The 56,357-nt window shown below is 61.0% G+C and carries 53 protein-coding genes and 1 pseudogene (2 of these 54 only partly in view); 28 read left to right on the forward strand and 26 right to left on the reverse strand.

Annotated features, from left to right (window positions below; all coding sequences use genetic code 11):
- Positions 1–1,970, reverse strand: the 5' portion of a protein-coding gene (gene siaA / locus H4684_RS07575) for a biofilm regulation protein phosphatase SiaA (protein ID WP_192623346.1). 91 nt of this gene lie to the left of the window's left edge; the window shows 1,970 of its 2,061 coding nt (coding positions 1–1,970); the start codon lies at positions 1,968–1,970; its stop codon lies beyond the left edge, outside the window.
- A 260-nt stretch (positions 1,971–2,230) separates the two neighbouring features.
- Between siaA and H4684_RS07580 the strand changes: the two genes are divergently transcribed.
- Genes H4684_RS07580 through H4684_RS07590 form a run of 3 tightly spaced genes read left to right on the forward strand, consistent with a single transcriptional unit; the run spans position 2,231 to position 6,490 of the window.
- Complete coding sequence (locus H4684_RS07580; protein WP_192623347.1) at positions 2,231–3,460, forward strand: ABC transporter substrate-binding protein; 1,230 nt, start codon at positions 2,231–2,233, stop codon at positions 3,458–3,460.
- Positions 3,457–5,772, forward strand: coding sequence for a PAS domain S-box protein (locus H4684_RS07585; protein ID WP_192623348.1), 2,316 nt, complete (start codon positions 3,457–3,459; stop codon positions 5,770–5,772). Before H4684_RS07580 ends, H4684_RS07585 begins: the two co-directional genes overlap by 4 nt.
- Before the next feature lie 55 nt (positions 5,773–5,827).
- Positions 5,828–6,490, forward strand: coding sequence for a phosphoadenosine phosphosulfate reductase family protein (locus tag H4684_RS07590; protein WP_192623349.1), 663 nt, complete (start codon positions 5,828–5,830; stop codon positions 6,488–6,490).
- Between the two features lie 790 nt (positions 6,491–7,280).
- Here the strand turns inward: H4684_RS07590 and H4684_RS07595 are convergent.
- The 3 genes from H4684_RS07595 to cooS all read right to left on the reverse strand — a co-directional run bounded on the left by H4684_RS07595 (position 7,281) and on the right by cooS (position 10,831).
- Positions 7,281–7,958 (reverse strand): Crp/Fnr family transcriptional regulator, encoded by a 678-nt coding sequence (locus H4684_RS07595; RefSeq protein ID WP_092192548.1) that lies wholly within the window; start codon positions 7,956–7,958, stop codon positions 7,281–7,283.
- Between the two features lie 139 nt (positions 7,959–8,097).
- Positions 8,098–8,874, reverse strand: coding sequence for an ATP-binding protein (locus H4684_RS07600; protein WP_192623350.1), 777 nt, complete (start codon positions 8,872–8,874; stop codon positions 8,098–8,100).
- A 70-nt stretch (positions 8,875–8,944) separates the two neighbouring features.
- Positions 8,945–10,831, reverse strand: a complete 1,887-nt coding sequence (cooS, locus tag H4684_RS07605; protein ID WP_192623351.1) for an anaerobic carbon-monoxide dehydrogenase catalytic subunit — start codon at positions 10,829–10,831, stop codon at positions 8,945–8,947.
- A 241-nt stretch (positions 10,832–11,072) separates the two neighbouring features.
- Here cooS and ispG point away from each other — a divergent pair, with 241 nt between their 5' ends.
- From ispG to dxs, 9 genes are all read left to right on the forward strand, one after another.
- On the forward strand, positions 11,073–12,167 hold the full coding sequence (gene ispG, locus H4684_RS07610) for a flavodoxin-dependent (E)-4-hydroxy-3-methylbut-2-enyl-diphosphate synthase (protein ID WP_192623352.1): 1,095 nt from the start codon (positions 11,073–11,075) through the stop codon (positions 12,165–12,167).
- 54 nt (positions 12,168–12,221) lie between these two features.
- Positions 12,222–13,313: an ADP-ribosylglycohydrolase family protein gene (locus tag H4684_RS07615; protein ID WP_192623353.1), complete on the forward strand. Its 1,092-nt coding sequence runs from the start codon at positions 12,222–12,224 to the stop codon at positions 13,311–13,313.
- A gap of 152 nt (positions 13,314–13,465) precedes the next feature.
- Positions 13,466–15,208: a proline--tRNA ligase gene (locus tag H4684_RS07620; protein WP_192623354.1), complete on the forward strand. Its 1,743-nt coding sequence runs from the start codon at positions 13,466–13,468 to the stop codon at positions 15,206–15,208.
- Positions 15,209–15,403: 195 nt separating this feature from the next.
- The gene (locus H4684_RS07625) at positions 15,404–16,444 is read left to right on the forward strand and encodes a PDDEXK nuclease domain-containing protein (RefSeq protein WP_192623355.1); all 1,041 of its coding nucleotides are present in this window, start codon (positions 15,404–15,406) and stop codon (positions 16,442–16,444) included.
- A 12-nt stretch (positions 16,445–16,456) separates the two neighbouring features.
- Entirely contained in the window at positions 16,457–17,827 is a 1,371-nt protein-coding gene (gene xseA / locus H4684_RS07630; protein ID WP_192623356.1) for an exodeoxyribonuclease VII large subunit, read from the forward strand.
- The gene (locus tag H4684_RS07635) at positions 17,824–18,699 is read left to right on the forward strand and encodes a M23 family metallopeptidase (RefSeq protein WP_192623357.1); all 876 of its coding nucleotides are present in this window, start codon (positions 17,824–17,826) and stop codon (positions 18,697–18,699) included. The genes xseA and H4684_RS07635 overlap by 4 nt, the downstream gene beginning before the upstream one ends.
- A gap of 11 nt (positions 18,700–18,710) precedes the next feature.
- The gene (gene xseB, locus H4684_RS07640) at positions 18,711–18,938 is read left to right on the forward strand and encodes an exodeoxyribonuclease VII small subunit (protein ID WP_192623358.1); all 228 of its coding nucleotides are present in this window, start codon (positions 18,711–18,713) and stop codon (positions 18,936–18,938) included.
- Entirely contained in the window at positions 18,935–19,822 is an 888-nt protein-coding gene (locus H4684_RS07645; protein WP_192623359.1) for a polyprenyl synthetase family protein, read from the forward strand. Before xseB ends, H4684_RS07645 begins: the two co-directional genes overlap by 4 nt.
- Positions 19,823–19,830: 8 nt before the next feature.
- Complete coding sequence (gene dxs / locus H4684_RS07650) at positions 19,831–21,738, forward strand: 1-deoxy-D-xylulose-5-phosphate synthase (protein WP_192623360.1); 1,908 nt, start codon at positions 19,831–19,833, stop codon at positions 21,736–21,738.
- Positions 21,739–21,859: 121 nt separating this feature from the next.
- Here dxs and H4684_RS07655 read toward each other — a convergent pair whose 3' ends face one another.
- From H4684_RS07655 to H4684_RS07685, 7 genes are all read right to left on the reverse strand, one after another.
- Positions 21,860–22,282, reverse strand: coding sequence for a universal stress protein (locus H4684_RS07655; RefSeq protein ID WP_092192515.1), 423 nt, complete (start codon positions 22,280–22,282; stop codon positions 21,860–21,862).
- A gap of 280 nt (positions 22,283–22,562) precedes the next feature.
- Positions 22,563–23,420, reverse strand: a complete 858-nt coding sequence (locus H4684_RS07660; RefSeq protein ID WP_092192513.1) for a pirin family protein — start codon at positions 23,418–23,420, stop codon at positions 22,563–22,565.
- Between the two features lie 104 nt (positions 23,421–23,524).
- Complete coding sequence (locus H4684_RS07665) at positions 23,525–23,911, reverse strand: hypothetical protein (protein ID WP_092192511.1); 387 nt, start codon at positions 23,909–23,911, stop codon at positions 23,525–23,527.
- Positions 23,912–24,217: 306 nt separating this feature from the next.
- Complete coding sequence (gene queF, locus H4684_RS07670) at positions 24,218–25,039, reverse strand: NADPH-dependent 7-cyano-7-deazaguanine reductase QueF (RefSeq protein WP_225940314.1); 822 nt, start codon at positions 25,037–25,039, stop codon at positions 24,218–24,220.
- A 13-nt stretch (positions 25,040–25,052) separates the two neighbouring features.
- Positions 25,053–25,709: a 7-cyano-7-deazaguanine synthase QueC gene (gene queC / locus H4684_RS07675; protein WP_225940315.1), complete on the reverse strand. Its 657-nt coding sequence runs from the start codon at positions 25,707–25,709 to the stop codon at positions 25,053–25,055.
- A complete protein-coding gene (locus H4684_RS07680) occupies positions 25,709–26,332 on the reverse strand; it encodes a 7-carboxy-7-deazaguanine synthase QueE (RefSeq protein WP_225940316.1) in 624 nt (207 codons plus the stop codon). The genes queC and H4684_RS07680 overlap by 1 nt, the downstream gene beginning before the upstream one ends.
- Positions 26,325–26,741: a 6-pyruvoyl trahydropterin synthase family protein gene (locus H4684_RS07685; protein WP_192623363.1), complete on the reverse strand. Its 417-nt coding sequence runs from the start codon at positions 26,739–26,741 to the stop codon at positions 26,325–26,327. Before H4684_RS07685 ends, H4684_RS07680 begins: the two co-directional genes overlap by 8 nt.
- Before the next feature lie 260 nt (positions 26,742–27,001).
- On the opposite strand from H4684_RS07685, the gene H4684_RS07690 reads away from it, so the two are divergent.
- On the forward strand, positions 27,002–27,418 hold the full coding sequence (locus tag H4684_RS07690; protein WP_192623364.1) for a rhodanese-like domain-containing protein: 417 nt from the start codon (positions 27,002–27,004) through the stop codon (positions 27,416–27,418).
- 736 nt (positions 27,419–28,154) lie between these two features.
- Here H4684_RS07690 and H4684_RS07695 read toward each other — a convergent pair.
- Positions 28,155–28,994, reverse strand: coding sequence for an RluA family pseudouridine synthase (locus H4684_RS07695; RefSeq protein WP_192623365.1), 840 nt, complete (start codon positions 28,992–28,994; stop codon positions 28,155–28,157).
- A complete protein-coding gene (locus tag H4684_RS07700; RefSeq protein WP_192623366.1) occupies positions 28,994–29,341 on the reverse strand; it encodes a cupin domain-containing protein in 348 nt (115 codons plus the stop codon). Before H4684_RS07700 ends, H4684_RS07695 begins: the two co-directional genes overlap by 1 nt.
- A gap of 255 nt (positions 29,342–29,596) precedes the next feature.
- Between H4684_RS07700 and trpB the strand changes: the two genes are divergently transcribed.
- Positions 29,597–30,805 carry a tryptophan synthase subunit beta gene (gene trpB, locus H4684_RS07705; protein ID WP_092192495.1) on the forward strand — a complete coding sequence of 403 codons (1,209 nt, stop codon included), beginning with the start codon at positions 29,597–29,599 and terminating at the stop codon, positions 30,803–30,805.
- A gap of 118 nt (positions 30,806–30,923) precedes the next feature.
- On the opposite strand, the gene H4684_RS07710 is transcribed toward trpB, so the two are convergent.
- Complete coding sequence (locus H4684_RS07710; RefSeq protein WP_192623367.1) at positions 30,924–31,601, reverse strand: hypothetical protein; 678 nt, start codon at positions 31,599–31,601, stop codon at positions 30,924–30,926.
- Between H4684_RS07710 and H4684_RS07715 the strand changes: the two genes are divergently transcribed.
- Entirely contained in the window at positions 31,590–32,144 is a 555-nt protein-coding gene (locus H4684_RS07715; RefSeq protein ID WP_161949139.1) for a sensor histidine kinase, read from the forward strand. The two genes, H4684_RS07710 and H4684_RS07715, sit on opposite strands and share 12 nt — an antisense overlap.
- Before the next feature lie 18 nt (positions 32,145–32,162).
- On the opposite strand, the gene H4684_RS07720 is transcribed toward H4684_RS07715, so the two are convergent.
- Together H4684_RS07720 and H4684_RS07725 are read right to left on the reverse strand one after the other, a co-directional pair.
- Positions 32,163–32,855: a metal-dependent hydrolase gene (locus H4684_RS07720; protein ID WP_192623368.1), complete on the reverse strand. Its 693-nt coding sequence runs from the start codon at positions 32,853–32,855 to the stop codon at positions 32,163–32,165.
- Positions 32,856–32,865: 10 nt separating this feature from the next.
- Positions 32,866–35,142, reverse strand: coding sequence for a hybrid sensor histidine kinase/response regulator (locus H4684_RS07725; RefSeq protein WP_192623369.1), 2,277 nt, complete (start codon positions 35,140–35,142; stop codon positions 32,866–32,868).
- Between the two features lie 298 nt (positions 35,143–35,440).
- On the opposite strand from H4684_RS07725, the gene H4684_RS07730 reads away from it, so the two are divergent.
- The gene (locus tag H4684_RS07730) at positions 35,441–36,091 is read left to right on the forward strand and encodes an AMIN domain-containing protein (protein WP_192623370.1); all 651 of its coding nucleotides are present in this window, start codon (positions 35,441–35,443) and stop codon (positions 36,089–36,091) included.
- 65 nt (positions 36,092–36,156) lie between these two features.
- Positions 36,157–36,798, forward strand: coding sequence for a precorrin-8X methylmutase (locus tag H4684_RS07735; protein WP_192623371.1), 642 nt, complete (start codon positions 36,157–36,159; stop codon positions 36,796–36,798).
- A gap of 134 nt (positions 36,799–36,932) precedes the next feature.
- Here the strand turns inward: H4684_RS07735 and H4684_RS07740 are convergent, their stop codons facing one another.
- From H4684_RS07740 to H4684_RS07750, 3 genes are read right to left on the reverse strand one after another with little or no spacing between them, the layout of a single operon-like run.
- Positions 36,933–37,238, reverse strand: a complete 306-nt coding sequence (locus H4684_RS07740; protein WP_092192483.1) for a putative quinol monooxygenase — start codon at positions 37,236–37,238, stop codon at positions 36,933–36,935.
- Positions 37,235–37,735 carry a DUF3592 domain-containing protein gene (locus H4684_RS07745; RefSeq protein ID WP_092192481.1) on the reverse strand — a complete coding sequence of 167 codons (501 nt, stop codon included), beginning with the start codon at positions 37,733–37,735 and terminating at the stop codon, positions 37,235–37,237. Before H4684_RS07745 ends, H4684_RS07740 begins: the two co-directional genes overlap by 4 nt.
- A gap of 3 nt (positions 37,736–37,738) precedes the next feature.
- On the reverse strand, positions 37,739–37,939 hold the full coding sequence (locus H4684_RS07750) for a heavy-metal-associated domain-containing protein (protein WP_092192479.1): 201 nt from the start codon (positions 37,937–37,939) through the stop codon (positions 37,739–37,741).
- 176 nt (positions 37,940–38,115) lie between these two features.
- Here H4684_RS07750 and map point away from each other — a divergent pair, with 176 nt between their 5' ends.
- The gene (map, locus tag H4684_RS07755; RefSeq protein WP_244150347.1) at positions 38,116–38,895 is read left to right on the forward strand and encodes a type I methionyl aminopeptidase; all 780 of its coding nucleotides are present in this window, start codon (positions 38,116–38,118) and stop codon (positions 38,893–38,895) included.
- Between the two features lie 120 nt (positions 38,896–39,015).
- On the opposite strand, the gene H4684_RS07760 is transcribed toward map, so the two are convergent.
- The 5 genes and pseudogenes from H4684_RS07760 to H4684_RS21235 all read right to left on the reverse strand — a co-directional run.
- Positions 39,016–39,750, reverse strand: a complete 735-nt coding sequence (locus H4684_RS07760; protein WP_092192475.1) for a 4Fe-4S dicluster domain-containing protein — start codon at positions 39,748–39,750, stop codon at positions 39,016–39,018.
- 9 nt (positions 39,751–39,759) lie between these two features.
- Positions 39,760–42,795 carry a formate dehydrogenase-N subunit alpha gene (gene fdnG, locus H4684_RS07765; protein WP_192623373.1) on the reverse strand — a complete coding sequence of 1,012 codons (3,036 nt, stop codon included), beginning with the start codon at positions 42,793–42,795 and terminating at the stop codon, positions 39,760–39,762.
- A gap of 29 nt (positions 42,796–42,824) precedes the next feature.
- Entirely contained in the window at positions 42,825–43,076 is a 252-nt protein-coding gene (locus H4684_RS07770) for a hypothetical protein (RefSeq protein WP_192623374.1), read from the reverse strand.
- Positions 43,077–43,121: 45 nt separating this feature from the next.
- A complete protein-coding gene (locus H4684_RS07775) occupies positions 43,122–43,712 on the reverse strand; it encodes a transposase (RefSeq protein WP_225940324.1) in 591 nt (196 codons plus the stop codon).
- A gap of 162 nt (positions 43,713–43,874) precedes the next feature.
- Positions 43,875–43,982: pseudogene (locus tag H4684_RS21235) on the reverse strand (transposase); the annotation flags it as partial.
- 260 nt (positions 43,983–44,242) lie between these two features.
- Between H4684_RS21235 and H4684_RS07780 the strand changes: the two are divergent.
- Genes H4684_RS07780 through H4684_RS07810 form a run of 7 tightly spaced genes read left to right on the forward strand, consistent with a single transcriptional unit; the run spans position 44,243 to position 51,221 of the window.
- Positions 44,243–45,469, forward strand: a complete 1,227-nt coding sequence (locus H4684_RS07780) for an ABC transporter substrate-binding protein (RefSeq protein WP_192623376.1) — start codon at positions 44,243–44,245, stop codon at positions 45,467–45,469.
- Complete coding sequence (locus H4684_RS07785; protein ID WP_092192467.1) at positions 45,466–47,520, forward strand: ATP-binding protein; 2,055 nt, start codon at positions 45,466–45,468, stop codon at positions 47,518–47,520. The genes H4684_RS07780 and H4684_RS07785 overlap by 4 nt, the downstream gene beginning before the upstream one ends.
- Positions 47,517–48,230 (forward strand): response regulator, encoded by a 714-nt coding sequence (locus H4684_RS07790; protein ID WP_092192465.1) that lies wholly within the window; start codon positions 47,517–47,519, stop codon positions 48,228–48,230. The genes H4684_RS07785 and H4684_RS07790 overlap by 4 nt, the downstream gene beginning before the upstream one ends.
- A 33-nt stretch (positions 48,231–48,263) precedes the next feature.
- The gene (locus tag H4684_RS07795; RefSeq protein ID WP_092192463.1) at positions 48,264–48,806 is read left to right on the forward strand and encodes a TlpA family protein disulfide reductase; all 543 of its coding nucleotides are present in this window, start codon (positions 48,264–48,266) and stop codon (positions 48,804–48,806) included.
- A gap of 14 nt (positions 48,807–48,820) precedes the next feature.
- Positions 48,821–50,434 (forward strand): rhodanese-like domain-containing protein, encoded by a 1,614-nt coding sequence (locus tag H4684_RS07800; protein WP_192623377.1) that lies wholly within the window; start codon positions 48,821–48,823, stop codon positions 50,432–50,434.
- Entirely contained in the window at positions 50,431–50,910 is a 480-nt protein-coding gene (locus H4684_RS07805) for a MauE/DoxX family redox-associated membrane protein (RefSeq protein ID WP_192623378.1), read from the forward strand. Before H4684_RS07800 ends, H4684_RS07805 begins: the two co-directional genes overlap by 4 nt.
- Positions 50,907–51,221, forward strand: coding sequence for a hypothetical protein (locus H4684_RS07810; protein WP_192623379.1), 315 nt, complete (start codon positions 50,907–50,909; stop codon positions 51,219–51,221). Before H4684_RS07805 ends, H4684_RS07810 begins: the two co-directional genes overlap by 4 nt.
- A 6-nt stretch (positions 51,222–51,227) precedes the next feature.
- On the opposite strand, the gene H4684_RS07815 is transcribed toward H4684_RS07810, so the two are convergent.
- Together H4684_RS07815 and H4684_RS07820 are read right to left on the reverse strand one after the other, a co-directional pair.
- Positions 51,228–51,797, reverse strand: coding sequence for a molybdenum cofactor guanylyltransferase (locus H4684_RS07815; RefSeq protein ID WP_092192659.1), 570 nt, complete (start codon positions 51,795–51,797; stop codon positions 51,228–51,230).
- A gap of 437 nt (positions 51,798–52,234) precedes the next feature.
- Positions 52,235–53,119, reverse strand: coding sequence for a formate dehydrogenase accessory protein FdhE (locus tag H4684_RS07820; protein ID WP_161949137.1), 885 nt, complete (start codon positions 53,117–53,119; stop codon positions 52,235–52,237).
- 162 nt (positions 53,120–53,281) lie between these two features.
- Between H4684_RS07820 and H4684_RS07825 the strand changes: the two genes are divergently transcribed.
- The 3 genes in view from H4684_RS07825 to H4684_RS07835 are tightly spaced (at most 14 nt apart) and all read left to right on the forward strand, a layout consistent with a single transcriptional unit that may run on beyond the window.
- Positions 53,282–53,695 (forward strand): winged helix-turn-helix domain-containing protein, encoded by a 414-nt coding sequence (locus tag H4684_RS07825; protein WP_092192453.1) that lies wholly within the window; start codon positions 53,282–53,284, stop codon positions 53,693–53,695.
- Between the two features lie 2 nt (positions 53,696–53,697).
- Positions 53,698–54,936: a molybdopterin molybdotransferase MoeA gene (locus H4684_RS07830; protein WP_092192451.1), complete on the forward strand. Its 1,239-nt coding sequence runs from the start codon at positions 53,698–53,700 to the stop codon at positions 54,934–54,936.
- 14 nt (positions 54,937–54,950) lie between these two features.
- Positions 54,951–56,357: the 5' portion of a molybdopterin biosynthesis protein gene (locus tag H4684_RS07835; protein ID WP_192623380.1), read on the forward strand. 528 nt of this gene lie beyond the right edge of the window; the window shows 1,407 of its 1,935 coding nt (coding positions 1–1,407); its start codon is at positions 54,951–54,953; the stop codon falls past the right edge of the window.

A 56,357-nucleotide genomic window follows, 5' to 3' on the forward strand; every position in this document is an offset into this window, starting at 1 on the left:
CGGTATTCTTGCAGGGCGGTGGTCAGGGCCTTTTCCTGGGCTGCAAGCGCAAGGCCCGAGTGGGCCTCAAGCCAGTTCACGAAGCCGCTTCGCCCGAAAGGCAAGCCTCTTTGTCCCCCGGATTGGTCCAGAATTCCGTCCGTGACAAGATAAAAAACAGTGTCCGGTTCAAGGTCCAGTGTCCGGCAGGTGAAGTTTCTGGATCGGCGGTCGTTGATTCCGCCCCGGTCCCCCCGGTAATGCTCGACCTGTGCTCCCCTGGCCGTGAAGAGGTCGATGTGGGCTCCGGCGAAATGAACCTTGCGGGTTTCCCATTCAACGAAGCACAGTCCGATGTCCATGGACGTGGCCAGGCGCTCCAGGCGTTTGGTGTCCGGCATCATGGCGCGCACGGCCTTGTCCGCGCTCTCAAGCAGCGCGGCCGGGTTGTCCCAGCTCTGTTCCATGGTGGCACGTTCCAGGGCCGCGTGAGCGATCATGGTCATGAAGGCTCCCGGCACTCCGTGACCGGCACAGTCGATGACTCCGAACAGGCAGCCCTCGGCCCGCTCCCGGTACAGATAGAAATCGCCGCCGACCACGTCGCGCGGATGCCAGACCACGAAATACTGTCCGAGCAAGTGCTCGCAAAGCTGCCGGTCCGGAAGAATGACCCGCTGAATGAGGCTCGCGTAGCGGATGCTCTCCGTCAGCTGGCGATGCGTGTCCGTCAGCCGTGCATGGGTCGCCTCCAGCTGGGCCGTGCGTTCGGCCACCCGCTGTTCCAGTTCCATGGTGTGCGTCTGAACCTGGGAGGCCATGCTGTCGAAGGCGCGCGACAGGGCGCCGAGTTCGTCGTTCCGGTTCGATTGCAGCCGGGTGTCGTAACGCCCTTCGGCGATCCTGCGGGCCGAGTCGGTCAGGACCAGCAGCGGGTGCAGAACGAGACGGTCAAAGCCCAACGTCAGGGTCAGGATGACCAGCAGCAGAATCACCGCGCCTCCGGCCAGGGCCAGGTGAATGATGTTCGAGGACAGAATGCCCTCGGCCGCCGGATTGACGCTGCTGACCACGGTCCAGCCGAGTTCCGGAAGATGCGCCAGGGCCATCATGCGCGTGCCCTGTTTGGTTTCGACCTGCAGCGGAAACACTTGTGTGTCCCTGCGGCCGGTCTCGGCCAGGGCGCGGGCGAAGGTCTCCTGATCGCTGTGTTCGCTCAGTTCGGCGAAAACGGTCCGGGAGGTGTCCTGCTTGCCCATGGCTCCATACTCGATCCTGTCCGGATCCGGATGGGCCACGATGCGGCCCTGCCCGTCGATGATGAAGCTCATGGCCCCGGCCGAGCGCGGGGCGAGCATGGTCTTCAGGAACCTGTCCAGCTGCATGCCGGTTCCGACCAGCCCGAGTGGCATTCCCGCCGCGTTGCGCACCTGTACGTTGATCCACAGGTTGGTCACCTTCAGGGTGGCGTCGGGGTTGACGTTCAGGGTGTAGGGAACCGGCACGTCCATGGTCGAGAAGTACCATGCGTCGGCCGCCTTGGCCGTATCCAGCGTGTAACGGTATCTGGCGCTTGGGCTTTTGGGATCGGCGTAATAGTAGGCCAGGGTGCGGTGGTGTATGACAAAATAGGTCTGGTCGGCGAAGGCCTGGCGAAATCCTGCCGCCTCGGCCAGAAAGCGGGATCGGGCAGGCGCTTCCTGTTCCTGCAGCAGCCAGTCCTTCAGGGCGCTGAGGTCGGCGAAGCGCTGGGCGATGGCCAGCTCGCGGCCGACCAGGGCCTGGATTTTCTCACGGGTGAGCTGCGCTTCGGCAACGGCCAGTCTGCGGCTCAGGTCCGTGGTCAGATCGCTCAGAATCCGCTGACCCACCGCGACGGAGAGCAGCAGCACGGCCGCCGATATGAACAGCAGCAGGGTCCCGACCTTGCGGCGCAGCCCGGAGGCGCGCTGATCGGAGGGGAGTGGGGTGATGGGGGGTGGGGTGTTCATGACGCCTGCCTGCGGGGTTTGCCGAGCAATTTGGACTGATGGAGTTTTTGCTAAATTTTCAGCACATTGCAATGACAATGAGCTGGTGTCAACGCAGGAAGCCCCGGGGCGCGGGATACGTGTTTTTGTTCGAACCCGGGTCTTGTGCTTGTTGGTGCTTGTACCGTATTTTCATGTATGACAACCGGATGGAGTTTTGTCCGGCCTTGTGCCATGTGTGTCGGGACGCTGGGGACCTGTAGGCAGTGCGGAGGATAATCATGATGATCAGTGTGCGCAAAAATGGATTGTTTTCCTTCATGTTTTCAGAGGTCTGTTTTATTGATGCATGCCCCGGAGCCAAGGCATTCATGATCGGCGCCATGAGCGTGGCGGTTTTGCTGTTGTGGATGTCCGCCGTCTGCCACGCACAGCCCGTCGAACCGATCAGGATCGGAAGCATTTTTGCCAAGACCGGCCCGGGCGCGGAGGAAAATTCTCCCAACTACCGCATGGTCACGCTCGCGGCAGGTCAGATCAATGCTGCGGGAGGTCTTCTGGGGCGCCCTGTCGAGGTGATCGAATTCGATACCGGGAGTACGGCCCTTGGAGCGCGACAGGCCGCCGAGGCCGCCGTCAAGGCCAAGGTTTCGGCCGTCATCGGCCCTTCCTGGAGTTCGCAGGCCATGGCCATGGGGCCCGTGCTTCAGCAGGCGGGCATTCCCATGCTCGGCGCAACCACGACCGCTTCGGAGGTCACCGAAATCGGGGATTACATTTTCCGGGTCTGCTATACCGACGCGTTGCAGGCCAAGGCGCTGGCCGCCTTTGCTTATGACGACCTGAAAGCTCGAAGTGCCATCGTCGTGACCATCGCCGGAGACGTCTACAGCGAAGGGCTGAGCTCGGGTTTCATCGAGCGTTTCACCGCGCGCGGAGGCAAGGTCGAATCGCAGTTGCGCTATCTTCAGAACGCCATGAACTTTGATGAGCAGGTCCGCGTCATCGGCGAGAAATCTCCGGATCTGATCCTGGTGGCCGGTTTCACCCGTGATTCGGGTTTGTTCCTCAAGCAGGCTCGCAGTGCGGGTCTGGACATGCCTGTTCTGGGCGGCGATGGATGGACTGCTCTGGAGCACTATCCGTATCTCGACCCGGCGAAGGGCGAAAATTATTATGTGTCCCACTGGCACCCCGATTCGGGGTCGGAAGGCGGCCAAAAATTTCTGGCTCTGCTCTATCAGGAGTTCGGGCCGAATGCCCTGCAGATGATCGACGCCGGCAACGCCAACGCCTATGACGCCATGGGTCTGGTGGCCGACGCGATCCTGCGTGCCGAAGGCGATTCTCCGGCCGCCATCCGGGACGCCCTGGCCGCCACCGAAAAATATCCGGGCGTGACGGGGCTCATCACCTTCAAGAACTCGCGCGATCCCCAGAAATCCCTGGTCGTTCTGCGCATCACCCCCGACAAGGTCGAATTCGTCAAGAGCGTGGATGCCGATCGATGAACAAAAGCATTTCCCAGCGCATGAACCAGGACATCCTGATCACCTTCGCCGTGATCGCGGTTCTTTTTGTCGCCCTGGGCAGTTTCATGCTGGTTCGATGGAAGGACGACAACATCCACATCGTCTGCCGCATTCTCGACACCCTGGTCGCCAGGGAACAGGACAATCTGGCCAACGAGCTCTTCGAGCGGCGCATCCGGGCTCTGGACATGCGTCTGGCCGAGATCAGCATGGTCGAGGAGGTGTTGCGGGTCGAACTGTACCATGCACGGGGGCTTCCCCTGGCCGCCGCCTCGCGGGGTGCGGCGACGCAGGTTTCGAAGCCGATCGACATCGAGGGCTGGGACCATGCCCAGGGCTATGCCTTCGACCATGACTTCTCGGCTCTGCGTTTCATTCGGCCGATCATCGCGGCGGGAGAAACCATCGGGTGGCTGCGCCTCGACTACGATCTGTCTCTTTTGCGCAAACAGACGCTCAGTTTTCTCGCCTATATGTTCAGTATCCTGGTCATGACCCTGCTTTGTACGCAGCTGCTGCTGCGTCGCCGTTTGCGCAAGTCGGTGGTTAATCCGCTGCAAAGGCTCGGAGCGTCCATGCGGGAAATGAACACCGAGACTCGTACCTTCAACGGACCTGCGCTCAAGGCCGACGAGGAAATCGCGACCCTGGGCCAGTCATTCCAGGAGCTGCTGGAACGTCTGAACAGCTCCTACCGCGACCTCGATGAGGCGCATCAGGCCCTGGCCCGCAGCGAGCGCCGGCTTTCACGCGCCATTCTGGCAAGTTCCGACGGCATCTGGGAATGGTCCTTCGACACCGGGCAGGCCTATTTCAGCCCGCGCTGGTACGAGATGCTCGGCTACGAGGATCAGGAACTACCCATGACCTTTCAGACCTGGAAGGATCTTTGTCATCCCGAGGATTTTCAGCAGGCTTACGAGCGGATTCAGGTCGTCGTGAACTCCAACGGAGGCAAATCGTACAACTCCGAGTTCCGCATGCGCACAAGGGACGGGGAGTGGAGATGGATTCTGGGCCGCGGCGATGTCATCGAGCGCGACGCCGACGGCAGGCCCCTGCTTGTGAGCGGGACGCACACCGATGTCACCGAGCGGCGTCTGGCCGAGGAGCGGCTCCGTCAGTCCGAAGAAAAGTTCTCCCAGCTTTTCCGCCTCTCGCCCGATGCCATCGTGCTGCTCAACGTCGAGAGCGGACGCCTCGTCGACGTCAATGACTCCTTCACGAGCATCTCCGGCTTCAGCCGTGAAGAGGCCCTGGGCAAGACGCTTCTGGAACTGGGCATTTACCGAAATCCGGGTGAGCGCGATGAAATTTACAGGCGTCTTGCCCGTGACGGCTTTCTGCGCGACTTTGAATTCGAAGCCCTGCACAAGGACGGTTCCACCGTGGTCAGCGCCATGACCTGCCAGACCCTGGAGCTCGACGGAGTGCCCCACCTGCTGGCCGTGCTGCGCGACATGACGCAGATGAAGAAGCTGCGGGAAGTCATGATCCAGAGTGAAAAGATGCGTTCGGTGGGGGGCATGGCCGCGGGCATCGCCCACGAGATCAACAATCCTCTGGGCATCATCCTTCAGGCCTCGCACAACCTGGTGCGCCGCACGCGGCCAGATTTTTCCAAGAACACCCAGGTTGCCGAGACCATCGGGCTGGATATGGAGCTCATGGCCCGGTACATGCGCGCCCGCAAGCTCGACCTTTTCATCACGGACATTCAGGAAGCGGCCACGCGGGCGGCGGGGATCATCCGGCGCATGCTCGATTTTAGCAGACTGGCTGAATCGGGGCGCTCCCAGTGCGATCTGCAGACCCTCATCGAACACTCCCTGACTCTGGCCAGGAATGATTACGACCTGAAGAAGTTCTACGATTTCAAGAAAATGGATTTGCGCATCTCCGTCGAGGAGGGGCTGGGCAAGCTGGCCTGCACCGAAACGGAGATCGAGCAGGTGTTTCTGAACATCCTGCGCAACGCGGCCCAGGCCATGGCCGAGGCCACCCCTACCGTCGAGAATCCGCGCCTGGAGATTCGGGCACGCAGAATCGGCAATCGGGTCAGGATCGAGATCGAAGACAACGGTCCCGGCATGAGTGCGGAAATCAGCCGTCGCATCTTCGAGCCTTTCTTCACCACCAAGCCGCCTGGCCAGGGTACGGGCCTTGGGCTTTCGGTGTCCTATTTCATCGTCACCAAGGGGCACGGCGGGACCATGGAGGTCGAATCCGAGCCTGGCCTGGGGACGCGTTTCATCATTGAACTTCCGTTCAAAAAGCAAGAGCAGGAATGATGCGTTCATTTTTGGAATGCGCACGGGGCATGATTGGCCCGGGGCGGGACGGGGCATGATTCTCTCCGAAAAAATGGCCCTCGCCAAGGCTCGCATGATCGAGGTGCTGGAACGCTTCGGTCCCGGCACGGCCGTGGGCTGGACCGGAGGCAAGGATTCAACCGTGGTGCTGGCCCTGTGGCGGGAGGTGCTGCGCGAACATGCCGCTGCAGCGCCGGTGCGGGCTCTGAATCTGGATACGGGCTGCAAGTTTCCGGAAGTGTTGGCTTTTCGTGATCGGTTGGCGGGCGAATGGGGCATCGAGCTGCATATCGTGCGGCCCGATGTCGATCTGGTCCGCTATCCGCTTGCGGTGGATCCGGTGCAATGCTGCGGCGACCTGAAGATCCGTCCCCTGAACGACGCCGTCACGCGGCTCGGGATTCCGGCCCTGCTGACGGGTGTGCGCGCCGATGAGAACCCGGACCGGGCCGACCGGCCATGGCTGGAGGATCACGGCGATCACGTCCGGGCCCTGCCCATCCTGGAATGGACGGAGCTTGATGTCTGGACCTTCATGGTGCGCGAGTCCGTCCCGTGGTGCAGCCTCTACGACCAGGGCTACCGCTCCCTGGGCTGCATGCCCTGCACCGTCCGGTCGGGCCGGGGGGAGCGCTCGGGGCGGGATTCGGCCAAGGAGGAGAGAATGGGGCAGCTCAGGAGTCTGGGGTATTTTTAGGGTGTGACCTTCCAAGCCATCTCGATGTCATCCCCGCGCAGGCGGGAATCCATGGCTTTTTCATGAGGGACGGGGTGCGGCAGGACGGCCGCGTCCCGGTTCGCCCCGGGCGGGGACCGTCGAAACTCCTTCGCGGGCCTCGTACGGCTCAAGCGTTGCGTGGTGATGCGGAAGTCCGCGATAACGCACTGGGCAACGCCTGAGCCAACGATGCCTGGCTCAGTCAGACAGTCGACGACCCCGCCCGGGACGAACCGGGACGCTCGGTCTTGTGCGCTGGGCAGGTGAGCGGAAAAGAAACACTCTGAAGGAGACTGTTGATACTTTAGGGTGTGACCCTTCGAGCCATCTCGATGTCATTCTCGCGCAGGCAGGAATCCATGGCTTTTTCATGAAGGGCGGGGTGCGGCAGGGCGGCCGCGTCCCGGTTCGCCCCGGGCGGGGACCGTCGAAACTCCTTCGCGGGCCTCGTACGGCTCAAGCGTTGCGTGGTGATGCGGAAGTCCGCGATAACGCACTGGGCAACGCCTGAGCCAACGATGCCTGGCTCAGTCAGACAGTCGACGACCCCGCCCGGGACGAACCGGGACGCTCGGTCTTGTGCGCTGGGCAGGTGAGCGGAAAAGAAACACTCTGAAGGAGACTGTTGATACTTTAGGGTGTGACCCTTCGAGCCATCTCGATGTCATTCCCGCGCAGGCGGGAATCCATGGCTTTTTCATGAGGGACGGGGTGCGGCAGGACGGCCGCGTCCCGGTTCGCCCCGGGCGGGGACCGGAATGTCCGGGCCTCAGTTCTCCAGCGCCGCACAGGCCTCGAGCACCGCGATGTCGGGGATGCAGATGACGCCGCGACCCTTGAGCTGGATGACGCCATCCTTGGCCAGGGCGTTGAGCAGTGAAGACACTGTCTGGCGGGAGGAGCCGATGATGGTCGCCATCTGCTCCGTGTTCAGACCCAGGGAGACCATACCTCCATCCTCGCATTGGCCGCAGTGGCGGCACTCCCGGCAGCGCGGCAGACGCCTCGCCTCGTAGACCAGAAATTCGATGAGCCGGTTGCGAACGTCCTTGAAGGCCAAGGTGTCGATGACGGAGATGGCATGGGACAGAAGATCGCCCAGGACGTGGATCATGGCGGAGTTGAAGCTCGGCATGGAGCCGAGATAGCGCCGGACCTCGGACACGCTGGCAATGAGGATCTCCAGATCGTCCAGGGCCTGCACATAGGCCCGGGTGTGGGTCGCGTAGACATCCCCGGCGTCGAGCATGGCCATGGTGAATTCCTTGTCGCGGTAGGCAAGGTACACCCGGGCCCGCCCGGAGGTCACGATGAAGATCTGGTCTCCGGCCCTGGGCTCGAAAACCAGGGCCCCCCGTGCAAACTTCCGGGAGCTGAAGAGCTTGCGAACGGGAGCCATCTCCGGGCGATGGAGGTCTTGCAGCAGCGTGATTTCGGTCAGGCGCATGGGCGGCTCCGGCTTTTGATCCATGATAAAGGGGAATCCAGGCGAAGGATGCGGCCTGGATGCTCCTCGCTTGTCAAGGATTCATGCTGGTTTGCGGTTCATGTGTCCAGCGCCTTGGGCCTGGGCCCGGATGTGCCGTTCAGGTATCTTGAGTCATTGCGGCGAGCAGCCGGGCGCACACTGCATCGACAAGGGACCCGTCGGCCAGATTCAGGACGCTGGCCTGGGTCAGTTGCCTGTCGACCAGGCTCGGCAGGATCGGCAGATGCACCACATTTTCTGGCAGCCCCGCCATGGCGGGCAACTCGGGTTCACCGATACCGCGATTGACCGCCAGCACCTGCCGCGCAAGGCCCAGGTCCCCGGCCAGCGCTCCAACCCTGGCCGCCGTTTCGAGGGACCGTCGACTCGGTTCGCTCACCACCACCAGAGCATTGACCCCGGCCACGGTGCCACGCCCCAGATGTTCCACACCGGCCTCCAGGTCCACCAGCACGAAGTTTTCCTCCTGCAGCACCAGATGGGCCAGCACGGATTTCAGCAGAGCGTTGGCCGCACAGGCGCAGCCGTCCCCGGCGCCGGTGATGGAGCCCATGGTCAAAAGGCGCTTGCGGCCCGGACGCGGCCCGCCGACATTGTGCACCGGCAGATCCACGCTCAGCTCCTCGGGCAGATCGGAAACGTCGGGGTTGAGGCTCAGGTAGCCGCTCCCGATGCGTTCGCGGATCAGATCCTCGCGTGCGTATAGGGGCACGGGCAGGTCTTCGGCCTCAAGTCCGCAGGCCTGACCCAGGCTGAGCGCTGTGTCCGCGTCCACCAGCAGCACGTCGTGCCCCTGCCTCGCCAGATAATCCCCCAGCCAGGCGCAGAGCGTGGTCTTGCCCACGCCGCCCTTGCCCGCGAATGCGATTTTCATGCGATTCTCCTTGAGGATGGGGGAGCAAGAGCTCCCCCGTTTGCGTGCGTTTGAGACAGTTGCTGCCGTGCTAGGCCGACCAGCCAAGCGCCAGGCGCTTGGCCTTGATGCGTTCGTCGATCAGCTCCGCGGCCTGCAGGGGGCCGGATTCCACGGCGAAGCACGCGCCGAAGACGTCGTCGAGCCCCTTCAGGGCCAGGGACGTGATCATGGAGCTGCCCAGGATGTGCGGGGGCAGACCCAGATGGGTGTAGACGCCGCTGGCCACGGCGTAGAGGCCGATGGCCGCCGCCTTCTCGGAGTACCATTCGGGCGCGCTGGCCGCCACGGGCAGGTCGCTGATGTCCAGGCCTGCGTAGTTGGCCAGCACCGCGCAGAGATGCAGGATGCGGGAGTTGTCCACGCAGCTGCCGACGTGCAGCACCGGCGGGATGCCCAGCGCCCGGCAGACTTCCGCCAAGCCCGCCCCGGCCTGCGAGGCCGCTTCGGGCTCCAGGAACCCGGCCTTGCCCATGGCTACCGTGGCGCAGCCCGTGGCCAGTACGAGGATATCGCGCTTCATGAGTTCCCGGGCCAGGTTCACGTGCACATGGTCGTGCTTGAGCTTGGGGTTGTTGCAGCCCACGATGCCGACCACGCCGCGCACCTTCCCGGCCTGCAAGGCCTGGATCAGCGGCTCGGGAGTGCCGCCCAGGGCGCCCAGGATGGCCTCGTTGGAGAAGCCCGAGGTGATGGACATGGGCTTCGACGGAATCTCGACCTTGGCCGGATCGCGCCGGGTGAAGGCCTCCACGGCCATGAGCACGGCCTCGCGCGCCTTTTCGCGGGCGTTGTTGTAGTGGAATTCCATGTGGATGCCGCCGGGGAACTTGGCCTTGTCCGAGGTGGAGACGAATTTGGTGTGGTAGCAGCCGGCCACGTTGACCAGGCTCGGCATGATGCACTGGTAGTCCACGATGACCATCTCCACCGCGCCGGTGACGATGGCCAGCTCGGTCATGAGGTGGTTGCCGGCCATGGGCACGCCCTGGCGCATGAGCAGTTCGTTGCCCGTGCAGCACAGGCCCGCGATGTTGATGCCGGCCGCGCCAGCCTCTTTGGCCTTGGCCAGGATTTCGGGCTCGCGCGCCGCGGCCAGGATCATCTCCGAGACGATGGGGCTGTGGCCGTGGACCAGGATGTTGACCTGATCCTCCTTGAGGACGCCCAGGTTGACCATGGATTTGACGGGCTTGGGCGTGCCGAAGATGATGTCCGAGACCTCGGTGGCGATCATGGACCCGCCCCAGCCGTCGGCCAGGGCCGTGCGGCTGGCATGCAGGCAGATGGAGACCGGGTCGCAGTCCACGCCCATGTGCGTGCGGTGCAGCATCTCCACGCATTCACGGTCGATGCCGCGTGGCGAACATCCGGTACGCGCCCAGATGTCCCTGCGTTTCTGCGGGGCGCGGCCGCTGAAGGCCACGTTATTGGAGCGGCAGCCGTAGTCCTCGAAGAAGAGGTCGGCCAGGGCCTTGGCCCGTTCGCGCACCGAGAGCCCTTCCACCTCGATGCCCAGTTCCGTACAGATGCGTTCGAGCTTGGCCTCGTCGCGGATGCCGTAGTCCGTGGTCTTGCCGTCACCGATGGCGGCCAGCGTCTCCAGCAGGTCGCGCCCGTGGTCTGAGTGCGCTGCCGCCCCGGCGGCCACGAAACGGCCGAAGTTGCGGGCCACGGTCAGATCGCCGTCGGCGCCGCACACGCCGTATTTCTTCTTGGGGCCACCGCCCGGGTTGATGCGGCAGGGGCCCATGACGCATTTGCTGCAGGTCAGGCCCTGTTCGCAGAAGGTGCAGTGCGGCGTCTGGTCTTTCAGCCGGTCCCAGATGAGGTTCACCCCCTCGCGTCCGGCCTTGGCGATCATTTTCTGAGCGTCTTCCCAGGGGCTCAAATCCTGGATTTCCCTTTCCTTGGCCATGCTTGTCCTCCTTGTGGTTTCGCGGCCTTCGCCGGACTTTGGGTGATGGAATCGGTCATGCCATCCTTTGGCGATTCACTTGGGGCATGCTAGACCATTGCACGATTTTCTGTCTGTCGCCTAGCTGACAGCGGGGGGATATTTTCGGATTTCCCGTCCTTGGCTTTGAGAGTCAAATTCATTACGCTCCCCGGCCATGACAACCCCAGAACCCTCCTTGCATCATTGTCCGGAACATTTTGTGGATACGCCCATTCCGGCCCCGCGCGCCAGGACCCGCAGCCTGTTCGTGGGCGACGTGGGCATCGGCGGCGACAATCCCGTACGGGTGCAGTCCATGACCAACACGGACACCCGGGACGTGGACACGACCCTGGCCCAGATTTCGGCCCTGGCCTCGGCCGGGTGCGAGATCGTGCGTTTGGCCGTTCTGGATCTTGAAGCATCCATGGCGCTGAAAAAAATCTGCGCCGCCACGCCCGTGCCGCTCATCGCGGACATCCACTTCGACTCCCGCCTGGCCGTGCAGGCCGTGGAGGCGGGGGTGCGGGGCCTGCGCATCAATCCCGGCAATATCGGCGGCGCGGACAAGGTCGATCGCGTGGTGGACGCGGCCCGCGCGGCCGGAGTGCCCATCCGCATCGGCGTGAACAGCGGCTCCGTGGACAAGGATCTGCTGCGTAAATACGGTGGGCCCACTCCGGCAGCCATGGTCGAGAGTGCCCTTGAGCATGTGCGCCTGCTCGAAGAGAGAGGATTCGACGCTATCAAAATTTCACTCAAATCATCAAGTGTGCTGGGCACGGTGGCTGCATATCGTCTCATGGCCAAAACCGTGGACTATCCGCTGCACATCGGCGTGACCGAGGCCGGGACGGCCATGCGCGGGGCGGTCAAGTCGTCGGTGGGTCTTGGGATTCTGCTGGCCGAGGGCATCGGCGACACGCTTCGGGTGTCGCTCACCGCCGATCCTGTGGAAGAGATGCTGGTGGCCTGGGAGATCCTGCGCGCCCTGGGCCTGCGGGCCAGGGGCCCGGAGATCGTGTCCTGCCCGACCTGCGGCCGCACCGAGATCGGGCTCATGGAGTTGGCCGCCGCCGTCGAGGACCGTCTGCGCGGAGTGGAGGAGGTCTTTACCGTTGCGGTCATGGGCTGCGTGGTCAACGGCCCCGGCGAGGCCCGCGAGGCCGACATCGGCGTGGCCGGAGGGCGGGACTCGGGCCTTATCTTCCGCAAGGGCGAGGTCGTGCGCAAGGTGAAGGGCAGGGCGGAACTGCTGCCCGCCTTCATGGAGGAACTGGAGAAATTTCTGGATGAGCGGCGGGCCGGAGCATGAACCCGTGCCCGCTTATGCCGACTGGCGCAACTGCCTGCTTTTCGGAGGTGAGATATGCCTGGTAAGGATTTTCAGGACCGTGCCATCGGGGCTGTCATGGGGGCCTTCATCGGGGACGCCCTGGCCCTTGGCCCGCACTGGTACTACAATCTGGACGAGCTGCGGCGCGACTACGGCGACTGGATCGAAGGCTACACCGCCCCCATGCCCGGCCGCTATCACGACGGCTTGCGGCCTGGTGAGCAGTCCCAGGCGGGGTTCATCCTCGAACTGACCCTGGCGTCCCTGGTGGAGCGCGGCGGCTACGATGCCGAGGATTTCTGCCAGCGTATGGACAATGAGCTCTTTTCCCTGCTCGACGGCACGCCCGTGAGCGGCCCGGGAGGCTACACCAGCCAGTCCATCCGCGAGGCCTGGCGGCGGCGGGTCAGACAGAAGCTGCCGTGGGGGCAGACCGCGGGGCAGGCCGACACCACCGAGGCCATCGAACGCATCCTGGCCATCGCCGTGCGCTACGCCCAGGGTCCTGCGCAGCTCGCCACGGCCGTGGCCGGCAACGCAGCCCTGACCCAGGCCGACGACCTGGTCCTGTCCCTGACCGTGGCCTACGGCGCAGTGCTCGGGCAGCTGGTGCAGGGGCATGCCCTGGACGCGAACATTTCGGACCGGCTCATGCATCTGGTCAAGAGCGGGGCGCTGCCGTTCCACGCCGTGACCCGCGAGAACCTCCAGCCGCCACGGCCCGGCGATCCCGACCCGCCGCGTGCTGGGCGTTTCGCCTCGCCGGACGCGCTCCTGTCCCCGGCCTACATGGCCACCGTGGCCGAGGACCCGGACGTGCGCATCGAACCGGCCTGGAAGGTGTCCCTGGTCTATGGCATGCCCTGCGCCATCTACCATCAGCTGCCGGCGGCGTACTATCTGGCGGCGCGCTTCCGTGACGACTTCGAATCCGCCGTGCTGCACGCCGTGAACGGCGGCGGGCAGAATCAGGCCCGCGCCATCCTGACGGGCGCCCTGGTCGGAGCCCAGACCGGATTTTCCGGCATTCCGTGGCGCTTCACCGACGGCCTCGTGCGCGGCACCGGTTTGCTGGAGCTTGCGGAGAGGCTGGCGGAGCAGGCGGAAGAAGAGGGGCATGCCTAAGAACTGAACCGGCCGGACGAAAGTTGTCAGGCGGGCGCTTTTGCAGTTTTCGTGAGCAGCTTCACTTTTGCGACGGGCTGTCGCAAACGTGAACGAGAAATATATTTTTCAACATATTAATAAGTTATATCCATAGCGAGGAGACATCCCCCATGCTGTTCAGCAAATTCTACGTTCCCACCCTGAAGGAAACCCCGGCCGAGGCCGAGGTCATCAGCCACAAGCTTCTGCTGCGCGCGGGCATGATCCGCAAGCTGACCAGCGGCATCTACACCTACATGCCGCTGGGCCTTCGCGCCATCAACAAGGTCGCAAACATCGTGCGCGAGGAGATGAACCGGGCCGGGGCCCAGGAGATCTCCATGCCCATGGTGCAGCCGGCCGACCTGTGGCAGGAGAGCGGGCGCTGGGATTTCTACGGCAAGGAGCTCCTGCGCCTGAAAGACCGTAACGGCCGCGACTACTGCCTCGGACCCACGCACGAGGAGGTCATCACCGACCTGGTCCGCGGCGAGGTCCGCTCCTACCGGCAGCTGCCCATCAACCTGTACCAGATCCAGACCAAGTTTCGCGACGAGATCCGTCCGCGCTTCGGCCTCATGCGCGGCCGCGAGTTCATCATGAAGGACGCCTACTCCTTCGACAAGGACGACGAGGGCGTGAACGCGAGCTACCAGGCCATGTACGACGCCTACGAGCGCATCTTCACCCGCCTGGGCCTGGAGTTCCGCGCCGTCAGCGCCGACTCGGGGGCCATCGGCGGCAGTTTTTCCCATGAGTTCATGGTCCTGGCCGACACGGGCGAGGACACCCTGGCCGTGTGCACGTCCTGTTCCTACGCCGCCAACCTCGAGAAGGCCGAAACGAAGCCCCAGCCCATGTGCACGCAGACCTGCGCCGCACATGAGCAGGTGGCCACTCCGGGCAAGCACACGGTGGAAGACGTGGCCGGATTCCTGGCCGTGGCCACGACCCAGGTCATGAAGACCCTGCTCTTCGACGTGGACGGTAAATCCGTGGCCGTGCTGCTGCGCGGCGACCGCGAGGTCAACGACGTGAAGCTGAAAAACCTTCTCGGCGCGACCAGCGTCGAGCTGGCCACCCCGGAACAGGTCGTGGCCTGGACCGGCGCACCCGTGGGTTTTGCCGGACCTGTGGGACTGAAAGTCGACGCCATTTACGCGGATCACGAGATCGCGGCGGGCACGGATTTTGTCTGCGGGGCCAACGCCGCCGACGCGCACCTGATCCATGTCGACCCGCGCCGCGACATCACCCTGTCCACGGACGCCGCGCCACTGGGTTACGCGGACCTGCGCTCCATCACCCTGGACGACCCCTGCCCGGCCTGCGGCGGTCCCCTGACCATGCCCAAGGGCATCGAGGTCGGCCATGTCTTCAAGCTCGGCACCAAGTATTCCAAGTCCATGAACGCCACCTTCCTGGACGAGAACGGCAAGGAGCAGGTCCTCATCATGGGCTGCTACGGCATCGGCGTGAGCCGCGTGGTGGCCGCCAGCATCGAGCAGAACAACGACGCGAACGGCATGATCTTCCCGCCGTCCATCGCCCCCTTCGAGGTCAACGTCCTGGCCATGTCCACCAAGGACGAGAAAGTCATGACCATGGGCCGCGAAATCCACGACTGGCTGGAGGGCCAGGGCATCGACACCCTGTTCGACGACCGCGATGAACGCCCGGGCGTGAAGTTCAACGAGGCCGACCTGCTGGGCTCCCCCATGCAGATCGTCATCGGCGGCAAGGGCCTGGAGCGGGGCGTGCTCGAGGCCAAGAACCGCAAGACCGGCGAGAAGAGGGAACTGCCCGTGGCGGACTGGAGGAATGCGGTTCTTGAGTGGCGCAAGGAAGTGATGAAGGAGTGGGGACTGGCATAACCTGCCGCCGCAGCAAGCCGGACTGATGCGACACTGTCGCGCCGGTCCGGCCCAACGGATATCATCCAACATGCACATATTCTCCGTCCTCACCCTCACCCAAGCCGTCAGGGATGTCCTTGAGGGCAAATACATCCTCACAATCACCGGTGAGACCTTCCAGTTACCCGGTAAGCGGAGAGCAGGGATCGTAGCATGAAAAAGCTTGTACTGCCGGAGACGACTGATTCAACCAGTCTCGTGAATACGCTCCGGGACTTGATCCGTCAGTCGCGGCAGCAGGTGCTGCGCAGCGTTGATACCATACAGGTGCAAACGTATTGGCAGATCGGCAGGCATATCGTTGAGTTCGAACAGGGCGGGCAGGCTCGAGCTGATTATGGTAAGCGGTTGTTATCCAATTTGGCGGACGCGCTGACCCAGGAATTCGGCAAAGGGTTTGATGAGCGTAACTTGCGGAATATGCGGGCTTTTTTTCAGTGCTTTCCAAATTGGAACGCGGTGCGTTCCGAATTGAGCTGGACGCATTATCGCCTGCTGCTGCGGGTGGATTCAGCGGAGGCCCGCAACTGGTATATGGACGAAACGGCGGGGCAGAATTGGAGCACGCGGGTTTTAGAGCGGCAGATAGGCACCCTGTTTTACGAACGCCTGTTGTCCAGCAAGGATAAGCAGAGGTTGCTCGAAGATTCCCGAGAGCAGATGCGGTCGGAGATCGGTTCGCCACGTGACTTTGTACGCGATCCGGTCATGTTGGAATTTCTGGGCGTTCGTGATTTGGCAGGGTTGCTGGAGTCTGATTTGGAGCAGGCGCTCATGAACAAGCTCCAGCAATTTCTGCTGGAGCTTGGCAAGGGCTTTGCCTTTGTCGCACGCCAACAGCGCGTCAGCACTGAAACGCAGGATTTTTATATTGACCTCGTGTTCTATAATTATGTGCTCAAGTGTTTTGTGCTGATCGATCTGAAGACAGGTCATCTTTCGCATCAGGACATCGGTCAGATGGACATGTATGTGCGTCTGTATGACGATTTGCGACGCGGGGAGGGCGACAACCCGACTGTTGGGATATTGCTGTGCGGCAGCAGGGATCACTCGGTTGTCAGGTATTCAGTATTGCATGAAAGCGAACATCTATTCGCCAGTAAATACAGGTTGGTGCTGCCGAGCGAAGAGGAACTGCGCCGGGAACTGGACCGAGAAACTCAGGCCGCGCAGGCGCGGCAAAGCGAATAAAAGAAGCCGTCCATGCACATATTCTCCGTCCGCACCCTCACCCAAGCCGTCAAGGATGTCCTTGAGGGCGAGTTCCCTTTTGTCTGGGTGCGTGGGCAGGTTTCGAACCTTTCCAGGCCTCCGTCCGGGCATGTGTATTTTTCCTTGAAGGACGATGACGCCACCTTGAGCGTGGTCTGGTTCAAGGGGGCTCAGCCCAAGGGCGCCGCTGATGGTGGCGAGCGGGTCAATCCTGTCACCGGAGAGGTTGAGAGCGGGGAGCCCTTTCAGCTTGGCGATGGGCAGGAAGTGCTCGTGGCCGGGCGCATGAACGTCTATCCGCCGCGCGGGGCCTATCAGCTGGTGGCGGAGCTTGTGCAGGGACAGGGGCTGGGCGAGCTGGCCGTGGCCTTCGAGGCCATGAAGGCCAAGCTGGCAGCCAAGGGGTATTTCGATCCGGACCGCAAGATGAGCCCGCCGCGCAACCCGCGTCGGGTCGCCGTGGTCACGGCTCCCCAGGGCGCGGCCTTGCAGGATTTTTTGCGTATAGCCGGTGAGCGGGGGTACGGCGCCACCATTCGGGTGTATCCTAGCCTGGTGCAGGGCGAGAGCGCTTCGGCCCAGATTTCCGCGGCCCTGGACCGCGCCGACCGCGACGGCTGGGCCGAGGTCATCGTGCTCATTCGCGGCGGCGGCTCTCTTGAGGATCTTTGGGCCTTCAACACCGAACCCGTGGCCGAGGCCATCTTCCGCTCGCGCCTGCCCGTGGTCTGCGGGGTCGGGCATGAGGTGGATACGACCATCGCGGACATGGTGGCGGATCAGCGCGCGGCTACGCCCTCTCACGCGGCGCAGCTTTTGTGGACGGAGCGCGGCGTACTGCTTCAGCAGGCCGACGAGATTTTTCTGGCCTTGACCCGTGGCATGGGCCGTTTGCTGGACGTGCGCGAGCGGAACCTGCAACAGCAGACGCAGGGGCTGAACTGGCATTCTCCGGCCAGGCGCATCGAGCGCTGGGGCTTTGAACTGGAAAGGCTTCAGGACCGCCTGCGCCAGGCCGCCCGGACACAGCTCGAAAGTCGCGCCACGACCCTGGCGCGTCTGGAGGATCGCTTGCATCGTTCTTTTGGTCCGGCCGCGATGCTGTCCCTGCGTTCCGATCTGGATCGCGCCGACGCGGCCCTGGAGCAGGCCGGAGCACGTTTTGTGCGCATCCGCCTGGAGGCCCTGCGCGGGTTTGAGGGCCGTCTTGCCGCTCTTGACCCGGCTGCTCCACTGGCGCGAGGCTACGCTCTGGTTCGGGGATCGGTCGGTTTTGTGCGTTCGCGGGAGGATGTGCGGGCGGGGGATCAAATCCGCGTACAGGTCGCGGACGGGGAATTTTCAGCGGAGGTGCTGCCATGATGTTGCGACGCGTTCTTTTTTTCATGCTTGCGTTCTTGACGTTTCCGGTCGTGCAGGGCGCTGCCCTGCATGCCGCGCAGCTTCGTCTGGAATGCCCCGAGGTCATCGGCATTGGCTTGCCGTTCGTGGTCAGGGTCGAATCCGACGCGCCTCTGGACAGGCTCCGCGTGGAGTGGGCCGGGAAGACGCTGCAAGTACCGGGGGCCGGGAAGTCGAGCGTGGAATTCCTGCTCGGCACGGATGTCCTGAAGTCCAAACCCGGCACCGAGACTCTGCGCATTCTCAAGCTGGGCCACGATCCTCTGGCCGTACAGACTTCGATTCTGATCGAGGATCGTGAATTTCCCGAGCAGCGCCTGACCGTGCCGACGGAAATGGCCAGCCCTCCGGCGGCGGTACAGGAGCGCATCGCGCGGGAAAACGCCGAGGTGCGCGCGGTGCTGGGCACGGTTTCGCCGGACAACCATCTGGTCCTGCCGTTCATGCGCCCGGTTCCGGGCGAAGTCAGCAGCGCCTACGGCCTGAAGCGATTCTTCAACGATCTGGAACGCAATCCCCACCGTGGACTCGATCTGCGGGCCGCGCTGGGAGACCCCGTGCGGGCCGCCGCGCCCGGGCGGATCGTGCTGGCCGCGGATCATTATTATGGCGGCCGTTCTGTTTTTCTTGATCACGGTCTGGGCGTGTTCACGGTCTACATGCATCTGGACGAGTTCAAGGTCAGGCAGGGCGACATGGTCGAGGCCGGAGATGTCGTCGGGCTGGCGGGTCAGACCGGCCGGGTCACCGGTCCGCATCTGCACCTGGGGCTTTATGTGCTCGATCTGGCAATGGACCCGGCAGCTCTTTTTTTCGCAAATTCTGTCCAATAATAAGGCAAGACATGGCTAAGACACAGCAATCTTTCGAAAAGCGGCTGGAGCGGGTCAAGGAGATCACGGCGATGCTTGAAGGCGGAGACCTGCCTCTTGAGCAGGGGGTGAAGCTCTTTCAGGAAGGCGTGCGTCTCTCCAGGGAGTGCGGCGCGGAACTTGAGCAGGCCCGCATCATCGTGGAGAGCGCCGGTCAGGAGCCCCCGGCGGAGTCCGGTGTTCCGGGAGACGAGGCATGAATCCGCGAGAAATGAAGGTCGAACTGGGGGCCCTGGGCGCCTTGGTGGAATCCCGCCTGGCCACGATTTTCAGCGACGGTCTGACTCCCGAGCGACTGGCCGCCTCCATGGACTACTCGCTCATGGCCGGGGGCAAACGGCTGCGTCCGGTGCTCTGTCTGGCCTGGGCGGAACTGGCCGGGGGCCGCGCGGACAAGGTGCTTGATTTCGCCTGCGCCATCGAGTGCATCCACACCTATTCCCTCATTCATGACGACCTGCCGGCCATGGACGACGATGACCTGCGTCGGGGCAAGCCCTCCAACCACAAGCAGTTCGACGAAGCCACGGCCATCCTGGCCGGAGACGGCCTGCTGACCGAGGCCTTCACCCTGGCCTCGTCGCTTGAGCTGCAACCGGACAGGATTCTCAAGGCCATTTTTCACCTCTCGACTGCTGCCGGTCCGCGTGGCATGGTCGGCGGCCAGGTTTTGGACATGGGCCTGACCGGCAAATCTGCAAGCCTGCCGCAATTGCGCGAGATGCATGCCAAGAAGACCGGGGCGCTGATCGAGACTTCCTGTGTCACGGGCTGCATTCTCGGCGGCGGAGGCGATTCCGATCAGGCCTTGGCCTCGGAATACGGCCGGGCCATCGGGCTGGCTTTTCAGGTTACGGACGACATTCTGGACGTGATCGGGGACGAGGCTGCCCTCGGCAAGCCCGTGGGCAGCGATGAGGCCCAGGGCAAGTCGACCTATCCGGCCCTGCTCGGCATCGACCAGAGCCGGGTTCTGGCCAGGCAGAGCGTGGATCAGGCCTTGGCCGCGCTGTCCGGGTTTTCACACCCCCGCGCCGATTTTCTGCGGGCCGTCGGCCTCTATATTTTGGATCGAACGCATTAGGAGCATAAATGACTGAGCAAATCCTGCAGGAACTTTTTCCCACTCTGGCCGCCATCAAGAGTCCCGGCGATGTGCAGACCCTGGATGAAAAGGAACTGACCAGGCTTGGCGAAGAGATTCGCCGCATGATCATTCAGACTGTGTCCGCCACGGGTGGGCATCTGGCCCCGTCCCTTGGCGTGGTGGAACTGACCATGGCGCTTTTGCGCGTCTTCAACCCCGCCCGCGATCGCATCGTCTGGGACGTGGGGCATCAGGCCTATGCCTACAAACTCCTGACCGGCCGCCTGGATCGTTTCCACACCCTGCGCCAGTTGGACGGCATCAGCGGTTTTCCCCGCACCTGCGAAAGCCCTTACGACCACTTCGGCGTGGGCCACTCCTCGACCTCCATCTCCGCCGCCCTGGGCATGGCCGCGGCCCGCGACCTGGCTCATCAGGACCACAAGGTCGTGGCCGTCATCGGCGACGGCTCCATGACCGCCGGGCTCGCTTACGAAGGCCTCAATCAGGCCGGCGGACTGGGCAAGGATCTGGTGGTGGTGCTGAACGACAACGAGATGTCCATTTCGCGCAATGTCGGGGCGCTGTCGTCATTCCTCAGTCGGAAGCTGTCCAAGCGCTGGGTGCAGCGGTTCAAGAAGGAAGCCGAGAGCATCATGCGCCAGATCCCGAAGATCGGCGACGACATCGCCGAATACGCCCGTCGCAGCGAGGACTCCCTGAAGAGCTTCTTTACGCCGGGCATGCTTTTCGAGGCTTTTCGCTTCACGTATATCGGTCCCTTGCAGGGGCACGACATGCGCATGCTGACCAACGTTTTCCAGCAGACCAGGGAGCTTGAGGGACCGATTCTGGTTCATGTCCTGACCAAGAAGGGCAAGGGCTACGCGCCGGCCGAAACCAACCCGACCTTTTATCACGGCGTGGGCTGTTTCGAGCCCGAGACCGGCGCGGCCCGAAAGTTCGATGCCTGCGCACTGCCGAGCTACACCGAGGTTTTCGGTTCCACGCTGTGCAAGCTGGCCGAGGAGGACGAGCGCGTCGTGGCCATCACCGCCGCCATGCCTGAAGGCACCGGAGTGAGCTGCTTCGCGGATAAATATCCGGAACGCTTTTTCGACGTCGGCATCTGCGAACAGCACGCCGTGACCTTTGCCGCCGGCCTCGCCTCCCAGGGCATGAAGCCTGTGGTCGCCATCTATTCGACCTTCATGCAGCGCTCCTACGATCAGATCGTGCACGACGTCTGTCTGCAGAACCTGAACGTGACCCTCTGCCTGGACCGGGGCGGTCTGGTGGGGGAGGACGGAGCCACCCATCACGGCGTTTACGATCTGTCCTTCTTGCGTCACATCCCCAACCTAGTGGTCATGGCCCCGCGCAATGAACCCGAACTGCAGCACATGCTGGCCACGGCCCTGGCTTTTGACGGCCCCGTGGCCCTGCGTTACCCGCGCGGAGTGGGCGAAGGCGCGCCTCTGGCACAGACGCCGACGATCCTGCCCATCGGACAGGGGGAGCTGCTGCGCGAGGGCACGGACGGAGTCGTCGTGGCGCTCGGCAGCCGCGTCAGCCCCGCGCTGGAAGCGGCGCGCATGCTGTGCGAGGAGACGGGCAAGGACGTGGCCGTGTTCAACGCCCGCTTCGTCAAACCCCTGCCCGCAGAGCAACTTCTGGCCTTGGCCGCATCGCAGCCTTTCATGCTTCTGGTCGAGGAGAACGCCTTGCCCGGAGGATTCGGTTCCGCCGTGCTTGAGCTTTTGGCCGATCACGACGCGCTTTCAAACCTGCGCGTGAGACGCCTTGGCGTTCCCGACCGTTTCGTCGAGCATGGCAGTCAGAAGGAACTGCGGGCCAGACTGGGCATCAATCGGGACGGTATCTTGAAGGCATTGCATGCCCTGGTGCGTTGATTTTCAGCATCCCTTTCCGATTCGGCGCAGCAAGCGCCGGTACACGTCAAAAAGCCCGGTCAGATCGGGCTTTTTGACGTGGTGACGTTCCGGTCTGCGCCCGGGATCACGCCTGTCCTGCTTACTTCTTGATCACCATGACCGAGCATGGGGAATGCGAAACAACCTTGCTTGAGACGCTGCCGATGAGGAACCGTTCAACCGCTCCCGCGCCCTTGTTGCCGATGATTATGAGGTCGATTCCGTTCTTCTCGGCATATTCGACGATGGCGTCGGCCGGAGACGGGCTTTCCTGCACCACGACATTCACCTTGGCGTCGGCGGCCTTGGCCTGATCCTTGATACGCTGCACGGTTTCCTGAACGCCTTGGCGAATCTTTTCCTGAAATTCCCCTGAAATTTCTCCAAGATACAGGTTGTTGAAGGGCGCGGTGGAAATGGTCAGGGTCGTAAGTTCCGCGTTTTCCTTGGCCGCGGTTTCCATTGCCTTCTTGAGCACCAGAGTTGCGTAGGTCGATTGATCGAGAGCCGCCAGGATCTTCATGCTTTCATCCTCCTTTTATACAGGTTTCTTTTGTCCTCCATGCAAGGCAAAATCACATCGTCTGTATCAAGCGAGGAAAAGTGGTGGTATCGCGGATTGAACTGTCGGAAGTTGATCAGGCGATGTTTGGTAAAAACATAACTCTCCGGGCGTCCTTTGGCAACGTTTGAGCAAAAATGAATCGCTTCAGGTCGACTGCTTCGGAAATCAACAGGCAGAGGCGCATCAATGCGGGTGATAAAAAACGTGCAGACCCGTACTTTCCGGGCCCGCACGCTTTTTAGAGGGGCTGGTTGACGGGGTGCTTGATGAAGGTGCCTTCGTGGTATTCCTTGAAGGCAAGGTCGAGTTCGGCCTTGGTGTTCATGACGATGGGACCGCGCCAGGCGATGGGTTCGCCCAAAGGGCGCCCGCTGATCAGCAGGAAACGGATGCCTTCCGGGCCTGCCTTGACGGCCAGCGAGTCCCCGGGTCCGAAGAGGACCAGGTCGCGGTTGGTCACCGCTTGGCCTTCCACCGCGCCCGCGCCTTCGATGACGTAAATGAAGGCGGTGTGGTCGCCGGGCAGAGCGTGGGTGAATCCGATTCCGGCGGGAACGGAGCAATCCAGATACTTTGGCTGGATGACTATGTCGTCCATGGGGCCGTGCACGCCCTCGACGTGGCCAGCGATCACCTTGACCAGCGTGCCGTCGTCAAGGGTGGTCTGGGGGATCTGCGCGGCGGTCAGTCCACGGTAGCGCGGAACCATCATTTTTTCGGCCGCCGGCAGATTGGCCCAGAGTTGAAAGCCGTGCATGGAGCCGTTTGCGTCGCCTTTGGGCATCTCCTGATGGACAATGCCGGAGCCCGCGGTCATCCATTGCACGTCGCCGCTGGAGATCACGCCCGTGTTTCCCATGCTGTCTCCGTGTTCGACATCTCCCTTGATGACATAGGTGATGGTCTCGATGCCCCGGTGCGGATGCCAGGGGAAACCGCGTTTGAAATCCTCGGGCCTGTCGGACCTGAAGTCGTCGAACATGAGGAAGGGGTCGAAATCGGGGGCTTCGTAATAGCCGAAAACCCGTCGCAGCTTGACTCCCGCTCCTTCGGTCACGGGTTCTCCCTTGTAAATGGTTTTGATCGCTCGTCGCATGATCGCTCCCGGTTATGGCGTGTCCGCTTGTAACGCCGGTTCAAGGAAAGAGCGCCTGACATCTACGGCGCTTGCGGTTCGGTTCGCACGGATCGTCATGGCGATCAGTTTCTGCGCGGCCCCGGAACCTGGAATATTTTTAGTTCGGTCTTGTCCGGTTGCTTGGTGACCAGATGTTTGTGCCGGTTCAGGGCCCTCTCGGTCAGCAGCAGCATGATGGCGGGTAAATCGGATTCCTCGTGCAGTCTTTTGAAGCCATCGTCTTCCCGCAATCTTTGGCTGACCTGATAGCCCTGTTTTTCTTCAGGATCGAGCACCACATCACCGGGTTTGATTTCAATCTGATCCCCGACGGCCTTGTTCAGGAAATCAAAGATTGTTCGTTCATAAAATTTCTTCACGTCTTCCGTTGACTCGGCCGCGTCGATCTGGCTGCGAAAATGCGGCTCCACCTCACGCTGCTGCGCTTTGAAAGACAATTGTCGTGTCATGCCGACCTCCGTGAAAAAAAGTGGAAGGACCAGTGAGAAAAACTGCCTGCAACCAGGCTTGCGCAAAGGGATGAGCAAAAGGGCGGTGCGGAAATGTGGCTGCGCGTGGTGATGTAATTGGAATTTGCTGGTTTACGAAACCATAGCGCGGGGGGGAATATTTGGCAATGCCGGGCCCAAATGTGCCGCAAACTCTGAACTTTCGGCGGGTTAGGGGGCCTGATCCGCGAGGGTCGATTCGCGGATCAGGCAGTGTGCAATGATTTCGGGATCGGATGAAAAGCCGGTGTCTGGCACGGGCGTCTTTTATTGCCTCGGATCGCGCGGATTCGGCCACGGGCCGGGGTGGGTCGAACGGACGGGATTTATGTCCAGTCCGCCGCGCCGGGTGAAGCGCGCGCTGACCTCAAGCTCCTGCGCGCCGCAGCGTCGGTGGATGTCGGCATGAATCTTCTCCACGCAGGCTTCGTGAAACCCCTGATGTTCCCGGTACGAGACCAGGTAGCGCAGCAGGCCGTCGTGCAGGATGCGCGGACCGGCATAGGTGATGCGCAGCGTGGCCCAGTCGGGCTGGCCGGTCACCGGGCAGCAGGAGCGGAACAGCCGGGTGAAGAGGGTTTCGCGCGCAGGGTCTGACGCAGTTCCGAGCAGGGCCGCGTCGGGTTCATAGGTGAAGCCCGTGATGTCCAGCCCGTCGATGCATGTCCCTTCGGGCTCGGCCAGCGTGCATTGCGAGAACTCTTCAGCGGCGATGATCCGCACCGTCACATCCGCCCCGGCGGCCCGCGAGAGGTCGCGTGTCATGGTCCGGCGAAGTTCGTCAGCGCTTTCAAGGGCGGTCATGTTGAATGAGTTGCAATAGAGCTTGAGTGATTTCGATTCGATCAGGCAGGGCGAATTCCACGGCACCCGCACTTCGGCCATGGCCACCAGCGGCTTCCCTGACGCGTTCAGCCAGGAGAGCTCGAAGATGTTCCATATGTCCTCGCCATGGCCGAAAGTTTCCGCGCCTTCGATGCCGGCGGCCCCGCGCCCGAGGGAGCGGGGGATGGGGCAGAGCTGGTCCGGGTCGTAGCGCCGGCTGTAATCCACCTGCCTGCCGAGAACCATGCGGCTTGAATGTGGCATTATTGTCTCTTCCTTATTTCAGGTATCGCGTCGGATCGAGGCCCTGGTCGTGACGCAGGGCGAATTTGCGTTCATCGCAGGCGCCGCAGGTCCCGCAGTGCAGTTCCCCGCCCTTGTAACAGGTCCAGGTCCGGGCGAAATCTACGCCCAGGGTTCGTCCCAGGTCGCCGATTTCGCGTTTGTCCATCGATGCAAACGGGAATGCCACACGCACCGCGTCGTCCGTGCCCAGCCTTGCGGCCTCATCGATGGCTGCGTTGAACTCGGGACGGCAGTCGGGATAAATGTGATGATCCCCTGAATGTGACCCGATGAGCACGCGGGAGGCTCCGACGGATTCGGCGTAGCCCACGGCGATGGCGATGAGGATGCCGTTGCGGAACGGGACCACGGTGCTCTTCATCGAGTCCGCGTCGTAGGCGCCTTCCGGAATGGCTTCGCCGGACTGGAGCAGGGACGAGGCGAACAGTTCATTGATGAACGGCAGCCCGACGACCTTGTGCCCCACGTTCCGGCGTGCGCAGATTTCCCGCGCCATGGGCAGTTCGCGCGGATTGTGCTTGGAACCGTAGTCGAAACTCAGCGCCGCGACCCGCGTTCCCATGGAAATTTCATGGGCCAGAAGGACGGCGGAATCCATGCCGCCGGAGAGGACGATCACCGCATCCATCAAACACCTCTTTTGTCGTTGAATGTCAGAACATGCAGGCGCGCAGAGAAATTGAAGCCGTGGCGCACGCACAACTCCCAGACAGGGGGCATGCGCCGCATCTGGTCCTGCCGGACGGCCCCAAGAGGCATGAGCCAGACCTTGCGGGCATCGATGCCATGAGCGGCGATGAAGTCGAGCACAGGGGTGATGTCCTCCTCGACCACGAATTTGAAGGCGTCCGCCCGGGACACGGTATCCGGATCGAGTACAGGCGCGTGGAGCGGTTTGGGCGAACAGACCACGAAACCTCCGTGATCCGCCGGGATGCCCGCCTTGCCGCTGGTTTCGTACTGCACCTGACGGCTGGAATCGCCAAGCGCGCGGACCAGTCGCGCAAGCCCAGTGTCCCACTGCAGAAAGGGTTCACCCCCGGTGATGACCACAAGTGCCCGAGGATGCCGGGCAATTTCGTCTTCGATGTCATCCACGCGCATGCGGCGGCCGCTGCCGAGGGCTTGCGGAGTGTCGCACCACTCGCAGAAGGGCGGCACGCAGCCTGCCAGGCGGACAAAGACGGCAGGGCGGCCCGCAAACGGCCCTTCGCCCTGCAGGGAGACGAATATTTCGCTCACCTCAAGCATGTTCGCCTCCATCCCGGGACCGGGTCGCCCAGGCGGTCTGGGTTTCGTAAACCGTGACCTGCTCAAGCCGGAAACGGTCGGAAACCAGGGCGCAGTCAAGGGTCCTGAAGATATGCTCGGCCATGTTTTCGGCCGTGGCAGGCAGGTCGTGATATTCGGGAAGGTCGCTCAGGTCGGCATGGTCGTAGCGGCTCAGCACCTCCCGCTGGACAATGCCCTTGAGTTCCCCGAAATGCAGGATCATGCCCGTTTCGTCCGGCCGTCCGGCAAGCTGGACCTGTAGCCGGTAAGTGTGGCCGTGGAGGCGGGCGCAGTTGCCGTAGATGCGCAGGTTGTCTGACTCGGAGAGGTCGCGAAGATGCAGCCGGTGGGCCGCATGAAAGGAGAATTCTTTGGTGATAGTGAGCATATGAGCCACCTATGAGCCCGGCAGCTTCGTGCCGGGGGTGAGGGAGAATTTCTAAAGCGGGTTGCCACTTGTCCGCTGCCTTGAAACAGGGCTGCTGAATGAAAATGGACGGCAAGTCAAGGCGTGTTACAGGCCGCGCGATGCCCTTCTCCTGATTCGAAGGCCTGGCGGTTGCGTGGTGGGGCAAAAAAACATAGATGATGGTTATGTCGAATTTTTAGCTACATACGCTCAGTTACGCTTTAGCAAACGGATAAATTATGAGTAATTCAAGATTTCATGGAGTGCTCGCGCTCGTTTTCTGGATCGTTTTCGTTTTGCCGGGAATTGCCGTCGCAAGCGATCATCTGTTGCCGCCATTGGAAGCGCAGAAATTGATTGAGGAAAATAAGGATAATCCGAAATTCGTAATTATTGATTTACGGTCGAAAAATGAATTCGATGACGGCCATATCGAAGGTGCAAAGTCGATTCATTATTATGCCACAAATTTTAAGAGAATCATCTCTCAATTGGACAGAGAATCTAAGATTCTTCTTTATTGCCAGAAAGGCAGGCAAGCTCCTCTTGCTTTGAGGGCTTTGGATAAGCTGAGGTTTACAGACATGTATATTCTGGATGGCGGATTTGATGAATGGATCAATGCCGGGCTGCCAATAGAGTATTCTTCATTTTAAATGGTTTTTTTTGAATATACGTCAGGATGTTTTTTACAAAAAGTCGTCATTGCCTTGAAGAAGGGGATGACGACTTTTTTTCTGGAAGAAGAACATGAAAGATGGATTGTTGCGTGCGGTACGCGGTCCGGGGTCGTCATGGCCTTGAGGCCCGCCGGAACTCCTTCGCTGGCCTCGTAGAGTTGAACCGTTGCGTGCAGGGCGGAAAATTGCGGCGGTACGTCCGGCAACGGTTCAACAAACGATGCCTGGCTCAGTCAGACAGCCGACGCGCCTCAAGACCATGACGCCCCCGGACCTTGAGATGCTGACGGGAAATGGTGTTGATGCGGTTGATTGGTAGAGGATTTTTTTAACTGGCTTGCGGAAGCATGGGGGGGGGCGGTACGCGGTCCGGGGTCGTCATGGCCTTGAGGCCCGCCGGAACTCCTTCGCTGGCCTCGTAGAGTTGAACCGTTGCTTGCAGGATGAAAAATTGCGGCGGCACGTCCGGCAACGATTCAACAAACGATGCCTGGCTCAGTCAGACAGCCGACGCGCCCCAAGACGATGACGCCCCGGACCTTGAGGTGGTGGCGGGAAATGGTGTTGATGCGGTCATGTTCAGCATGAATCCAGAGAATTGAGTGTAGATCAGACCTCACTTGAAAACACGTTTTTTTCAAGTGAGGTCTTTTTTGCTGGAAAGGCTGCGATGTCAAATTGCATCGTGTCTGGGCGTGGTCTCAAACGGGGATTAGTCCACAAGGGGGAATGGAAGATCCGGCACGGCCCATTGCTTGGGAGTGTTGGTGAACGGGCAGGTGAAGGCCAGGCTTCTGGCTACGAGTTGCAATCCTTCCACCAGCTTGTTGCCACGGCCGTAGCGGGGATCGCCCATGACGGGGTGTCCCAGGCCGTGCAGATGGCGGCGAATCTGATGTTTGCGTCCTGTGTCGATGCGGGCGAGCAGGAGGGTCATGTCGGAGGCGGGGTCGCTCTGGATGACGTGAAAGCGTGACCGGGCCTCTTTGCCGTCCAGGGGTTCGTTGACCTCAAGGTCCGTCCAATCCGGAATGCCGCGCACGATGGCCGCGTATTCCTTGACTACCGTGCCCTGACGAAAGAGCTCCCCGAGCTTCGCGGCGGCCTTGCCGTCATGGGCCAGGAGCATGATCCCCCGGGCTTCGCGGTCCAGGCGATGAACCGGGTGCAGCTCGTTTCTGGACCCAAGGCTGGCCTGGGCCAGACGGGGCAGGGTGCAGTGGTCCGCGAAGCGGGTGCCCTGGGACAGGACGGCCGCCGGTTTGTTCCAGATCGAATAGTGTTTGGCCTTGGCGATGAGTTCCGGCTGGGCCGGGACCAGGGCCAGGAGCGCTGGATCGTAGTTGATCTCCAGGCGTTCGCCGGGTTTCACTTCAGTGGACGCGCGGCGCAGTCGCGTGGTCGAGCGCCCCGGGCGGGACCACCACACGCCGCCTTTGGCCATGCAATCCTTGATGCGGGCCTTGGGCAGTCCGGTCAGGCCGGCCAGCGTGTCGCAGGCGGAGGCTGTCTCTTCCACGGTGAAGGTGCGGGAAAATGTGTCGGCGTGCATCAATATGTTTTTCCCTTCGGCAGATAGGGTATGTAGTCCTCGCGCACGGGGGAGAAGACTTCGATGGCCAGGCAGGTTTCGTGGATGACCGCGCCGTGCTCGACTCCCGGGGCGATGCACCAGCTGTCGCCCGGACCGAAGTGGTGCTCCTCTCCGTCGATGGTCATGGTCATGTGCCCCGAAACCAGATAGCCGGTCTGTTCGTGCATGTGCGAGTGGATGGGGAGGTATGAGTGTTCCTTGAGTTCAAAACGGGCCATGAGGGTCTTGTCTCCATGGACCAGGGTGCTGACACTGATGCCCGGGATGAGCTCATGCCAGACGGCGTATTCATTTTTGGTGATCATGCGGATGCTCCTTTGGTGATCGTGACGCATTTGTGTATCCGATCGATTATGGCTTGACAAACGTTCAGTGCACGGGCAGTCATTTTCTCCATGAATACCAAGGCCAGCAGCGTTTCCCTTCTTTGGTGGCGGCATGAAATACATGCCGTGGGATGCGTCTTGGCCTGAAATCCGTCAAAGGATAAGCAAAATACCAACCGCGGCAGTGCAGACTGACCGCGGTTTTTTTTTATTCGAACCCCAAGGAGACTCCTCATGACCATGCCCACAGCCGACGGTTTTTTTGGCACCTACGGCGGACAGTTCGTTCCCGAACCGATCAAGGACATCCTCAATGAACTGGCCGAGGCTTTTGAACGCTATCGCAACGACCCGGATTTCATCAAGGAATACGAGTACTACCAGAAGCAGTTCACCGGCCGTCCCAATCCGCTCTATTTTTGCGCTAACCTTACCGAGCGCTGCGGCGGCGCGAAGATCTATCTCAAGCGTGAGGACCTGAATCATCTGGGTGCGCACAAGGTCAACAACACCATTGGCCAGATTCTGCTCGCCAAGCGCATGGGCAAGAAGAAGATCATCGCCGAAACCGGCGCGGGTCAGCACGGTGTGGCCACCGCGGCAACGGCGGCTCTCATGGGCATGGAGTGCACCATCCACATGGGCGCGGTGGATGTGGAGCGTCAGAAGCTCAACGTTTTTCGCATGCAGATGATGGGAGCCAAGGTCGTTCCCGCCGAGAGCGGTCAGAAGACCCTGAAGGAAGCCGTGGACGAGGCGCTCATGGCCTGGGTCCAGGATGCCGAAAATACATTCTACCTGCTCGGATCGGCGGTGGGGCCGCATCCGTATCCGGTCATGGTGCGCGAATTCCAGTCCATCGTCGGCCGGGAGGCCAAGGCGCAGATCCTGGAAGCCGAAGGCCGCCTGCCCGATTACTGCATCGCCTGCGTGGGCGGCGGTTCCAACGCCATGGGACTTTTTTCCGAGTTCATTCCCCACGAGGAAGTCAGGCTCGTCGGAGTCGAGCCCGCCGGCAGGGGGCTTGGCTATGGCGAACACGCGGCCACGCTCTGCCTGGGCGAACCCGGGGTCATGCACGGGTTCAATTCCTACATGCTGAAAGATCCGGCCGGGGAGCCCGCGGAAGTCTATTCCATTTCGGCGGGCCTCGATTACCCGAGCGTCGGCCCCGAGCACGCGCATCTCAAGGATCTGGGGCGGGCCGAGTACGTGCACGCCAGCGATCACGAAGCCCTCGACGCCTTCTTCCTGCTTTCGCGTACCGAGGGCATCATCCCGGCCCTGGAATCCTCCCACGCCCTGGCCCATGCCCTGCGCCTCGCCCCTACATTGCCGTCTGATGCGATCATCATCGTCAACCTCTCGGGACGCGGAGACAAGGACGTGGACCAGATCGAACGCATGGTCGAAAGCGGCGAGGTAGTGCCTCCGACACTATAGGCAGGCGGAACGATTTTTCCGCGAGGGAATGAACGTTTATTGGATTTGACCGGATGAATGGCCCGGCCGATTTTTTCGGCCGGGCCATTTCAATTGTGATTCATGATGGGTTGTCGGTTTATTGATAGGATATTTTGTTGCGCCGTTCATGTGCTCTGCATTTGAAAAATATAAAAAAGCATGTAAGAATGCGAAAATGACAAACACCGCCATGACTACTCTTTTCGCCCCGGCAGAGCGCTTGCCCGCCGCGTGTCTCGCAGCCCTCAGAGAACAACTTGTTCAGCTGGATCATGTGAAATGGTTGGAGCGTATGCCCCTCATGATTTTTCTGGCCGATTCGCACAGACAGATCGTGTATGGAAATCCGCCATTTGTTCGTGCCGCCAAGCCGTCCGTGCAAAATGGTCTCGTAGGTTTGCGGCCAGGTGAAGCCCTGGGCTGCATCTTTGCGCAGGAAATGGAGGCGGGTTGCGGTTGCTCGGCGTATTGCCGTCACTGCGGAGCGGTGCAGGCCATTTTGAAAAGCTTGCGAGGTATCGAAGATTGCAGGGAGTGTCACATACTGACGAAGGATTCCTTGGGGCTGCATGCCATCGATGTCCAGATTCTGTCCAGGCCCTTTATCCACGACGATCGTATTTACAGTCTCAACATTGCGGTCGATATCAGTCATGAGCGGCGCCTTGCGGTTTTGAACCGCAATTTTCTGCATAACATGATCAACGCCGCCGGAGGCATGGAAAACATGCTTTCCATGCTCTCCGACAACGAGGATGATGAATTGAACAGGCATGTTCCGCTGCTGCGCCAGAGCGCGCTGACCATGCTGCAGGAGGTGCTTTATCAATATGATGTCGCGGCAGTGGAGAACGGCAAATTGGCTGTGCAGGTTGCCGTGCACGACGTTTTCCGGGTTGTGACGAGGCTGGTCGAGCAGCTGCGTGAGCATCCCGTTTCGCGCGGCAGAAAGCTCCTGGCGGATGGTCCCGAGATCCGTGTTTCCACTGACGCCAAGCTTTTGCGGCACGTACTTTCCAATCTGATCGTGAACGCCCTGGAAGCCTCTCCGTTAGGCTCGGCGGTCCGGGTGAGCTGGGAAGTGGAGCCGTCCGGTTTGCGGCTTGATGTCGACAACACCGGAAGCATGGCTCCGGAAGTGGCCCTGCAGCTTTTCAAGCGCTATGTTTCAACCAAGGGCGAAGATCGCGGTCTTGGTCTGTACATGGCCAAAGTTTTTGCCGAAGACCATCTGGGAGGACGCTTGGCGTACGAACCACTTCCGGGAATCACCCGCTTCAGTCTTTATCTGCCGAACTCCGCGCCTTCTTCGAAGTGATCGACCTTGCCGGGCGGGTCAGTCCACCAGCCCGACCGGCACTCCCACTTCGACCTGCATCAGGGCGTCGCCCAGGTCCAGTTTGTCCAGTTCCTTCTTGAATGCGTCCACATTCTGGGCCAGGGCCGGGAAGGTGCCCCAGTGCATGGGGATGACCTTCTTGCATCTGAGCATCATGGTCGCATAGGCCGCCTGGGCCCCGTCCATGGTGAAGACGCCGCCGATGGGCAGCAGGGCCAGGTCAATCTTGTACAGTTTGCCCCACATGGCCATGGACGAAAAAATGCCCGTGTCGCCGGAATGGTAGATGGTGTAGCCGTCCGGCAGGCGGATGATGAAGCCCGTCGGTACGCCCGATTCGCAGGAGTGGGTGGCCTGGACCATGGTCACCGCGATACCCTGGTGGGTCACGGTGCCGCCGATGTTGAAACCGATGCCGTTCAGGATCTGGCTGTCCGGCAGGCCCTGGCTTTTGAGCTTGGCGGCAAGCTCCACGATGCAGCCCAGCGTGGCACCGGTGCGCTTGCAGATTTCAAGGGCCTGCCCCACATGGTCGCCGTGGTCGTGGGTGACCAGGACGAGGTCGGCGTTTATGCTTTCGGCCGTGGCCTTGGCCGACGGATTGCCGTCGAACCAGGGGTCGATCAGAATCGAGAGATTCTGGCTGGTGATGGCAAAGGCCGAGTGGCCGTGCCAGGTCAGGGTGTTCATGAAGCCTCCTTCAGGTGTTTTCGCCGCCAAGGGCGATGCGGAGTTCCGCAAGAATGTTTTCGGTCGTCAGCAGCAGGTTCTCGGTCTCCCGGCGCAGATCTTCGGGTGCGGACCCCGCGCGGGCCGAATCCTCCAGTTTTTTTGCCGCCAGACCTTCCTCGGTCAGCCCCATGTTCATGAGCAGGCCCTTGATGCCATGGGCATGGTGCATGAGCTTGTCCGGCCCGGCCGCCTCCAGGCAGGTTCGCAACTCCTGGTCGTGAGCGGTCAGCGTCTCGGCCAGGCTCTGGATCAGCGGCATGGCCTCTTCGCGATCAAGTTCGTATTGGGCGTTCAGGGAGTCCAGCATGCGCTCGATATAGCCTTGGCCCGGTTCGGACAACGGCAGCGGCGCAAGCGATGCCGGGGAAGATTCAAGCAGGGCTTGGGATGCGGCTTTGAACGAGGTTTCGGGCTTGGCCTCGGGGGCTGGCTGAAACGGGATTTCCGGAGCGTCTTCATGTGCCTTCGGGGGATGCGCCGGAGAGAATTCCAGGATTTCGCTGAAGCCGCTGAGCACCGCGTGCACCTCGTCCAGTCGCAAGGGTTTGGTCAGATAGCCGTCCATGCCGATGCCCAGGCAGCGCTCCTTGTCTTCGAGCAGGGCGTGGGCGGTCATGGCCACGATGGGCGTATGGGTGCCCTGAACCTTTTCGCGCACGGCCCGGACCAGAAAGCTGTCGTCCATGTCCGTGGGGGCGGGCAGGCCCTGCTCGCAGGCGCGGATGATGCCCGTTGCCGTGAACCCGTCCATGACCGGCATCTGCAGGTCCATGAAGATCAGGTCGTAGGCGTGCCTGCTGATCATGGTCAGCACGTCCAGGCCGTCACTCGCCTCGTGTACCGAGTGCCCCATCTTGCCCAGCAGCAGTCCGGCCAGTTCCCTGTTGGTGGCCACGTCGTCGACCAGCAGGATTTCGAGTGGACGCAGCCGGGGCAGGCTGCGTTCCGTAGGCTGATTGTCCGGCAGGTGCAGGCGCAGGTTGAAAACCTGGGCCAGGGCGCGCAGCAATTCGTCCTGGAGCAGGGGTTTGGTCAGCACGCCGCGTATCTGCCCCTCGCCGGCCGCGATGGATTTGTCGCCCATCTGGGTCAGCACGATACTCGGCACATCATGCAGGGTTCCGCCCGCGAGCGTGAGTTCCATGCAGGCGAAGTCGCCGAAGTCCGTGTCCATGATCGCAAGGTCCACGCTTTTTCCGTCAAGGCCCATGCATTCCATGCAGTCGGTGGTTTCGGCATCAAGGCCCCAGAAGGCGAGCAGTTCCACGACATGGGCTCGGATCAGCGGGTTGTTGGCCACGACCAGGACAGTGGCCGCGTGATCGAAGACTCCGGCGTTTGCCGTGTCCGGGGCGCTGGGCCGGCTCATGCGGGCATGAAATTCGAATGTGCTGCCCTGTCCGGGGATGCTGTGCACCGAGATGTCGCCGCCCATGAGCTGGACCAGCTTGCGCGAGATGGACAGCCCAAGGCCGGTTCCGCCGTAGACGCGGGTGGAGGAGCTGTCCACCTGGGTGAAATCCTCGAAGATTCCGGCCTGCTTGTCCTTTGCAATGCCGATTCCGGTGTCCTCGATCCTGAATCGGACCACGCAGTCGCCTGCCTGGTCTGGTTCCACCGCGCAGGAGCAGCAGACATGGCCCGAGGGGGTGAACTTGAGCGCATTGCCGAGCAGGTTCATGAGCACCTGGCGCAGGCGGATGGGGTCGCCGCGCATTTCGCGTGGCATGTCCGGGGGCAGGCGGCAGATCAGCTCCAGTCCTTTTTCTGCGGCCGTGAGCCCAAGGGTGCTGACGGTTCTTTCGACCTCGGCGCGCAGATCGAAGGGGCGAATTTCCAGCGCGAACTGCCCGGCCTCGATCTTGGAGAGATCAAGGACACCGTTTATGAGATTGAGCAGCGACTCGGAGGCGTTCTTGACGATGGTCAGGGCGCGGTGCTGCTCGGGGGTGACCTTCGTGCCCAGCACGACGTCCGTCATGCCGATGATGGCGTTCATGGGGGTACGGATTTCATGGCTGAAGTTGGCCAGAAACTGGGACTTCATGCGACTTGCGGATTCGGCCTGCCGCTTGGCCTTGTCCAGTTCCGCGACCAGTTGCGTCAGCCTTGCCGCGTCTTCGTGCAGCGGGTCCCGGGCAAGGCTTTGCTCCTGGTGGCGGCCTTTGAGGTCACGAAGCTCTTGCCTGCACGCGCCAAGTTCGGATTCAGGATCCTGTGTGCTGGAATTGTTGCGGATGCTCATGAAGTTCGTGTTCCCCTTGGTGGGTCGTTCGGGAGATGCTTGATTTTCTGTCGGATTTCGCGCCGAGCGCGCCGTAAGACGACTTTTTTTGACTACCAGAATTCGTTTCCGTGTCCAAGCGCTCACTGCCTGCCGATCCGGCAGGGGCGAATCGAGGGAAGGGACGGGGGCGGCGCGGAAAAGAGCGGGCCTTAGGGTGAAAAATCATGGCATGGAATTGATTTTCTTTTTCTTCTTTCTTGGGTAGTGTCGGGGTTGTCAAATACGGACGTTTTAAAATGATGGATGTTTGCCGGTCATGACAAGATCAATCCGTTTTTTCTATCTGTTGTTATGGATTCTTTTCGCATCCTGCCCAGTGGGGCATCTTCATGCCGAAGAGCATTCGGTGCGTGTGCATCGTGTCGTCGAGGGGGACAGTATCCGCCAGCTGTTGCTGAAGTACGGCTGCGTGACCTCCATGGGCGAGTACGCCAAGGTCCGGGATGTTTTCACCAAGCTCAACCCCGGGATTTCTCATTCAGCGCTTCTGACTCCCGGTGCGGATGTCTCCGTGCCCGTGTTCGAGAAAAATTCGGGCAAGGCCTGCCTCCTTTTCGAGGAACAGCGCATAGTGCGCGTCGAATTTGAATCCATGGGCTCCGCCGAGCGGGTGCGCGTTTATCTGGACGGTCCCGTGTTGCCCGACGTGTTCACGTTGAAGACCGCGCTTCCGGTGCGGGTGGTGTGCGACTTCGACGGCGCGCTGCCCAAGTCCGACCTGATCAGGGAAATCCCCTGCGATGGGCGCATGGTGCGCAAAATCAGGGTCGGTCACGAGGACAAGCCCTTCAAGCGCGCCAGAATCGTGCTCGATGTCGTGGAACCTCTGATCGGCCGCATCGAGCAGGAGTTTTTCGAGCAGGAAAGCCTTTTCATGATCACGGTCTTTGAAGACTCCCCCAAATGAGGTTTTGATTCCGCGCCGCGAAACCCCTTGGCATTTTGTCCGGCGCCTCTTCATAAGGATATCTCATGTACGTTTCCGTCCCCCCCATGGAGATCGAATCCCGTTCCCTGGCCATTATCGACGCAGAGGTCCCCGAACCCCGGCCCTTCGCAGGGGACCAGTGGGCCGTCGCCCGCCGCATGATCCACACCACAGCCGATTTTGATCTGCTCTCGCACATCCGCTTTCATCCCGACGCCATCCAGGCAGGCAAGGATGCGCTTTTGGCCGGAGCCGACATCGTGACCGACACGCGCATGGCATTGTCCGGCATCCCGGTCCGGAGGCTTGAGCCTCTCGGATGCAGCGTGCGCTGCCTGATCGATGATCCGGCGGTGGCCAAGCGCGCCAAAAGCGAGGGTGTCACCCGGGCCTGGGCCGCCGTGGACGAGGTCATGGCCCATGGCGGGGCGGACATATTCGTCATCGGCAATGCGCCGACGGCTCTCTATCGCCTCCTGGACTGGATGGAGCGCGGCGCTCGTCCGCCAAGGCTCATCGTGGGCATGCCGGTCGGGTTTGTGAACGCGGCGGAATCCAAGGAGTTGCTCCTGGCCCAGGACGCCATCCCCTATATCACCATCGTTGGCCGCAAGGGCGGCTCAAGCCTCGCGGCCTGCGTGATCAACGCCCTGCTCAAGCTGGCGCGGGAGCCCCATAGCTCCTGATGGAACCTGTCCGCTCATGAAACAAGAAAGCCCCTGCGCGAATGATTTCGGCAGGGGCTTTCTTGTTGTCGGCCATCGGGAACGCGGGCAGGCGGCGCGGCCTTGACTTCAGGGCTGTCTTGCCCTGTTTTTTTCTAGACCTCTTCGACGATGATCAGTCGCGTGTCGAGTACGATGTCTTTTATTCTCTCCTGAAACCCGCGCATGTGGCCGGAGCGCAGGTGGCTCTCAAGAGCTTTGCGGCTGGCCCATTTTTCAAGCACCGTGACCGAATCCGGGCCAAGATGCTGGTTCTCAAGGGCCATGTCGATATCCTGGGCCGGAAAATAGTCCACGCAGCCCGGTTCCTGGCGGACCAGGACGGCCAGGTCGCGGAATTCGCGCAGAAAGAGCGGAGCAGTTTTGCGTTTAAGGGTGACGTGCGCCACGACGTGGATCATTTGCCTCCCTTGGCGGCGCCTGCGCCGCTCAGCAGATAGACGCCGAAGATGACGGACACGCTGCCGGTCAGGAAGCAGAAAAGTCCGACCCCTGCCTTGAGCAGGAAGAGGGGCATGTAAAGGTGCCGGTAGAGCAGGGATTGCGCGGGGTCGTCCGGATTGACCAGGGCCGCCACGGGCCGTTTTTCGTCCTGGGCCGCGCGCAGAGACAGATGCAGGTCCGTTTGCGGACATTCGTCGCCGATGCACGAAAATTGCCCCTCAAGGGCCTGGCCTTCGAATTCGTACTGGTAACGGACCACGGTCTGGTTTCCCAGCGCCTGGTCCGCGCCCGAGAAATGCTCCACGGAAAGGACCTCGACCGTAATCGGTTTCCAGGATTCGGCGGCGAAATGGACCAGGGCGCTTTGACCCGCGTCCAGCAGGAAGCGGGTGCCGAGGATCACGAACGGGATGCCCAGAACGAGCAGGATCAGCTTGCGCAAGGTTGGAAACATGCCCTAGTCCTGTGGGTCAAAGCCGATCTTGCGGATGGCGTCCTTGACCTGATCGAGATTGACCTCGGGAGCGGCGTCGAAGCTGGCCTGACCGGGGTCAAGGGTCACGGAAATGTTGGAGATGCCGGGCGTTGCCTGTAAAATTTTGGTCACGGAGCCCGTGCAGTGGGCGCATGACATTCCTGAGATTTTGATAACTGGCATGGGTGCCTCCTTTTTTTGCGACCATGGCCGAAAGACTCATGGAAGGCAATGTTCGCGGACACTGGACAGAACGGTGCGTTCTGGGACAAGTGATATGAAAAAACATCAAACAAAGGTACGTCATGCTTTTTCGCAACTCGAAATTACGATTGAACCGCCGAAGCCTGAGCGCTTCCGTGGCGGAAGAATATTGGAAGAGGTATCGCATCAAATTGAAGGACAAGGCGGCCGTGGACGGCATCGCCAAGGCCGGAGAACTCGTGGTGCGCACGCTGGACATGATCGGGGCTCATATTGCTCCGGGAATCACGACCGACGCCCTCAACACCCTGGTCCATGACTTCACTCTGGAGCATGGGGCCGTGCCTGCTCCCCTCGGCTACCGGGGATTTCCCAAGAGTACTTGCGTGTCGGTCAACGACGAAATCTGCCACGGCATCCCCGGGCCGCGCGAACTGCGCGAGGGTGATATCGTCAACGTCGATGTGACCAGCATCAAGGATGGCTGGTTCGCCGACGCCAACCGCACGTTTTTCGTCGGCAAGGTTTCCGCCGAGGCCGCAAGACTGGTGGAGGTGACGGCCCAGTGCCTGGCCCGGGGCATCGCGGCCGTCCGTCCGGGTGCGACGCTCGGGGATGTGGGGCATGCCATCCAGAGCCATGCGGAAGGTTCGGGGTATTCCGTGGTGCGTGAACTGGTCGGGCACGGCGTGGGGCATGCCTTTCATGAACAGCCGCAGGTCAATCATACCGGGCGTCCCGGCCTTGGCGTCGTGCTCGTTCCGGGCATGGTCTTCACCATCGAGCCCATGATCAACCAGGGCGGCCTGGCCATAAACAGGCTTGATGACGGCTGGACCGTGGTCACGGCCGACGGGTCCCTTTCGGCCCAGTTCGAACAGACCCTGCTGGTTACCGAGAAAGGGGTGCGCAGTTTGACGCCGTATCCGCTCTGAGGTCGTGTTTTTGGCGAAAAAAGGCCCGCGTTTTCGGATGTCCGAAGCGCGGGCCTTTGTTTTTTTAGAGAGGCCGGGAAGCCGTCTTCCCGGCCGGCCGATGGAGGAGGGCCTGATGGACTAGGCCTTGCTTCTGGAAGTCGAGCCGAAGAGCTTGGCGAACATGGCCTTGCGGTTCATGAGCCCAGGCGTGGTGGCTGCGGCCACCGCGAAGTCGTGAAACTTCTGCGGATCCATCTGGTAGAGGTAGATGACCCTGGTCGAATCGGCGTCGCCCAACACCGCGTCAGGGAATTTCTTCTGCACCTCGGCCAGGCGTTTTTCAGCCAAAGCCAACATCTCGTCCCGATCCCCAAAGTTCATTGTCCCGGTCGGACAGGCCTGCACGCAGGCGGGTTTGAGGCCATTCTGGACCCTGTCCAGGCACATGGTGCACTTGGTCATAACCTTGGTGGCCGCATCCTGACGCGGGATGTTGTAGGGGCAGGCTTCGCGGATTTCATCGAAATCCGGCAAATCCTTGGTTTTTTCCGTGAAGGTGATGGCACCGGTGACTTCGTCCTGCAGAATGGCCGTGTCGTCATAGGCGTCGGCGGTCATTTTGCAAGGCGGTTCGGTGCAATGGCGGCACTGCTCGGGAAAGAAGAGCCAGGCGGCCATGAAGCCCTTGTCGTCGGCGACTTCCTTCATGTGCACGGTCTTGTAGGTGATGGCCGAAACATCCATGGGGTTCTGATGCGACCCATGGTTTCTGGTCTGCTCGGCCGGGAGTTTGTTCCACTGCTTGCATGCGATCTGACAACCGCGGCAGGCCGTACATTTGGTCAGATCGACGAAGAATGATTTTCCTGACATATTGGCTCCTTACGCTTTCTTCACGTTGACCATGAAGGCCTTGGTTTCCGGGATGCCGGTGTTCGGATCGCCAACGGCAGGAGTCAGCAGGTTGGCTGCATCCCCACCATCCTTGGGCCAGACCCAACCGTAGTGCCAGGGAATACCCACGACATGGACAGGGTTGCCCATGACGTCAAAAGGCTTCAAGCGCTTGGTGACGATGGCGATGGCCCAGAGCTGTCCGCGCGGGTTCTCCAGGATGACCTTTTCGCCGTTCTTGATCCCCTTGAGTTCCGCCAGTTCCTCGCTCATTTCGCAGAACATCTGCGGCTGAGCTTCCGTGAGCCAGGGCAGCCAGCGGGTCAGTACGCCCGTCTGCCAGTGCTCGGTGACGCGGTAGGACGTACACACGAACGGGAAGCGCGGGTCGCAGGTGGTGCGCTTGTGAGCGTCCTCGGCAAACATGAGAGCCGTGGGGCTGTTGAGCTGCGTGGAGAAGGGATGCTCGGTGACCGGGCATTCCAGCGGTTCGTAGTATTCAGGCAGCGGACCGTCGTTCAGGCCCGGACCGTAGATCTGTCCCACGCCATGCTTGCGCATGATGAAGGGATGCTTGGCTCCGGGAGCGCCGCCGCCGTCGACCACGTCGATGAGCCATTTCTTGCCCGCTTCGTCCCATGCCAGGACAGGCTTCTGCGGTGCCCAGGGTTTGCCGGTCATGTCGACGGAAGCCCGGTTGTAGATGACGCGGCGGTTGACCGGCCAGGACCAGGTCCAGTTGGGATAGAGGCCGACCTTGGCCTGTTCCGGAGTCTGGGTCTTGTCGCGGCGTGCGGACATGTTGCCTTTCTCGGTGTAGGACGCTGTGTAGATCCAGTTGCCGGAACAGGTCGATCCGTCGTCTTTCAGGTGAGCGAAAGATGCCACCTGGGTGCCGGCTTTCATGACCGTTTCCGTGCCGTCTGGAGCCTTGAGGACTGTGTCCTTGAGGTAGTAGCCGTTGATCAGCTTGGCGACCTTGTGCGGATCGAAGACATGGCCATCGCCCCAGTCGTCGACGTTGAGGCCGAGGATCGGATCCGGGAACGCGCCCTTGTCCTTTTTGTACAGTTCGCGAATCTTGAGAGCGAGTTCATAGATGATGTCGCCGTCCGGCTTCGATTCGCCCATGGGGCTCGGGCCTGCGTAGCGCCACTGCATCCAGCGGCCTGAGTTGGTGATGGAACCTTCCTTCTCGACGGAGACCGCGCAGGGCAGGAAGAAGACTTCGGTCTTGACCTTCTTGGGATCGACGCCCGGGCCCTTCCAGAAGGAGCCGGTCTCGTTCTCGAACATGTTGACGTTGACCATCCAGTCCAGCTTGGACAGGGCTTCGCGGGTCTTGTTGGAGTCCGCACCGCTGGCGGCAGGGTTCATGCCCCAGGAGAAGAAGCCCTTGAACTGGCCTTTGAGCATCTTGTCGAAGAGCACCAGCCAGGAGGCGTTCTGCCCGGCATCGAGCTTGGGCATCCAGTTGTAGGCTGTGGGCAGGTCGGCTTCCTTGTAGAAGGACTTGAGCAGGCTGGCGAAGTACTTGGGTTTGTGCTGCCACCAGTTGACGCTCTTGGGGTCCTTGCTGACCGGAGTGTTGGCCTTGTTGTAGTCTTCCAGGGTCGCCCAGTTGGAGCGAGGGGTCGCCATGTAACCGGGGATGATGTGGAAGAGCAGGGCCTGGTCCGTGGAGCCCTGAACGTTGGATTCGCCGCGCAGCGCGTTCACGCCGCCGCCGGCCACGCCCATGTTGCCCAGCAGCAGCTGGATGATGCTCATGGCGCGGATGTTCTGCACGCCGACGGTGTGCTGGGTCCAGCCCATGGCATAAAGGATGGTGCCGGCCTTGTCCGGTTTGCCCGTGGCGGTGTAGGCCTTGTAGAAGGCCAGCAGCTGGTCTTCGGGTGAACCGGAAATGGAGGAAACTTTCTTGGAGTCGTAACGATCGTAGTGTTTTTTCAGGATCTGGTACACGCAGCGGGGATCCTTCAGGGTCATGTCCCGCTTGGGTACGCCGTTCTCGTCCATTTCGAAGCTCCAGGACTTCTTGTCGTACTTGCGCCCGGCTTCGTCGAAACCGGAGAACAGGCCGTCTTTGAAGTCAAAGTCCTTGGAGACGATGAAAGGAGCGTTGGTATAATGGAGAACGTATTCCTTCTGAGTCAGGTCATTGTCCAGGATGTACTTGATCATGCCGCCCAGGACGCCGATATCGGAGCCTGAACGCAGGGGAACGTACATGTCCGCCTTGGAGGAGGTGCGGGTGTAGCGGGGATCGACGTGAATTACCGTCGCGCCTGCTTCCTGCGCCCTGGTGACCCATTTCCAACAGATAGGGTGGTTTTCGGCAGCGTTGCTGCCCATTATCAAAATGCAATCACTGTTCTTGAAGTCGATCCAGTGGTTGGTCATCGCGCCGCGTCCGAACGACTCTGCCAGAGCCGCAACAGTTGCGCTGTGTCAAATACGTGCTTGGTGCTCTATGTACGTCAGGCCGAGGCTACGCAGGAAAGCCTGGTAGATCCAGCACTCCTCGTTGTCCAAGGCGGCCGAACCGACGGAGGCGAGCCCTTCGGTACGGTTGACGACTTCGCCCTTGGCGTTTTTGGTGGTGAAGGAATCGTCACGGACTTTTTTGACTCGCTTGGCGATTTCCGTGAGGGCCCAGTCCCAGCTCTTCTCTTGCCATTTGTCGCTGCCGGGAGCCCGGTACTGGACCTTGGTGATGCGCTGGGGGTTTTCGGCCAGCTGATAGATGGCCGCGCCTTTGGCGCAGAGAGCGCCTTCATTGATGGGATGATCCGGGTCGCCTTCGATGTTGATGGCGCGTTTGGTTTTCTCGTCGGTGGTGACGATGAGCCCGCAGCCTACCGAACAGTAACAGCAGACCGAGGTGGTTTCCTTGCCTTTGCGCAAGCTAAGGAGCTGTGCGTGGGCCTTGGTGGGTGCCAGGTCAAACCCCAGGCCTCCAAAGGCCGTGACCGCTGTAGCCGCGGCCGTGAGTTTGACGAATTCTCTTCTTCCCAGTTTCATGCAGATCCTCCTGACAATGTTTCTGGTGTTTACCTTCCACGAATTTCTTGGCCGAGGCGCAATTGCAGCCAACGGCCCGACGGGAGAACGAAATCAACCTGCGCTGACTCAGCAGGCCGAGCCTCTTCGCGTCCAATGAGTTTCACGCTGATGCGTCTGGTCAGGACCGGACGCAGGTCAAAGCCGAGGCCGGAAAAAGGCAACATACCTTGCATTCCGGATGACTCTGATTTTTGCGAGAAAGCTATGGGGGTTTTCGATACGTTTTCCGATTTTTTCATGTTCAACGCTATGCATGAAAAAAAGAAGAATATGCAAGGAGATCTTTAATCCTCAAAGTCTGGCACCATGGCGCAGAGATATTCCGCCAGGATGGGGAAGATGTCGTCGTTTCTGTGATTGTAGCGGAATTCAAGTTCCTTGATGTAAAGCGGGAAATTTCTGGGCGAGATGCCCTTGAGACGCCGGAACCAGTCCTTGGAAAAGGACCAGAAGCCTTTGGACGAGTCGATGAAAAGTCCCTTGTCGTTGTGGCGGATGTTGTAGAGCGCGGACAGGTGGCTTCCTCCGACCAGAAGAGCGGCGTATTGTTTGAAGCGGTCGGTGTAGATGATCTTGCCCAGGCTGGCGGTCTTCAGATGAAAGTTCATCTTGAAATGGATGATGCTGTCGCCGTCAAGCTCGGGAATGAGGTCGGCGAAAACGTGCGGGCCTCGCTCCACGATGCCGAACACAGGCATGCGCGTCCCGCTTCTGGTGCTCATGTCCATGTGGAACTTGCCGGATTTCGAGAAATCGAGCCCTTCGATGGAGCGGATGATCAGGCGTGCGTCCAGCGAGTGGGTCAGTATGGCCATGCGCAGGGTGGTCACGGCCTTGTAGGCGGTGTTGTAGGTGACGCCAAGTTGCTCCGCCATGCGGCCCGTCGGCACCTCCAGTTCGAAGAGCTTGATGAGGCGCAGCCATTGCTGGGCAACAAGATTGCCGTTGTTTATGAAGCGCTGGCTGAAGTCATGGAAGGTGTACGAACAGCGGGAGCAGCGCCGCTTTCCTCCCCGCAGGGCATAGAGTTTCCGGCTGCGGCATTTGGGGCAAAAACGCTGATGGTTTTTCCAGCAAAATTGCAACAAAAATTTTTTTGCTGAATTTTCATTTTTTACAATATTTTCAAATTTTTGAAAATTCATTTATAAAAAATCCTGTGCAAAATTGTGGGTAATAGCGTTTCTGTGCTTTTTTCCAAACATCTTATTTAGAGAATATATGTCTAGGTTGTATTCTGTCATGAAAGACATAATACGCGCTTCCCATAGGGGGCAAACTCACATTTTTGCACAAGATACAGCCCTTGCTCCGGGAGGGCAAGGGTCCGAGTTTAAGTGGCGCAGGATGTCTTTTTCAGCTACTCGTCATTTGGGCATGCAACGATTTCCCAATGGAGGCTGATGTGCGCGGAGGTTTGCGGGTACTTCTCTTGGTGGTGTTTGCGTTGTGGCTGGCATCCTGCCAGGACGCCGAAGTCCAGATTCCTCTTGCTCCGGCAGGGCTCGGAGTGACCGACACCGAAGTCACCTTCGGGTCTTCCCTGGCATTGCAGGGGCACGCCGGTTATCTGGGTCAGGAAACGTTGCGCGGAGCCATGAGCTATTTGCAGTACGTCAACGAACAGGGCGGAGTGCACGGTCGGGCCATCCGGGTCATCACCCGCGACGATTCCTACGATCCTCCGAAATGTCTGGACAACACCCAGCGTTTTCTCATCGAGGACCAGGTCTTCGGGCTGTTCTGCTATGTGGGCACCCCGACCACGGTCAAGATCCTGCCCCTGGTGGAAGAGGCCCAGGTTCCGCTCCTGGGCATGTTCACCGGGGCCAATGCGCTGCGCGAGCCGTTCATGCCTTACCTCATAAATGTGCGCGCCTCGTACTATCAGGAAACCAACGCCGCCGTGGAGCACCTGGTCAAGGATCTCAAGCTGACCCGCATCGCGGTTTTTTATCAATATGACGCCTTCGGCTTCGACGGACTGACCGGCACGGAACTGGCGCTCAAACGCTTCGGGCTGGAACCCGTGGCCAGAGGAAGTTACGTGCGCGGCACGCATGACATAAGCGAAGGCCTTGAGCGCATCCGCGAATCCGGCGCCGAGGCCGTGGTCATGATCGGCACTTCGGACCCGTGCGCGAATTTCATCCGCAAATCCCTGGAAAATGACTACTCGCCCATTTTTTACATGGTCTCCTTCGTGGGCGCCAAGGAGTTGTCGCGCAACCTTCTGCAGTCGGACACGGATCGTTTGGACGTGGTCATGTCCCAGGTCGTGCCCCCGCCCGTCAGCAGTGACGGAACCGTGGCCGAAAGCGCCCAGGAATTCGTCCGGCTGCTGGAAAAGTATTTTCCGGGCGAGGAACCCAATTTCGTGGGTTTCGAGGGCTACATCAACGCCAAGGTGCTTGTGGAGGGGCTTCGGCGGGCAGGACGAAATTTGAGCCGCAAATCCTTTCTTGAGGCCATCACCGCCATGACAAACTTTTCTCTGGGCGGTGATGTCGGACTGACGTTCGGCCCTCAGGATCATCAGGGCATGGACAAGGTCTACTTCACCCGCCTCAAGGAGGGCCGTTTCATCCTCCTTGATGACTGGGCGCAGCTGCGCCGGGAGGAGGGCCAATGAAACCCTACGCGCGCATATCGCTCAAAAACAAGATTTTCATCTCCATCCTGGCCGTCATCCTCTTGATCAGCGTGACCATCGCGCTCCTGGCCCGCTGGATTCTCATCTCCGGATTGACCAAGGAGCTTGAGCTGCGCGGCATCGCCGTGGCCCACTCCATTGCCGAGCGCGGCGGCGGGTTTGTCCTCGACAAGAACTACTCGGAGCTCCTGAGTCTCATCTTCGAGGAGGCCCGATTGCGGGAGCGCCAGCACATGATCAATTACATATATGTGCTCGATCGCAGTGAAAAGGTCCTCTCCCACACCTTCACCGTGCCTTTTCCCGGTCCCTTGAGCACCGCCAACCCTGTCCTCGAGGGGAACATGCACAGCGTGCGCCTTGTCGCGGTGGGCGCGCAGACCTCCTACGACATCGCGGTGTCCATGAACGAGGGCCTGTACCGCATCGGAACGGTGCACGTGGGATTGAGCAAGGAACACATCGACAAGCTGGTGGCCAAGCTGCGCTTCATGTTCCTGGGATTCATCTCGGCGGTCATCATCATTATCTTCTATGTTAGCCATCGTATTTCGCGATATATAACCAGCCCGATTTCGCGCCTGACGAACATTTCGGACGAGCTCAGCCGAGGGAATTTCGATGTGCATCTGGATCTTGGCGAGGGCCTGGACTGGGCGGTGACCAACTGTCCGGCCTACAAGGACACCAACATGCCCTGCTGGCATTTTGACGAACAGGGACGCAAGTCCCGCAAGTCCGAGGGCAAGACCGGTCAGGTCTGCTCGACCTGCCTCTTCTACCGCAAGCGCGGAGGAGACGAGGTCATCCAGCTGGCCGATTCGTTCATGAGCATGGTCTGGTCCATCCGGCTCTACCGCAAGCGCCTCCAGGAATCGGAGATGAAATACCGGTCCCTGTTCGACTCGGGTCCCGATCCCATTTTTGTCGTGGACTGCAACACGGACCTGATCCTCGACGCCAACCCCAGGGCCGAGGAACTCTACGAATATTCCAAGGGCGAATTGCTGGGCGTGTCCTTCATGGTGCTCGGTCACGACCAGGTTCGGGAATGTCTGACCTCTCTCAATGAGGCGAACACGAACAGCGGCTGCGTCTATTATCCCAAGGTGCTCCATTACAAGAAGGGCGAGCGGCCCTTTTACGTCAACATGCACGCCTGTCCCATCAGTTACGGCGGCACCCATGCCATGATCGTGGCCGTGACCGACATCACCGAGATGATGGAGAAGGACGCGCAGCTCGTGCAGGCGGCCAAGATGAAGACCCTTGGCGAAATGAGCGCGGGCATCGCCCACGAGATCAACCAGCCGCTCAACGCCATCAAGATGGGCAGCGAGTATCTCAATCTGCTCATTGAGCAGAACCGCGAGGTGACCGAAACCCAGATCCGGGACATGGCTACGGAGATCAGCCAGCAGGTGGACCGGGCCACGGACATCATCAACAATCTGCGCGCCTTCGGCAAAAAGTCGGGCCTGGTCATGGAACGGGTGGACATGAACGAGCCCATCCGCGGCGTGCTGTCCATCATCGGCCGTCAGTTCTCCATCCAGCGCATCACCATCCGCCTGGAACTGGGCGAGAATCTGCCGTACATCAAGGGACACAACAACCGGCTGCAGCAGGTCTTTTTCAATCTGCTCAACAACGCGCGGGACGCCATTCAGGAAAAAATGGAGAGTGAACCCGGCATGTGGGGAGACATCCTGGTGCGCACCTACGCCATGGAAGGCCGGGTTTTCGCATCCTTCGCCGACAACGGCCCCGGCATAGCTGATTCGGTGCGCAACAAGATCTTCGAGCCCTTTTTCACCACCAAACAGACCGGAAAGGGCATGGGGCTCGGCCTGGCCATAACATACGGGATTGTTCGCGATTATGGCGGAACCATTACTATTGACAGTCAACCGGGTCAGGGGACAACATTCATTTTGAGTTTCCCGAGCGCCGAGAGCCATCCGGCGCTTGAGCACAATGCAGGCCGAGTGGACAAAAAATCGGCACAACCCAGCGAGATATCCCTATGACGCAAGAAAAAATCCTGGTCATCGACGACGAGAAGGCGACCCTGAAAATGTTCCGGCTTTTTCTGGACGTGTACGGATTCGACATCCTCACGGCCGAATCCGGAGAAGAGGGGCTGGAAGTTTTCGACAGGGAAAAACCCGACATCGTCCTGACCGACATCAAGATGCCCGGCATGGACGGAATCGAGGTTCTGCAGCAGATCAAGAAACGGTCGCCCGCCACGGAGGTCATCGTCATCACCGGACATGGCGACATGGACCTGGCCATTCAGGCCCTGAATCTGGATGCCGCCGATTTCATAAACAAGCCCATCCAGCGGCAGAGCCTTGAACAGGGCCTGGCACGGGCCAGGGAGCGGCTCAAGCTGGCCAAGAGTCGGCAGAACGAAGTCAGCGTCAGCCGGCAGGGCCGGGCGCTGGTCATTGAGATTCAGGGCAGCGTCAGTTCCCACAGCGAACCGTATCTGCGCGAAGCCTACTCCAAGGCCCAGGAAGCGGGGGTGCAGCGCATCGTGCTGCATTTCGATCCCAACACCTCCGTGAACGGGGCAGGCATCGCCATTTTGACCCAGCTGGTGCTGGAGAGCGAAAAGGACGGAGTCGAGATTGTCATGGCCGGTCTTTCCGAGAATTTTCGCAAGGTTTTCGGTATAGTGGGGCTGACCCGCATGGTTCAGATTTTCGACGGTCTGGATGAGGCCTGTACCTAGGTTTTTTTTTCGGCCCGGGGCCAAGGAGTGTTCATGACGGTTTTCACTCGTATCGCATTTTGTCTCTTTCTCTTTTGCGTGGCCCAGCCTGTCATGGCCGCGCCGCCCGCCACCGGCGACGCCATGCCCGAACTGATTCTGCCCGTTCCCTTCGATCCGGCCGGACAGGAGATGCTCGGCGTGCAGGGGAAAACGACCTTCACTCTTGCGGATCTTGGCGCCGATCTCATTTTCATAGAGGTCATAGGCGTGTATTGTCCGCAGTGCGTCAAGCAGTCCCCGGGTTTCAAGACCCTTTTCAACCGCCTGAACAGGGGCAAGCTCAAGGGGCGAGTGGCCATGTTCGGGCTGGCCGCCGGAGGAACGGACGCCGAGGTCAAGCAGTTGCTGGGCACCGGCCAGTACCTTTTTCCGGTCCTGAGCGACCCCGACTACGTGCTGCACAAGGTGCTGGGCGAGCCGCTCACTCCCTACACAATCGTCTGCAGGCCGGACGGGAGCGTGGTTTACGACCACCTCGGCGTGGTTCAGGACATTGACGCGCTCTACCAGCACATAAAGACACTGCTCGACTGATCGCGGAGCGGCAGATGACGCCTCAAACCGAAAGCGATGCCGATCGCGCCAGATACCAGTTTCAGATTCTGTTCGATACGGCCGCGGAGCTGAGCGGGGCGCGTTATCCGCACAGGATACTGGAAGCTTTTCTGCTCTCGGCCCAGGGTGGAATTGGCGCCCGGGGCGGTTTTGCGGCCGTTCTGGGACAGGACGGGTTTCAGCTCATGACCCGCTCCAGCCTCTCCAAAAGCCTGACTCCGGAATATGCGCGGGTGCTGCGCGAACATCTGGACGCCCTCGGCGAAGAGCGCAAATCCTCTTTTTTCGTGCCCTCCCTGCAGGGCGAACTCTGCCCCGGAAAATGCGAGTTGCTCCTGGTCTGCCCTCTCGATGACGGTAGGGATGGAGTGCTCGGTCTGGAAGAAAGCCTGGCAGGCCGCCCCTATGACGAAAACGACAGGCAGCTTGTGGCGGGCCTTGGCACCCTGTTCCAGACCAGCCTTCGGTTCTCGCTCTATGCCACCCGTGTCGAACTGCTCAACGCCGAGTTGACCAAGCAAAACGACACCCTCGACCGCCAGATTTATCATCTGAGCGCCTTGCGCGACCTCTCTGGAGAAATTCTGCGTGTGGACATGGCCGAGGTCATGTCCACCTTTCTTTTGACCCTGCTCGGGCATTTTGCCCGGCCCCAGGGCCTCCTCGTGCTGCACGACCGCACCTCGGGACAAATCCATGAAATTTCCAGCGGCCTGCCGGTAAAGCCCGAACTCACCGACCAGAAGGTGGAGCGGCTGTTTTTCCTGTGTCTGGCCGGTGTCCGCGAAAAGCATCTGCAACCCCTGCAGGTCGAACCTGTCGAGGACATGAGCGGCGCTGCGGGGATCGAGCTGGGTTTTACGCCCGACCGGGGCTACCTCTTCATGCTGCGCGAGAACATGTACGGGGTGCTGCTTCTGGGGCAGAGTCTCGGCCCGATGGTTCCCGCCGAGGACGGCCTGTTGCAGGCCTTTGTTTCGCAGGGAGTCTTGCATCTCAAGAATGCCGATTCCTTCAGAACCATCATGGCCCTGAACGATGATCTGGCCAGGCAGAACGAGGAGCTGCGCCGCACCATCGACGAACTGACGCGGGCCAGGGACCAAATCAGCATGCTGGAGGCCGCGGGCAGACGCATCGCCGGCATCGTGCACAGCAAGGCGTTGAGCCTGACCCGGGTACGTCTGGTCGATTTCTTTCTCATCATCGCGCTGAGTTTGGGCATGGCGCTGGCGTTCAACGCGCAAAACCCGCGCGGGATACCCCTGATCGAAGCTCCCGGGCCCGAGGTTCCATTGGTGACCCTGGAGCAGGCGTTGGCGCTCATCGAAAACGAGGATGCGCTTCTTGTCGATGCCCGCCCGCGCGAGTTCTTTGAGCGCGAGCATGCGCAAAGAGCGGTCAATGTTCCGGCTCAGCTTTTCGATCTGGTCTACATGATGCAAATGACCGCCGAGGACCCCGAGCGGCCCATCGTTGTTTTCGGGCGCAGCGTGAGCCGCCGCTACGACCTGACCGTGGCCGCTAAATTTCTGGGCAGGGATCATGAGCGGGTCTATATCGTCAAGGACGTCCCGCCCCTGGCCCTGGACGGAGGCATGCCATGATCCCGCGCCTGAAGCTCATCCTGACCCATCCTCTTCTCGCCCTGATCCTGCGCCTCTATCTGGCCGGGATCTTCATCTACGCCAGTCTGCACAAGATCAATTTTCCGGCCGAGTTCGCGGACAACATCGCGGGCTATCTCATCGTCCCGTATTGGCTGATCAATCCGTTGGCCGTGTTCATGCCCTGGCTGGAACTGGTCTGCGGCCTCTTTCTTCTGGCCGGCGTCAGGGTACGGGCGGCGACTTTGCTGATCGGCGGGATGCTGGCCATGTTCACCGTGGCGGTGCTGGTGGCCCTGATTCAGGATACGCCCATCGGTTGCGGCTGCTTCCAGACCGTGGGCGAACCCATTTCCTGGTGGACTGTGCTCAGGGATCTGGCCTGGCTGGCCATGGCCGCCCATGTTTATTTTTATGACCGGCTGATCCATCTGGACCGGCTCTTCATGCTCAAACCGGAGGAACTTGGGCTGTGATCAAATTATTGCCGCTTCTGCTTCTGCTGCTGTGTCTGTCATGTTCCTCCCGGCCCGATCTTGCCGGACGCTACGAGGCGTCGCACACGGGCCCAAGCGGGCCGGTGAACGCGGTCATGACGCTGGCCGAGGACGGCAGCGGCAAATGGGAGATCGAGGGGGAGGTCCTGCCGTTTTCATGGGTCGTGCGCGAGGGTGCGCTCAACGTGCACACCCGTGACGGGGCTGTGGTCGAAGGCGTGATCGAGGGCGTGAATGTCCGTCTGGACGTGCCGGGAGTCGGCGCGCTTGATTTCGTTCGCGGGAAATAGCTTTTTCTAGCGGCCTTGCAGCTGCTCCAGATCGGTCGGGTAGTTGACGTTGAAGAAGATGCGCCTTTCGTCTTCCGTGTAGGTCACCGTGTGGCGCAGTTCGGCCGGGATGAGCCGACTGAGCTTGAAGAGCCCCTGGGACACGCCTGCCTCCAGCAAGGGCAGGGCCTGCGGTTCGTAGATCGCGACCAGGTTCTCGATGAATCCCGAATCCTTGAGTTGCCAGGTGGTCAGCACGCAATGCCGCGGGCGTTCTTCCCGCGCGGCCATGAGTCTTTCGATGATGCCGTCCTCCATGAAAGGCAGGTCGCAGGCGAGGACGAAGATTGGCTCCTTGAATTTGCGCAGCGCGGTGATGATGCCGCCGGCGGGACCGATGCGCTCCGTCTCGTCGGTGATGACGGGCCAGGGTCCGCCCACGTCGAGGGTCTGCCGGCAGGAGACATAGACCTTGTCGAGATGGCGTTGCAACAGCGTGGCCGTGCGCGTGAGCAGGGTCTGTCCCTCGTGCACGACACGCGTCTTGTCTTGTCCGAGCCGGGATGATTTTCCTCCGGCAAGCACCAATCCAATCATGATTTTCCCTGTGCCGCGATCCGCAGCCGAAAGGCAGCGGGCACGGTATTTTTGGTTTGCAGGCGTCTCAGTGCGGCCGCATTCCGGGACGATCCGGGGCGCGGCCGCCAAAACTCCTTCTCCGGCCTCGTGCTGTTTTTCCGTCGTTGCTGCCAAACAGATGTCTGCGCTCCGGGCGAGGGGCGACGGAAAAACAAACGATTCCTGGCTCAGTCAGGCAGTTGCCGCCCCCACCCCGGATCGACCCGGAACGCTGGGAACGGGCGCTGGCCGGGGCAAGGCTGTTGACTGATTCCACCCGCAGGGAGAAATGCGCAATTTTCGCATTCGCCTCCGAGTCATTCCCGCCTCCGAGTCATTCCCGCGAAGGCGGGAATCCATCCCCTTGGTCATATGGATGGCAACAATCGGTCCTGTCTGGAGGCAGTTTTTATTCTTTAAAATCCCCAGGCTGAAAGGGTGGGGCGCTTGTATTTCTTTTCCCGGGCCGCCACATCGAGGCTCAGGGATTCAAGATCGTCCACCAAGGGCAGGGTTCTGCGATCGAGGTTTCTGAAATCCGTGAGCTTGATGTAAAGATTGCAGGTCTTGCAGGCGTTGATGCGTACTCCGGGCTCTTCATCGGCTTCGTAGTATTCCAGCTTCGCCACGTCCTTTTCAAGACAGAAGGGACACTGCAATCTAGGCGCATGATATTCCGCGTGGCAGAATCCGCAGATGTTGTATCTGAATCCTTCCTTTTCACGCAAATCGGACATGATCGGCATGCTGCCGCACAGGGGGCAGTGCCCATGTTCCCAGGAATTCGAAAGATCGGTCCGGGCTTCCAGCGCGATGGCGGCGCGTTCAAGGGACGGAGTCATGGCGGCCTGCGCGAGCATGGGCAGGATGCGCGGTGCGGAAGGGGTGACGGCTGTCCAGGTGGAGAAAAAACCTTCGTCGCCGTTCAAATGCGCCTGCATGACCAGGTCCAGGTCCAGGGATTTGTCCGCTATGGCAGCCGAAATGGCGGCAGCGGCTTCGCCAAGGGCCGGATTGACCGATTTCGCCAGCTCCAGAAATTCGTTGAAAAGTTCAATGCTCTGGTCTTTGTCAAAGGGAAAATTGGTTCTTTCGACCAGAGGAGCTCCCTGGCTGTGCTGCAGCGGATCGGCGATTTCGATCGTGGCTGCGGCAGGAACCTGGGCCTTGTCCCGGGCCTTGAGTTGACGGGTGTAGATCTTTTCGACCAGATCGATCAGTTCCACGGGTAGAAAACCCCGTTTTCTGCACGCGTCGATTTTCTTGGCAAGCAATTCCAGGGCTTTTTCAGCTTCGATCATGGGCATTCTCCGTTGGTGAAGGGCGAGGTGTGAATCCGGGCCGGGTCCGTTCCTAACGTGTCTTTTGATACATCACAATGCTTGTTTTGTGTCTGGCTTTGATTTAGCAAAATATGTGTTTGAATTTTAATCACATCATCCTCAAGCCGGGAGGAGGAATCCATGACCGAATCCAAAACCGAGGGCACCTTGACCTTGCGTCTGCATGTCTGGTTCGAACGCGACGAGAAGATTTTTCTGGGCATCGGCCGGGCCCTTCTGCTCGAAAAAATCGAGGAGTGCGGGTCGCTCAGACAGGCGGCCACGGACATGAAGATGTCGTATCGGGCCGCCTGGGGCAAGCTCAAGGCCGCCGAGGAAAGCATTGGCAAGCCTCTGGTCCAGAAGATCAAGGGCAAGGGCCAGCGCTATGAGCTTACTCCCGTCGGGCGTCAGCTGGCTCGGCAGTTTCTGCAGCTGCAAAGCGACATCGAGACCTACGCCAAGGGCAAGGCCCAGGATATTTTCGGCGAGGAAGTGCAGTACTACGCCGATGCCTATCCGGAAACCAAACTTTCATCCTTCAAGGCGGATTAGGAATGGATCATGGTTTTTTCCGGGTCATCTCCCCGGCCCGGTTTTGCGAGTTGTTGCGTGGTTTCGCCCCCGTGGATTCCGAGCTTATGCCCCTGGAGGATTGTCTTGGCCGCGTTCTGGCCGAAGACATCCTGTCCGGGGAGGACATCCCGGCCCTCGACCGATCCTGCATGGACGGCTACGCCGTGCGCGCGGCTGACACCTTCGGCGCTAGCGAGGGCAATCCTGCCTATGTAGAGCTTGCCCGCAGCGCGGCCATCGATGAGGTCGTCAGCCGTCCCCTCCATTCCGGGGAATGCATGGGCATCGCCACGGGCGGAAGCCTGCCGCCCGGCGCGGACGCCGTGATCATGGTCGAGCATACCCAGATGCTCGGGGATGCGACAGTCGAGATCCGCAAGACCGTAACCCCGGGCGAGAATGTCATGCTCAAGGGCGAGGACGTGGGGCAGGGGCAGGTGGCCGTGCCCGCCGGAAGGCGTCTGCGTCCGCAGGATGTGGGGCTCATGGCCGCCATCGGCTGCACCTCCGCAAGGGTTTATCGCCGGCCTCGCTGCGGTGTCGTATCAACGGGCGATGAACTTGTCCCTGTCGATTCCGTGCCCAGGCCCGGGCAGATACGGGACGTCAACTCCCATACGCTGGCCTGCATGGCCCGGCAGTCCGGGGCCCTGGTGCGCGCCCACGGATTGGTCCCCGATGTGCGTGAAGCCCTGCAGGGAGCCCTGGTCCGCTGCCTGGAGGAGAACGACGTGGTCTTCATTTCCGGCGGCAGCTCCATCGGGACCCGGGATCTGACCATCGAGGTTCTGGAATCCTTCGCGGACAGCGAAATTCTGGCCCACGGCGTGTCCATCAGTCCCGGCAAGCCGACCATCCTTGCGCGCGTCGGGGGCAAGCCGGTGCTCGGGCTTCCCGGTCAGGTCACCTCCGCCCAGATCGTCATGCTTGTCTTCGGGCAGCCGCTTCTGGTGCATCTGGGGGGTGATGCGGGGGCCTTTGATCCCGGACGCCTGCTCATGCGTCCGGCCAAGCTCGGGGCCAACCTGTCATCCAAACCCGGCCGCGAGGACTATGTTCGGGTGCGGCTTGAAGAACAGGATGGGCAGTGCGTGGCCATGCCGAGGCTCGGCAAGTCGGGCCTGCTGCGGACCATGCTCGATGCCGACGGCCTGGTGCGGCTTCCCGCGTCCCTAGAAGGCATGAGGGCCGGACAGGACGTGGATGTCTGGATATTCTAACCTGCGAAAAATCAATGAAAAAACGAAACATATATCTGAAGACCGTGCCCGTGGCCGAAGCCCTGCGTCTGGCCATGGACGCCCTTGACCGGGACCGCCTGGTCGGCAGGGAGACGATCCCCGCGCACCAGGCCTGTGGCCGGGTCACGGCGCAGGCGGTGCATGCGGTGTGTTCCTCCCCGACGTTTCACAGTGCGGCCATGGACGGCTATGCCCTGAAAGCCGAGTCCACTTTCGCCGCCCGCGAAGGGCGGCCCGTGCGGCTGGCCAAGGGCAGCCAATGCGCGCCCGTGAACACCGGACACCCTCTGCCCGAGGGCATGGACGGGGTGCTCATGATCGAGAAGGCCGTGCGCGACACCGACGATTTCATCGAGCTAGAAACCCCGGTCTTCCCCATGCAGCACGTGCGCCGCATCGGTGAGGACATCGTGGCCACGGAGCTTCTTCTGCCCCAGAACAGGCTGCTCTCTCCCTATGACGTGGGCGGCCTCCTGAGCGCCGGGATCTGGGAAGTGCCGGTCTGGGAACAGCTGCGCATGAGCTTCATCCCCACCGGCGATGAGGTCCTTGATTTCACCAAGCGCCCAAGTCCGCGTCCGGGGCAGGTCATCGAGAGCAATTCGCAGGTCTTCGCCGGTCTGGCGGCCGCCCAGGGCTGCCTCTTCACCCGTGTCGATCCGGTGCCGGACAACGAGGAAGCCCTGACCGCGGCGGTGCGCGAGGCCGTGAACGGACCAAGCCATGTGGTCGTCATCGGCGCCGGCTCCTCGGCCGGCTCCAAGGATTTTTCCCGCTCCATCATCGACAGCCTGGGCCAGGTGCTGGTTCATGGCATCGACCTGATGCCCGGCAAGCCCTCCATCCTCGGCATCGTGGACGGCAAGCTGATCGTCGGGGCTCCGGGATATCCGGTCTCGGCCGTGGTCTGCTTCGAGGAGCTGCTCATCCCGCTTTTGTCCTGGCTGTCCCGCAAGACGCCTCCGGTTCGACCGGTGGTGGATGTGGAACTGGCGCGCAAGATTCCTTCCAAGCTCGGCACGGAAGAGCTGGTCCGACTGGCCATCGGCCGGGTTGGGGAGAAGCTGGTGGCCACGCCTCTGGGACGCGGCGCGGGCATGCTGACCACGCTCATCCGGGCTCAGGGCGTGACCCGCATTCCGGTGGACAGCGAGGGCGCCGAGGCCGCCTCGAAGGTCCGGGCCGAGCTGCTTGTCCCGGCGGCGGAGCTGGACCAGACCCTGGTCGTGGTCGGCAGTCACGACAACATCCTCGATGTGCTTGGCAACGAACTCATGGGCCTGACCCGGCCGGTGCGCATCGCCTCCAGCCATGTGGGCTCCATGGGTGGACTCACGGCCCTCAAGAACCGTTCGGCGCTCATGGCCGGGACTCATCTCTTCGACGAGCTGAGCGGTGAC

This window comes from Desulfomicrobium macestii, from assembly GCF_014873765.1.
In the GTDB taxonomy this organism is placed as follows: Bacteria; Desulfobacterota; Desulfovibrionia; order Desulfovibrionales; family Desulfomicrobiaceae; genus Desulfomicrobium; species Desulfomicrobium macestii.

Bases quoted from the DNA above. Each gene is read 5' to 3' on its own strand.
- H4684_RS07645 (WP_192623359.1), top strand. From the start codon at position 18,935: ATGAATCCGCGAGAAATGAAGGTCGAACTGGGGGCCCTGGGCGCCTTG.
- H4684_RS07655 (WP_092192515.1), bottom strand. From the start codon at position 22,282: ATGAAGATCCTGGCGGCTCTCGATCAATCGACCTACGCAACTCTGGTG.
- cooS (WP_192623351.1), bottom strand. From the start codon at position 10,831: ATGGCCAAGGAAAGGGAAATCCAGGATTTGAGCCCCTGGGAAGACGCT.
- H4684_RS07680 (WP_225940316.1), bottom strand. From the start codon at position 26,332: ATGCTTGAGGTGAGCGAAATATTCGTCTCCCTGCAGGGCGAAGGGCCG.
- queF (WP_225940314.1), bottom strand. From the start codon at position 25,039: ATGCCACATTCAAGCCGCATGGTTCTCGGCAGGCAGGTGGATTACAGC.
- H4684_RS07830 (WP_092192451.1), top strand. From the start codon at position 53,698: ATGGATCATGGTTTTTTCCGGGTCATCTCCCCGGCCCGGTTTTGCGAG.
- H4684_RS07720 (WP_192623368.1), bottom strand. From the start codon at position 32,855: ATGAACACCCTGACCTGGCACGGCCACTCGGCCTTTGCCATCACCAGC.
- H4684_RS07800 (WP_192623377.1), top strand. From the start codon at position 48,821: ATGACGCCTCAAACCGAAAGCGATGCCGATCGCGCCAGATACCAGTTT.
- H4684_RS07740 (WP_092192483.1), bottom strand. From the start codon at position 37,238: ATGATCCACGTCGTGGCGCACGTCACCCTTAAACGCAAAACTGCTCCG.
- H4684_RS07735 (WP_192623371.1), top strand. From the start codon at position 36,157: ATGTACGTTTCCGTCCCCCCCATGGAGATCGAATCCCGTTCCCTGGCC.
- H4684_RS07725 (WP_192623369.1), bottom strand. From the start codon at position 35,142: ATGAGCATCCGCAACAATTCCAGCACACAGGATCCTGAATCCGAACTT.
- H4684_RS07615 (WP_192623353.1), top strand. From the start codon at position 12,222: ATGCCTGGTAAGGATTTTCAGGACCGTGCCATCGGGGCTGTCATGGGG.
- H4684_RS07620 (WP_192623354.1), top strand. From the start codon at position 13,466: ATGCTGTTCAGCAAATTCTACGTTCCCACCCTGAAGGAAACCCCGGCC.
- H4684_RS07700 (WP_192623366.1), bottom strand. From the start codon at position 29,341: ATGATCACCAAAAATGAATACGCCGTCTGGCATGAGCTCATCCCGGGC.
- H4684_RS07625 (WP_192623355.1), top strand. From the start codon at position 15,404: ATGAAAAAGCTTGTACTGCCGGAGACGACTGATTCAACCAGTCTCGTG.
- H4684_RS07815 (WP_092192659.1), bottom strand. From the start codon at position 51,797: ATGATTGGATTGGTGCTTGCCGGAGGAAAATCATCCCGGCTCGGACAA.
- H4684_RS07820 (WP_161949137.1), bottom strand. From the start codon at position 53,119: ATGATCGAAGCTGAAAAAGCCCTGGAATTGCTTGCCAAGAAAATCGAC.
- H4684_RS07665 (WP_092192511.1), bottom strand. From the start codon at position 23,911: ATGACACGACAATTGTCTTTCAAAGCGCAGCAGCGTGAGGTGGAGCCG.
- queC (WP_225940315.1), bottom strand. From the start codon at position 25,709: ATGGATGCGGTGATCGTCCTCTCCGGCGGCATGGATTCCGCCGTCCTT.
- H4684_RS07775 (WP_225940324.1), bottom strand. From the start codon at position 43,712: ATGGCGGAGCAACTTGGCGTCACCTACAACACCGCCTACAAGGCCGTG.
- H4684_RS07760 (WP_092192475.1), bottom strand. From the start codon at position 39,750: ATGTCAGGAAAATCATTCTTCGTCGATCTGACCAAATGTACGGCCTGC.
- xseB (WP_192623358.1), top strand. From the start codon at position 18,711: ATGGCTAAGACACAGCAATCTTTCGAAAAGCGGCTGGAGCGGGTCAAG.
- H4684_RS07795 (WP_092192463.1), top strand. From the start codon at position 48,264: ATGACGGTTTTCACTCGTATCGCATTTTGTCTCTTTCTCTTTTGCGTG.
- xseA (WP_192623356.1), top strand. From the start codon at position 16,457: ATGCACATATTCTCCGTCCGCACCCTCACCCAAGCCGTCAAGGATGTC.
- H4684_RS07580 (WP_192623347.1), top strand. From the start codon at position 2,231: ATGATGATCAGTGTGCGCAAAAATGGATTGTTTTCCTTCATGTTTTCA.
- H4684_RS07685 (WP_192623363.1), bottom strand. From the start codon at position 26,741: ATGCTCACTATCACCAAAGAATTCTCCTTTCATGCGGCCCACCGGCTG.
- H4684_RS07745 (WP_092192481.1), bottom strand. From the start codon at position 37,735: ATGTTTCCAACCTTGCGCAAGCTGATCCTGCTCGTTCTGGGCATCCCG.
- H4684_RS07710 (WP_192623367.1), bottom strand. From the start codon at position 31,601: ATGCCTGTTCAATTCATCATCCTCGTTGTCGGAGAGCATGGAAAGCAT.
- H4684_RS07790 (WP_092192465.1), top strand. From the start codon at position 47,517: ATGACGCAAGAAAAAATCCTGGTCATCGACGACGAGAAGGCGACCCTG.
- H4684_RS07750 (WP_092192479.1), bottom strand. From the start codon at position 37,939: ATGCCAGTTATCAAAATCTCAGGAATGTCATGCGCCCACTGCACGGGC.
- H4684_RS07785 (WP_092192467.1), top strand. From the start codon at position 45,466: ATGAAACCCTACGCGCGCATATCGCTCAAAAACAAGATTTTCATCTCC.
- H4684_RS07585 (WP_192623348.1), top strand. From the start codon at position 3,457: ATGAACAAAAGCATTTCCCAGCGCATGAACCAGGACATCCTGATCACC.
- H4684_RS07590 (WP_192623349.1), top strand. From the start codon at position 5,828: ATGATTCTCTCCGAAAAAATGGCCCTCGCCAAGGCTCGCATGATCGAG.
- trpB (WP_092192495.1), top strand. From the start codon at position 29,597: ATGACCATGCCCACAGCCGACGGTTTTTTTGGCACCTACGGCGGACAG.
- H4684_RS07770 (WP_192623374.1), bottom strand. From the start codon at position 43,076: ATGAAAAAATCGGAAAACGTATCGAAAACCCCCATAGCTTTCTCGCAA.
- H4684_RS07600 (WP_192623350.1), bottom strand. From the start codon at position 8,874: ATGAAAATCGCATTCGCGGGCAAGGGCGGCGTGGGCAAGACCACGCTC.
- H4684_RS07695 (WP_192623365.1), bottom strand. From the start codon at position 28,994: ATGCACGCCGACACATTTTCCCGCACCTTCACCGTGGAAGAGACAGCC.
- H4684_RS07730 (WP_192623370.1), top strand. From the start codon at position 35,441: ATGACAAGATCAATCCGTTTTTTCTATCTGTTGTTATGGATTCTTTTC.
- H4684_RS07690 (WP_192623364.1), top strand. From the start codon at position 27,002: ATGAGTAATTCAAGATTTCATGGAGTGCTCGCGCTCGTTTTCTGGATC.
- H4684_RS07660 (WP_092192513.1), bottom strand. From the start codon at position 23,420: ATGCGACGAGCGATCAAAACCATTTACAAGGGAGAACCCGTGACCGAA.
- H4684_RS07635 (WP_192623357.1), top strand. From the start codon at position 17,824: ATGATGTTGCGACGCGTTCTTTTTTTCATGCTTGCGTTCTTGACGTTT.
- H4684_RS07805 (WP_192623378.1), top strand. From the start codon at position 50,431: ATGATCCCGCGCCTGAAGCTCATCCTGACCCATCCTCTTCTCGCCCTG.
- dxs (WP_192623360.1), top strand. From the start codon at position 19,831: ATGACTGAGCAAATCCTGCAGGAACTTTTTCCCACTCTGGCCGCCATC.
- H4684_RS07825 (WP_092192453.1), top strand. From the start codon at position 53,282: ATGACCGAATCCAAAACCGAGGGCACCTTGACCTTGCGTCTGCATGTC.
- H4684_RS07595 (WP_092192548.1), bottom strand. From the start codon at position 7,958: ATGCGCCTGACCGAAATCACGCTGCTGCAAGACCTCCATCGCCCGGAG.